We start from the raw sequence: 57671 nt of genomic DNA on the forward strand, positions 1-57671 counted from the left end.
CGAGCGCGTTTTAAAGCCCACCATGCAGGCAGCGCCACTCATTGCGCGGCAAACGCTCCGCGCCCTTGGCGCGCGCGCTCGACGGTGTCGTTGCGAACCAATGCCTCATGGCGACGATGGGATTCGTCGAGGGATACTACATAAGGGCGCTCTAACGTCCGGTTCCGCGGGGGCGCGGGCTATATCGCCGCGCCGGGCACCCGCTGAGACCAATCGTCCAAGATCGCAAAGGTGTCTCCGCTTCCAGCTTCTTGAGCGCCCCGACGATCTGGGTCTCAGAAGACTTGGACCTCTTCACGATGGGGTCTCCTTGGCCAGCCTCCCCCGATATCTCACAGTTTCAACGGGCGAAGATTTCCCGCCCTCAAGTCACCGTCCAGGAGCACACGGGTGTGTAGTGCCCATGCAAGACTATGTGTGTCCCAACCGCCAGGATCCAATCCCCGTCCGTTAGCAAGGCGGGCCTGCCGCCACCCGTGATGCACGCGAGATCGCCGTGGTACCAGTGCTTCCCTCCATCAAGCGAGTACGTGGGATCATCACCGCTGCTACCGTACCCCAAGAGTGCGGGGACAGATGAATCCTGAGCAACAACTCCGCTCGCGCAGCCTATCCTCCGAACGGAGCCGCTATATAGTCTTAGGATGTAGGCTGCCGTAGGCTCAAGAAGCATTCTCGGCAAGCTACTGGAGCACGCGCTGTCTCCATTGATGAATGCTACGGCATTGTCGCCGACGAAGGCGAGAGAAGAGGGGAGTGGGTTGTCTATGGCGCCAACCAGAGCAATCCTCACCAAGACCTTCGGTGCGTGACTGAAATCAAACACGAGTAACTGTTCCTTCCCCTTGCCGGCAAGGAACTCGATGCAGGCTCCGCGGGACCCGTTCGGCGACAACGCCACATTCGGAACTTCGCAGTGATGCCCAAGCAAAACGGGCCCGCCACGATACGTAACCTGGCCCGATCTGTCATTAGTGGGAACCTCCAGGGTCGCAGCCGCGTTGCGGCGGGCAACCGTTACGAACCTGCCTGAGATAAAACCCATCCTGCGCCCGGCCACAACATATGTGCCAATGCGCGCGGGCTTGTCCTCGCCGCGGCGCTCAACGGCGTATGCATACAAAACGCCCGGCACGCCCGTGACGTATCCTTGCCGGTGCGACGCGGCGCACCCGCACTCGATTGCGGCAATAATTCCTATTGCACAGAGCGGCGTCGCCATCCATCGCCCTGCATTCGTGGAATCCGGTGCCTGAGAATCCCGGGGTCGGCGACGCGAGACTTGAGGCTTTTGCCAAACGGCACGCGGGGTTAGGAGCATACTGCGCCTTTCACAACTGCGAAGCATCGGTAAGGAGCGGCTGCGCATTGTCCTTACTCCCGCCGCCGTTGAACGGGTCGCCGTTGCCGAAGTAATTCTTTGACCCGCTCCCGTTGACTAGGGTTACTCGGGCATAGCTGTCTAGGGTTCCGCCCTCCGCACGCACGGAATGCTGAAAGTTCGACCAGCTTTTCCTTATGGTCCCGCTGTTCGGATTGATACCCTGAGATTCGTAGACCGACGTTGGAACCCCATGCTCAACGGCCCCAACGATTGCAACATGATCTTCGTGACCGCCGAAGTTTACGAAGATTATGTCTCCTACGTGCATACCCCCGCCGGTGAATTGCCGCAGTTCATCGTGGATCGCGAAGTAATGGTGCATGTTCTCCGTGTCCAGATCGGGTTTGTTTGAGAACAGACCGTGCATGTTATAGCCGTTCATCTCAAAAACATGTTGCCAATAATCAGATACTATCAGTTCGTGGAGGTTAATATCGAGGGCCCCTTTGTAGGCGTCTTCCACGTACGTGCTGCACGACTCGAGAATCTGGTTCGGCTGCCCGGCCATCCAGGCCCCTATTTGGGTCTCCTGTGCCTGAGTCAGAAACCCCGTCGGGTCGCTGTACGCTTCTGGATTGTTCCCGTTCCACATATAGGACTTTTGGGACGCAGGGGCGTCAACGTTACCTGCGTAGGCGTCGGGGGTGGTCCACGTGCCGGTGCTCGAATCATACGTACGGGCGCCCTGAATGGAATCCGTTCCGTCGGTGTAACCGTAGAGGTGGCCTCGGTTAATCGAACACCCCTCTAAGTGATGAATCCGCTCCGTCGAAGGCGAAAGAGCCTTCAGAAAAGGAGCAGATCTTGACACGACGCGCCCGCCGGAACCATTCTCCGGCATTTAAAGCAAAGGTGGCCATCGCCGCGATCCAGGGGACGCTGACGATCTCGGAGCTGGCGAAGCGGTTCGATATCCATCCGAACCAGATTGCGCAATGGAAGACGCAGCTGCTCGAAAGCGCAGCTGCGGTTTTCGGCAGTACTGCGAAAGCCGACGAGAGCCCCGACCTTCAGGCATTACACGCGAAGATCGGGCAGCTCGCGCTGGAGAACGATTTTTTAGAGAAGGCGCTCGGGCGCGTCGGCGGTCCGAGCGTACGGCGATGATCGACCGCGAGCACGATCTGTCGCTGACGCGCCAAGCCGAAATCCTTCGCCTCTCCCGCGGCTCGCTGTACTACCAACCGAAACCCGTGTCGGCCGCCGATCTGGAGCTGATGCGCGAGATCGATCGGCTGCACTTGGACTACCCGTTCGCCGGGGCTCGGATGCTGCGCGATCTGCTCAAAGGCAAGGGCTACGCCCCCCTGGGACGTAGGCATGTCGCGCGGCTCATGCGCCTGATGGGCATCGAAGCGCTCTACCGCAAGCAACGGACCTCTAAGCGCAATCCCGAGCATCCGGTCTTCCCATACTTGCTGCGCAACCTCGTCATCGATCACCCGAACCACGTGTGGGCTGCGGACATCAGCTATATCCCGATGCGTCGCGGCTTCCTCTACCTGTTCGCCGTTCTCGATTGGGCGACGCGCCGCGTGCTCTCGTGGCGCCTCTCGAATACGCTCACGACGGATTTCTGCATCGAGGCGGTGCAAGAAGCGATCGCGACGTACGGCAAGCCCGAGATATTCAACACCGACCAAGGCAGCCAATTCACCGATCACGATTTCGTGCAGCTCATTCGCGAGGAGCATGGCATCGCGCTGAGCATGGATGGCAAAGGCTGCTGGCGCGACAACGTCTTCGTCGAGCGCTTCTGGCGCTCGCTCAAGTACGAGGAAGTCTACCTGCACGCATACGAGAGTACCTCGGAAGCTCGCCGCGCCATCGGCAAGTACATCGACTTCTACAGCGGCCTACGGCCGCACTCGTCGCTCGACGGGCGCACACCCGATGCCGTATACTTCACCACACCGGCCGCAGAGGCGGCCTAACCTGCGGAGTTATCACTTAACGAGAGGCTATCCGCCGTTCAAAAAACCGGCGCCACCTCTGTTCGGCGACTACTTCGTGGGAGCTATATCAGTTAAGGAGGTAGAATAATGACCGATCCTAGCGTTCTTACCATCGAAGGCTACGATGCCAGGTTATACGTAGAACGCGGTCACATCGTTATACGCGACGGCTTTCCGAGCGAAGGGAAAGTTCGCGAGATTCGCTTCCCGCGTGGCCGCTGCGAGGTCAAGCGCATCGTCGTGCGCGCGCCGGGCGGCACGATTTCCATGCCTGCTATCGACTGGTGCGCGCGCATGGGCATCGCGCTCTCGTTCGTCGCCTCCGATAGCACCCTGCTCAACTGTATGATCCCGGACCAGCCGTACGACGGGCCCGTGAAGCGTGCTCAGGCCGTGGCAGGCACGACAGACGATGCGTGGGGTCTCGCGCGCTATCTCCTTACGCGCAAGCTGGACTCGCAGGTTAGTGCGATAACCCACGATTTCGCACGCCTGGGCGTAGGCAGCGCGCAATCTCGCTCCGCATCGGTCAAGCAGATCGAATCCTGCAAGGCGTCACTCGCGACTGCTAAGACCTTGGACGATTTCCTGGTGCTGGAGGGCAACGCGGCGCAAGCGTACTGGGAACTGCTCACTGCCACGCCACTGCCTTGGCGCGAATGGGCCTACAAACGCATTCCCGCGCATTGGGCGGCTATCTCGCCACGCGCGAGTGGTGGGCGGGGTCGCGTGCGCGACGCAACTGACGCCTTTAATGCGACCCTCAACTACTGCTACACGCTGCTGGAGGTGGAAACGCGAATCGCTTGTGAGGCCGTGGGGCTCGACCCGGACTTAGGGCTGCTGCACGTGGACGCTCGACTGCGCGAGTCTTTCATCTTCGACCTACTTGAACCGCTGCGTGCGAAGGCTGACGTTTGGACGCTGGAACTCCTGCGCAAAGAGAAGCTGCACCCCGCCATGTTCCACGAGCTGCGCGCCGGGATCGTGCGGCTCGATCCCGATCTGACGGAACTCCTCGCGAAGAGCCTCATGCCGCGATTCGGCAAAGCGGCGCTAGAGATTGCGAACGACTATGCGAAGCAGCTGCGCCGGATCACTGTGCCGCTCAAGCTCTTCCGCGCGGCGCCGAAGCCAATCGCTCAGCGGCGCGAGGCTTGGGCGCAGTCAACGTGCGCGTATTGCAAGGAGCCACTGCCGCGCAAGGGCTTGAAGTTCTGCGGGCGGCCGTGCTACCTGAGCTACAGCGTCGAGATCGCGAGGCCCATCGAAAAGGCTCAAGCGCGGCTTGCTGAGATGCGCGCAGCGGGACTAAGTCCGGGGCACGGCGGCGAGGCGGCCAAGAAGCGCGGCGCAAAGCTAGCGGAGAGCAATCGCAGGCGGAGTCTCGGGCTTACTCCCGACGAAATGCGTGCCCGCAAAGCGATCCAGATGCAGGGTTACCGCGCCGCGCGACGGACGCCGTGAGCCTTCGCTATCGACCGTGGTTCGTGGTGTTCTGGCTAGCCTATGCGGTGTACTTGACCGGGCGGGCAATCTACACATGGCGCTCGTACCGTCCGGATGCGCTACACTTCTCGAATTCGCTAGGCATCATCTTCGGTCTCCTCGCCGGCGTGCTCAGTATCGCCTACCTGACGCGACGCCCGAAACAATAATGGTTTGGGGGGGCAGCTTGACGATATCAAGATCGGTGCCCAGGGCGACATTCTGCCGCTTGACCCCAAGTACAAGGGCCTGACGTTTTACGACCGCGATCCAGGAGGTGGCGCGATGGGTTGTCATAACGCTACGGGCGCGACCTACATCGGTCCGAGTGAAACATACGCACGCACGACGACCGGCAAGATCCGGTCAGTCACGTACGCTGTGTCACCGTGTTCGACTAACACGCGGTTCGCGCACGTTACCGGAACACCATCCATGCCTACTTCCGTCATGTGGTGGAGCAGCCCGTCGGCTGGGGTGGGCTTTCCATCGGGTGTAGGCGCAGGTAGCGTGCTCGGCATGCCCCGCACCGATGGTTACGCCGACGGAACAGATTCCATTCAGGGCGCCCGTACGTATGATTCGAGCACCGGCACGTGGACGACGCCCGATGCGTATGCTGGCGACGCTAACGATCCCGCATCACAGAAGTCGTACATGTGGAACAGCAACAGCCCGGTGCAGTACTCTGATCCGACCGGCTTTGATAGCCTCTGGATTGGATATTCGGTCGCGTTTGCTACCGCGCTCATCATCCCGGTCCAGGGAATTCCTACCGTCGTTGTAACCGTAGTTGCGTGGCACGCCTACGCTGTGCTTGAAAACGATAACGGCAACATCGTGAAGACGTATTCCTATGGGCCCAGCGGAACGCGACCACCACGTCTCAATAATCACTATGACGATGACCAGACGCTGCGAAACGCGGAGCAAGCGAAAAGGAGCAACGCCCTAACGGAAGTTGGGAGTTGTCACGGTCAATGTGCGTGGGAAAGACCTCTGAACGACTACTACAATAAGTGGCCAAACAACAAGGTGCCATACGACATTGTCTTCAATAATTCTAATAGCGCACTGTCCGCAAACCTGAACGCGGCGGGATTCAACTCGCAAGCCCCTCCGGGCGCGCCGGGCTGGGTACCAGGCTGGAACGTCCCGATTCACGGGCTTAACGGGAGCCTCTTTACTCAAGCCCTGCTCGAAGAGAGCGAGGGACTGGGCGGCAGCGCCGATCAGGAGCAGCGTGCGATTGGGTTTTGAGTTACGCAGCAATTGTGACGGAGGCACGATATGAAGAGGGCGATGAGGCTGGCTCTGCTTTCGCTGCCCGGTATCGCCGCAGCCTTCGGCTTTGGGGACGGTCTATACTTGTTCAGCTACAGTCCCTTTAAATGGGAATCCGCACTACAACTGAATCAGCTGGAGCTGTTCGACATGCTGACCCTCGTGCTAATGTGGCCACTGGGATTGCTGCTTACCGGATGGATAACGATCCCCGCGACCGTTTTGCTGTACGGCAGGTTGCGGCTCCTGGCAAAGCATGTCTGTCAGGGATGGAACTTGCTATGGTCGCTGCCCACCCACTTCGTCTTCGGTTTCATTTTGGGAGTGGCGCTTACGGTTCTGGGGATCAGGCTTCCGGCGATATAGAAGCCATGCGCCCCGCGCCCCCGAAACCGGACGTTTGCGCGCCCTTGTGTAGTATCCCATGGGATTCGTCGACGGATACTACATAAGGGCTCCCAAACGTCCGGTTTTCGCGAATGTCGCTTCGCGGCTGGGCTCAGGTCGGCGAAATGAAATGCCGCTGCCTATTCTTATCTCAGCGCCGCATCATAGAGCCTCCAGGAAGACGAGCAGTTCTGAAACGTGTTCAGCTTTCCCATCTCTTAAACGCTTCGAGCTCTGCGCGTCCTCTAGGCCCTAGGAGTTCGTCGAGAGCGAGCCCGGCAAGTTTTGGGCTCGCGAGCGGCTGGATGACCTCCAAGACGAAAACATCCTGTGAACGCGAATCGCCTTCTGCCAGCACTTTTTCGGTAAGTCGAAACAGCGACTGTAGGCGTTTCGTCGTGCCGTGGTCAGGGCGTCCCTTCGTCAGCGTGTCCTGTAGCGGACCCATGATCTGGCCAAGAATGACATAACTTGGCACTAGGTCCGGGTAGTCTGCCAGTTCTCGGTCGACCATCGCCACTGAGTCCGGGAGATAATCCTTGATTAGCTGAGGTATGTCGTCGTAGCGAATCACACTTACCAACAGTGACACTACTTCGGTGGCGGCGCTGGCTTAGGCTCGGGCGCGACCGGCGGTGGAACGTTGTTCCTGATAAAGCTGTTCGGGTCGTACCTACCGTAGGCCTGCTGCAAGTCTTTCAGCAGGCTATTCGCGGCCGCGCGCTCCGCTTGCGTTAACGCACCGCTCTTTCCGGAAAGTATATTTTGCAATGTACGGATCAAGATCGCTCCTTTTTCTAGGTGGAACTTTCCTCCTACCTGCCTGCCGTTTGCGAGCTCGGAACGCACCGCGTTAGCGGTCCCACCCGGTGTCCTGTCGCTCTCTTGGAACAGTTGCCGGGCGACGTTGCGAAGAGCCGTGCTCGTATTTGCCTGGCTCTTGGCAAAGTCCGCCGCTGTTTCCGCCGTGCGCGTAAGTTCCGAAGCTTGTTCGATTGCCGTTGCAGCGCGAGCATCTCCGCTAAGTTCGGCGCCTAGCTCGATGCCTTCCTCGATCGCCGCCCCGCCCTCCTCAACGATCTCTACGATGCATTCAGGACAGTAGCCGCTTGGGTCCGAAAACTGGACTGGGTTATTTCCGTTCCACATATACGACTTCTGCGATGCTGGATCGCTAACATTGCCGGCGTAAACATCGGGCGTCGTCCACGTTCCAACGTTGGGGTCGTACGTACGTGTACCCTGAATACTGTCCGTGCCGTCGGCATAGCCATCGGTGCGCGGCATGCCGAGCACACCGCCAGCGCCTATGCCTGGCGCAAAGCCGAGGCTGCTCGTCGGGCTGCTCCACCACATGACGGAAGTAGGCATGGATGGTGTTCCGGTAACGTGCGCGAACCGCGTGTTAGTCGAACACGGTGACACAGCGTACGTGACTGACCCGATCTTGCCGGTCGTCGTCCGCGAGTACGTCTCGCTCGGCCCGATGTAGGTTGCGCCCGTGGCATTGTGACAGCCCATTGCGCCGCCGCTCGGATCGCGGTCGTAAAATGTGAGGCCCTTGTACTTGGGATCGCGCGGCAGAATGTCGCCCTGCGCACCGATCTTGATATCATCAAGCTGCCCGGAGCTGTTCGTCGTAAACAGCAACACGTCGCCGTCCCAGTGCAGCGTGTCGCGCTGCGTGGAACTAATACCCACCATGATGGGATGCCCATTCGGGCCCCAGGCAACCGTGTTCGAAAGCAACTGCGAATTGCACTGAAAGTCGGGATAGTCGGCGGAGGTCGTTATCGTGTGATTCTCCGCATCGTAGGAACGGCCGGCACTTGAACCGCAACCGGTGCCGGTGCTGCTCTGCCACGAAGTCAGCCTTCCAGCAGCGTCGAACGCTTTGCCGAAAGAGCCCGTCGCGGCACTTTCGGTCTGCGTCGCGACGGCCATGCGGTCATCCCACGTGACGTAACCATAGTAGTCCTGGTGTACTTGCGCGCCGTCCGCATACCAGACTGGGAAGGGGCTATTGATGCCGAACTGTTGCGTCGGCCAACGCGTTAGCTCACCGCGTGCGTTATACGAGTATGTCGCGCTCCCGCCCAGCGGGGCAGTCGGCCCGGTAAAGCCAAGCATCTCATTTTCCGCGCTGTACTCCATAGAAGAGAGCGCTGCACCCGGAGTTGTATTCGTGATCTCGTTGCCGTTCGTGTCGTACGTGAATCTCGTCGGCGTGCTATTGGCCGCGGCGCCGGACTCGGCTCGCTGCGTCAAGCGGCCCGCGGCCGTGTACGTGTACGATACTGTTGTGGTTCCGGGGTTCACAATCCCCGGAACGCTCGCGTCATTGACTGCTTGCGTTTGAATTCGGCCATCCGTGCGGTAGGAGTACGCGAAGAGTCCGCTCTGGCTAAGCGCCGAGGAGCTGACGTCGAGGCCCTCTTCTTTGCCATCGGCGTAATAGTGATGGGTGAGCAACGCAGGCGAAGTAACCCCTCCGCCGCCGGGGTCTTGGCTCGTGCTGAGCCTGCCGTCCGCATCGTACGTGTAACTCTGCGTTCCAAACGTTGAGGACGTGGCCGACGTGAGGCGGCCGTCCGGATCGTAGGCCATCGTGCGGCTTGGGGTCGAGTCGCTGAAGGTCAGTGAAGACTCGGAGCCGCGTGCATCGTAACTGAAGGTTTGGCACTGGCTGAGCGCGTTGCAGTCTTGCGCGAGCAGCCCAAGCGTCGTCGGCGCGCTGTCGTAGGTGAGGGTCTCGGTATTCACGGTGTCCGGACCCGGCGTGCTCTGCGGTGCGACGAACGAGTATTTTGCGGTCGGGCGATCCAGGGCGTCGAACGCGGTTCCTTTTGTATCCTGGTAGGCGGTATTGGCAACCGGCGTGGGTGAGGGCTCGGGAGTCGCAGGGAGGTACCCGCGCGTAGCCGAGTACGTTGTGCCCGAAGGCAGTAGCTCTACCGTCTTAAAGAGGTTGCCGTGCGCGCTGTAGTTCGTTCCTCCGTAGTTGAAGCTCACGTGCCCATTCTGCGACAGATCGTAGAAATAGCGCGTGATCCACGGATTGGTGTACGTATCGCTCGTTGCATCGTACGGCTGCTCGACCTCGACGAGTCGGTCATCGGCGTCGTAGAACTTGTACGTGATCCCTTGCGCCGTCGGCAGAGTTGGCGCAGAGTTCGACACCCACGTTCCGCCATGCACCGCGGTCTGCGTGAGCCTATCGCCATCGGCATCGTAGGAGAACGCAGTCGCGTAGATGCCGGGCGGCGTAGCATGGCAAGTTGATGAGCCACCGTCACGGGCGCGCTGGTAGGAGGTTTCGCTGTAGTGCGTGCTGCCGTCGGCGTAGTAGCAGATATACGAGTAGACGCCGTCTGGGTCTTCGCGCGTCAGTACCCGGTTCAGGGTGTCATAGGTGAGATGCCACGTGCCGTTGCCGGGATTGTACGTCTGAAGGTTGCCGTACGCGTCGTAGGTGAAACTCTGCGTCGGCGTGCGCTGGGTGCTGTCCGCTTGCGTGATCGTATCGCCCACGACCGAGAGCGGCATGCCGTTGCTATCGTACGCGAGATGGTGATGGTAGCCCAGTGGCGTGTAGGTATCGCTCAGCTCACCATAAATCTCAGGCGCTGAGCCCGTTGCCCAGACGTAGTGCACGACGCCGCTCGGACTGCCCGTGCAGGGATCGCTGCCGCCCGGATAGTCGCCGTTGTGCTGATGCACCCAATTCGGATCGCAGTAGTAGAGGAGATTGCTGTACTGGTCGTACTGGTACCACGCGGTCGGCTGGAACGTGCCCATCGAGGTCGTGACCGAGGGCTGCGCCTCCATGATCGCGTTGCCGTTGCCGTCGTACGCGAAGGTCGTCACGTTGCCACGCTCGTCCGTGAACGTGAGCAGGTTGTCGTTGCCATCCCAAGTTTGATAACTCACGAGCCACTGTGACCCGGTCCATTCCTGCGTCTCGGTCACGCGCCACAGGCTATCGGCGGTCCACATGCGCGAATGCCCGTCCGAGTCACTCACCGTCGTGACGCCGGAACCGTACCCCGAGAAACTCTCCGTGTACCACGTCTGCAGGCCGGTCGGGACCGGCGATGGCTGCAACGGTCGCTGCGAGGGATCGGGTAGGGTCGGGCTCACGCCATCTTGAGGGATAAAGTTCACCACGCCGTAGTCCGTCATCGATGTCGCGCGCCTGCTGGCATCGAATGCGAGGTTGACGGTATCGCCTTCTTGAGCTACACCGCCGTTATTTCGCTGGCTCACGGTGTAGCGCGGCGAGTTTGCCGTCGCGAGCAGGTAGCCGGAGCCGTACGTGTACGTCTCAGGGGTGCACGCCGTATTCGTACTACTGCACGTTGGCGCCGAGATGGTCGCATTTCCGGGGCGATCTACTTCGAGAAGGTCGCCACCGCTGTCGTACTCGTAGGAGACCGTTGCGCCGTCCGGGCGGGAAATCGACTGCAGCTCGTCCGGGCCTGTCCCATTGAGCAAGCCGAACGTGAGCGTCAACGACTGCCCGTCGCTGTGCTGCACGACGATCTGCGTAAGGTTTTCGGGATTGCTTGCGTCGCCGTTGACCCACGAATACGTGAAGGTTAGGGCGTTGTTGATGTTGCGGCCTTGAATCGCAAGAATGCGCCCTGCTAACCCCGCCGGAATCTGCGTTCCACACGTCGATGGCTGGTTCGGCGCCTCGAAATAGTAGGCCGTGCCGGTCTTCTTCGTCCAGTAGTAACCGCAGGAACCGTCGCTGGTGAGTTGCGCATACTGGCCGGAAGGGGGCGTCCAACTGCCCTGGCCGTTGCTCGTGTAGTCGTACCGTGCACCGTCGATGTCGTAGACCTGGATGATGTTGTCGGCTGAGTCATAGGCGAGGTGCGCGTCGAACGTGTTCGTCCAACCGTTGCCGAAGACCGAGGGCGTACTTCCGTCACTGTTGTTCGCGTCATGCCCGCTCTGAGAGTTATAGCTGCGGCGAAACGCGAGGTCGATGCCGCGCTCCGGGATGTCGAGGTCGTTGACTTGCACGAGCGTGTTGCCATTGCCAACATTCACCATCGCCTTACCGATGCCGGGTAGCGGCTCTTCCTCGTACGTCCAGTAATGATTGATGCCGGTCGTCGGCGGAGGCGGATCGGCTAGCGGGGTTAGCGCGGCGCCAGTCCGTCGCGTCGCCATCGGATCGCGAGGTGCCGTGCGCGGACGAACCGGCCGCGGGCGGTGAAGGCCGGGAACAGGTGCGGGTTTCCCTCGTCGCTTCACGAGGCGGGCCTGACCCGAGCGGCTCGCGTTCGGAGGACGTAGCACTGGGATGACCCGAGGAATCGCAGGCGGGGGAGCGTGCATCGCAACTTCGCGCGACGTGCGAGGACTTGCTCCCGCCCTAGCTGCAGTCGCCGAGACTTCCGCCAACTGCGCGACGATAGCAATGACCAGAGCCCAGGGAACCACACGCCGCATGGAAGAGCCCTCCTGGCCCAAGCGTACTACCGTTTGCCGTTGAGAACAAGGCTTAAGCCCGAGCCGCGCGGCCTACTAGCAGCCATCGCGCCTTGCGTCTTAGCCTCGCGGGTAGAGCATCTCTTCCACGTCGTTAAGCGTATTATTAGCTTCGCAAACGTTCGCGACCGCGGCATCGTTCAGAAGGCTCATCGACTGGTCGTCAACTTCGCGCTCGGCGACCTGTATTCGCACCGACGAAGGCTCTTGGCATCGGGCTCACGGCGGCTCTCCTTGCCGGTCTCTCTGTAGGACAATCACAGCTCCGCTGGCCACTTTCCCAGCGCACGCCACAAGGGCGGGTGGCCTCCCCCTAGTCGCTCGCCGTAGACGCGTGACGAGCCGAACGATGGGTGAACGGCGCTTCAGCCTCGAGCCGCTGCTCGAGGTGCGCAGAAAGATCGAGGAGGAACGCCGCCGCGCCTTCCTGCACGCCGCCGCGGAGCTGCAGGCCGCCGCTCGGGAGCGCGCCGTGCTCGAGAAGCTGGAGCTGCGCCGGCGCGAGGCTTGGCTCGCGCGCGAGCGAAGGCCGGAAATGTAAATGCACTCACTCGTGCGGCGCGTCCCCGCCGACGTCTTCACGCCGATCGGCGCGTATCTCGCGCTCGTCCGCAACGGACCCGCGTGCCTGCTCGAATCGGTCGAGCACGGCGGGCGCATCTCGCGCTACTCGTTCCTCGGCGTCGATTATCTCGACGCGCGCGCGTTCGAAGGCGGCACCGCGCTCTTCGACGAGATACGCGCGTGGATCGCGCCGCATCACATCGCCGCCGGGGATGGCGCGCTCGGCGGAGCGCTCGTCGCGTTCTCGTACGACGCGGCGCGGCCATTCGCGCACCTGGCAGACCGCGTTCAAGACGTGCCTCGCATGCCGGCAGCCTACGTCGCGATCCCCGCCAGCTGGCTCATCTTCGATCACTTCACCGACACGCTCTCGATCTGGAGCTGCGGCGCCGACGCCGGCGCGGTCGAACGCCGAATCGACGGGTACGTCGACCGCCTGCAGCGCTCTATGCCGTCGCTGCCCGGCGACGTTCGCGCCGCCGGCGCGGTCTGCCAAAGCATCGAGCGCGATCGTTACCTGGCGCTCGTCGATGCCGTCAAGAAGCACGTCTACGATGGTGACGTCTATCAACTCCAGCTCGGGATTCGCTTCGGCACGGCGTTGGAGGGCGACGCGCTCGATCTCTACCGTGCCCTGCGGCGGCGCAACGCGTCGCCGTATATGTTCTACGTCGACGCGCCGTTTGGGACGCTTCTCGGCGCGAGCCCGGAGTTTCTCGTTCGCCTCGAAGGGCATCGCGCACGCATTCGCCCGCTCGCGGGCACGCGGCCGCGTGGCGAAAACGACGATGACGACGCGCGGATCGCACAGGAGCTATTGAGCAACGAGAAGGAGCGCGCCGAGCACGTCATGCTCGTCGACCTTGGGCGTAACGATCTCGGCTCGGTATGCGACGTTGGCAGCATCGACGTCGACGAGCTTCTCCAGGTGGAGCGCTACAGTCACGTGATGCACATCGTCTCCGACGTCATCGGCAGGCTGCGCTCTGGCTGCGATGCGCTCGACCTCTTTCGGGCCGGCTTTCCCGCCGGCACGGTCACGGGAACGCCCAAGATGCGCGCGATGCAGATCATCGACGAACTCGAGCCGGTGACGCGCGGCTTCTACGCCGGAAGTGTCGGCCGCTGGAGCTACGGCGGCGATTTCGATTCGTGCATCACGCTGCGCAGCGTGCACGTGCACGGCGGACGCGCGTGGTGGCAAGCCTCCGCGGGCATCGTGGCCGACAGCGATCCGGCTGCCGAGTACGACGAGATCCTCGGGAAGACGCGCATCGTCCGTGAGGTCCTCGGAGTGGACGCATGAAGGTCCTCTACGTCGACCACTACGACTCATTCGCGTACAACGTCGTGCATTTGCTGGCGTCGCAGGGGGCGAACCTCGACGTCGTGCGCAGCGATGACGCGCGTCTCGCGCCTAAGCTGCTCGAGCGGTACGAGGCGCTCGTGATCGGTCCGGGTCCGGGCCATCCGCGCGAGGTTCCGCGGGTCCTCTCCGCGATTGCAGCCGCCGTCGAAAGCGGGATGCCCGTGCTGGGCGTGTGCTTGGGGTTACAGGCGATCGGGGAGGTGCTCGGCGCGCGGATCGAGCATGCTCCACGCCTCATGCACGGCAAGACGTCGCGCATCGAGCATACGGGGACCGGCGTCTTCAAAGACCTGCCCTCGCCGCTGATTGCAACGCGGTATCATTCGCTCGCGCTCGATCCCGAATCGCTTCCGGCGGAACTCACCGTCACGGCGCGCAGCGAAGACGGCGTCATCCAGGGTATCGCGCACCGGGAACGTCCCGTGCATGCCGTGCAGTTTCACCCCGAGTCGGTGCTGAGCGAGCACGGCGCTCGCCTCGCGCACAACTTTCTCGAAGGAATCTAGCGGGCTGCTCGTGGCGGAGTTCGGCGTTCGTTACGCTCTCGCGCTCGCCGTCGTGACGGCGATGCTCGCAGCCGCCTCGTTAGCCGGACGCGTCCTTCAGCGCCGCCTCCAAAAGAACAACGAAGCGCGGCGAATCCAGATCGTGGAAACCGTTGCGCTCGCGCCCCAGGCTGCGCTGCACCTCGTGCGAATCGACAACCGCGAGCTGCTCGTGGCCAGCGGAAGCGCGGCCGTCGTCCGGGACGCTATTGATACGTGAACTGATCGAGTGCGTTGAGGCCGCTATCGGTGAAGTAGAGCTTATTGTCGAACCCGATCACGGCTTCTTGCGGTACCGATCCGGACTTGAGCGCAAACGACTTCTGCTTCGTCGTCTGCGGGTTGTACTGCACGACGACGGGCGAGCCACCGCTGCAGAGGACGTAGAAGTTCCCATCGGTGCCCTGTTCCAGCGCACCCGGAGACGCGCATCCGGTCAGCGCCACTTCGGTCAAGGCCCCGTTGCTCGGCACGATGCGCCCGAGTTTGCCGCTGGCATGTTCTGTGAACCACAGCGCGTGGTCGGAGCCGGCGATGATGGCGAACGGCTGCGATGCCGCGCTCACGTTGTGGAGCGTCACGCCACCGCCCGTCGTGATGGAGCCGACCTGATTGCTGCCTTCGAGCGTGAACCAGACGCTGCCGTCCGAGCCCTCGGCCGCGTCGAGCGGCGTCGTACCGCCTGTCGCATACTCCGTGATGGCGCCTGTCTGTGCGTCGGCGCGACCCATCTTGCCGGTTCCGGACTCGGTGAACCACAGTCCGCCGTCGGCCCCAAGGACGATCGACGTCGCCTGCGCCGAGCTCGTCGGAATCGAGAACTCGGCAAAGTTTCCAGTTGACGTGTCGTAGCGACCGATCCGATTGCCCGCATACTCGGTGAACCAGATCTGACCGTCAGGCCCGCACGTGATGCCATAGGGTTGCGATCCGGCGTTGGGCAGTTGCAAGGTCGTGAACTTCGCAGCCTGATTCAGCGTACCGATCGAGTTATTGCTCTGCTCCGTGAACCAAATCACGCCCGCCGCGCAGTTCGAGACGCTCGGAGCCGAAGCGATTCCCTGAGGAAGTGCTGAGGCAGGCGGCGTCGGCAGCGTGTAGACGCTGGTAACGGACGGTTTGATCGGCGGTGCCGTGGGCGCGATTGCCCCGACCGGGTACGTTTTGCCGCATCCGGCGAGGAGTATGGCGGCACCTACTGCGCCGGTTATGAAGCCCAGCGTACGCTGCAAGAAGAGCTCCCCCTTGGAGAAGGCATGATCAAGCCCTCTTATTGGCAGGCCGTACAGGGCAATCCCCCCAGGGCGGCTTGCATAAGCTTTACAAGCGGTCGAGCCATCGTCGTAAAGAAGGCGGCGGCTACGGCCGAATGGCTAGAAATGTGGGGAGTAGCGTGAGTCGGAGAGTCCTCATCGTCGACGATGCCGTCGTGATGCGGATGATGATCAAGGGAATTCTCGCCAAGAGCGGCTTCGAAATCGTCGGGGAAGCGCAGAATGGCGTGGAAGCCGTTGAGAAGTACGTTCAGCTTCGCCCCGACTTGGTCACGATGGACGTCGTCATGCCCGAGATGGACGGCATTGCTGCGGTCAGGCAGATTCTTTCACACGATCCGGCGGCGCGCATCGTCATGTGCACGTCGATGGGGCAACAGGCGCTGGTCGTCGAGGCGATTCAGGCTGGTGCGAAGTCCTTCATCACGAAGCCGTTCCAGCCGCCGAAAATCGTCGAAACGCTCAACAAGGTACTTGCATGATCGCAGCCCCTACGCTCACCGAGCTGCAAAAAGACGCGCTGAAGGAAATCGGCAATATCGGCGCCGGTCACGCCGCGACGGCACTCTCGCAGCTGCTCAACACGAAGATCGCGCTCGTCGATCCACGCATCGACATCGTCAAGTTTCGCGATCTCGCCGGCCGCATGGGCCACCTGAAGGAGTCGGTAGCGGCGTTGCACATGTACGTGCGGGGCGACGCGCCGGGGCAGATCGTCGTGCTCTTCGATCGCAGCCAAGCGGTGGAGTTTGTCTCGCGCTTCATCCGGCGCGTCATCGGCGAAATCACGATCTACGATTCGATCGCCGAGTCGACGCTCAAGGAGCTGGGCAACATCGTTGCCGGATCGTACCTCTCGGCAATCGTGCACCTCACGTCGACCCGGCTCGAACCGTCGGTGCCGACGCTGTCCTATGGGAGCGTCCAGGCGACGTTCCACAGCCTCATGTCGATCTTGCCGGACCAAGACGTCTTTCTCGTCGAGAGCCTCTTCCTCGACAAGAGCGCGTCGATTGGGGGCGAGTTCGTCTTCATTCCCGACGCGGGCTCGCTCGAGCCGCTCCTCTCGGTCTTCGGCGTAGCGTAACGAGCGGAAGCGGAGAGCGGCCCGAGCGAGCCGAAATACGCCTCCGCGATGCCTGACGAGCCCTTCGACCGCGCGGAGTTCGTCGCATACTTTCGCGACGAAGCGGAGGAGCTGCTCCATCGCATCGACGCCGACGTCCTGCGGCTCGAGGAATCCTCGAAGTCCGCAAGCATGAATCCAGAGGTCGTCAACGCACTCTTTCGCGCATTGCACACGATCAAGGGCAACGCGGCGATGTTGGGCTTCGCGGACGTCGCCGATCTCGCCCACGGTCTGGAAAGCCTGTGCGATCTCTTGCGCACGGAGCAGATCCCGCTCTCCGACTCCTGCGTCGAGCTGCTCTTCACCGGCCGCGACCTGCTCACGACGCTGGTCGCGTCGTCGCTCGCGGCCGCACCTCCGCCGACGGGCCTGCGCGAGTTCCTCGACCGGCTCGGCGGCGTCGCGCACGCGCGCGACACGATGGAGACCGCGGAGTCGTTCGAAGCCGACGTTGCGCGTATGCTCGCGGGTGAATCTCCCGCCGCCCTCGCGCCGCAACTCCCCGGCCCCGGGCGCCGGCCGACGGTTCGCGTCGACATCGAGCGCCTCGATCATCTCTTGAATCTCGTTGGGGAGCTCGTCATCAATCGCACGCGGATCGGTGAGATTGCCGCATCCCTCGCCCGAGCGGGCGACGATCCTGCGTGCAAAGCGCTCGTCGAGAGCGTCGGATTGCTCGCGCGGACGAGTGGCGAGATCCAAGAGTCGCTCATGAAGGTGCGGATGGTGCCGATCGGACGGGTGTTCGAGCGCTTTCCGCGCATCGTGCGCGACATCGCACGCACGCGGGGGAAGGACGTGCGGCTGCAGATCGCCGGCGCGAGCACCGAGCTCGATAAAACGATCGTCGACGACATCGGCGAACCGCTGATGCACCTGCTGCGCAACTGCGTCGATCACGGCATCGAGTCGCCGAGCATTCGTGAGGCAACTGGCAAGCCGCGCACCGGAACGATCTCGCTCAACGCCTACCATGCTGGAAATCAGATCGTCATCGAGATGTCGGACGACGGTGCGGGGATCGATCGCGAGCGCGTTCGCAGCCGCGCCGTTGCCGCGGGCATCACTGCTCGCGACGAGCGCTTGAGCGACCAAGAGCTCGTGGACCTCATCCTGCGCCCAGGTTTCTCGACGGCAGACGCCGTCTCGGACTTGAGCGGGCGCGGCGTCGGCATGGACGTCGTGGTCAAGACGGTTGCGCGCTTGAAAGGGCTCTTTCAGGTGCGCAGCGAGCCCGGGCTCGGCACGTACTTCGAAATCAAACTGCCGCTGACGCTCGCTATCATTTCCGCGCTCCTCGTGCGCGTCGGTAAGGAGCTCTACGCGATTCCCCTCGACGCGGTTACCGAATCGCAACGCGTGGAGATCGGCGACATCCGCACCGTGCGGGGCAACGAGGTCGTCACGCTGCGCGATGAGATCGTGCCCCTGATTCGCGTAGCGGACGTCTTCGGCTTGCCGGCGCCGCGCGATCCGGAAAAGGCGATGGCCGTCATCGTGAGCATCCAGGGGCGCCACGTGGGCCTCGTGGTCGACGCCTTCGAGGGCGAGCAGGAGATCGTCATCAAGCCACTCTCCGACGTGGTCGGCCGCATCCCGGGAATCTCGGGAGCGACGATTCTCGGCAGCGGCGCGATCTCGCTGATTCTCGACGTGCATGGCCTCGTCAGCAATGCCTATGCCGGCGGGAAAATTGCGCGCACCGAGCTGACGGCTTCGGAGGCATAAGTGGGAGAGAGCGTTCAAGTGGCGACCTTCCACATCGGCACCGAAGAGTACGGCGTCGACATTTCGCAGATTCAAGAGATCATCCGGATGACCGAGATCACGCACGTTCCGCGGACGCCGGACTTCATCGAAGGGGTTATCAATCTCCGCGGTCAGTTGATCCCCATCATCGATTTACGCGCGCGATTCGGGATGGAGCGCATCGTGCCGACGAAGAGCACGCGGATTATCGTTACCGACGTCGGCACGAAGCGCGTCGGCATCGTGGTCGACAGCGCGTCGGCAGTGCTGACGATCCCAATCGAAGCGATCGAGGAAGCGCCCGAGATGGTCGCCGGAGTGGGCGCGGACTATCTTCAGGGGGTAGGAAAGATCGGTGATCGCCTCGTCATCCTGCTGGACCTGACGATGGTGATCTCCGCGCCGCAGCGCCACGATTTGGACGGTGCGTCTCTGTTGTCCTGATCCCGTCGCTTCACGGATGCCGACGTCAAATGACGAGTGCGGAGCGATTCGCCATCGCCGGGCGAGAAAAAGCGGACCTGAGGCCGCTCTGGTCGTAGACTAAGAATCGCATGCGCGTTCGCATCCTCGCCGTTCTTGGGTTTGCCGCTCTCGTCGCGGTGCTGTCTCCGCACGCTCCCGCGAACGCACCTCACCCGCGGCCCACGCACGCCGCGCATCAGACGCCGCTACCGCCGCCTGTTATCTATCACGGGCAAGCAAGCCCGCTCTGCGATGCGCTCGCGCGGCATATCAAGCCCGTCATCGGCATGATGATGGAGAACGACCGCACGATCGCTCACAGCCCCCCGTTGTTTCACCGGTACGACCAAGATCTTGCCAACGTCAACCAATCCGGGAGCGATGCAGACAGTAGTACGGCGGAGCGGGATCTCACGTTGTATCATCTCGAGCAGCTCGTTGGCCCGCTTGCAAACAACGTTCTCGCAATGCAGCGCGAGCTCGAAGACCCGAGCGTCTTTCCACCGAATCCGCAGACGGACGACCAGCGCCGGCTCGACGCATTGCGCAACGAGCTTCTGAAAGCGCTCGCGACGCAAGCCGTATCGTTGGACCTCATCAACGGTTACGTGCAGACGCAACAGCTCGCGCAGATGCAGCACGAAGGACTCTCGGGCGGGAACATCAACGCGATCACGCAGAACGATACGACGTACTCGCCCAATCCTGCAACGCCGAACCCGCTGATCGCCGGCCACGATCAGGCCGGCCTGAGCCCCAATCCGTACGAGATCGATCCGCTCTCGATTCCCGGCATCGCCGGGTCGGTCGGCAACACGCCGCTTTCGCGCTTGACGGCCGCTTTGCAGTGGGTGCGTCAGCAGACGAACGAGCGCGAGAACATCGCATCCCATTCGATTGTCGAGGCGGCGAACTCGTGCGCGCGCCGGGCTGCTACGCCGTCGCCGCACCCCAGGTAGCCCTAGCGCCCTAGCGGCGGGGGGATTGACTATCGAACGTATGTTCGATTAGCATGGTGGCCCATGGGTCTGCCGGCACGCCCTTTGCCAAGCTCGAGACTGGCCTTCGAAGAGCTGCGAGAGCGGCTGCGCTCCACAGCCATGCCGGTGCGAGGGGAGCGGCTCGCGAGCGCTCTTCCGGCCTTGGACCGGGCGCTCGGCGGTGGCTTCACCAAAGGCACGCTGACGATGCTGGAGGGGCCTGCCGGCTCAGGGCGTTGGGCGCTCGCAACCCGCCTCCTCGCCCAGGGAACGCAACGTGGCCTCGCGGCGGTGATCGATAGCGGAGCGCTTTACCCGCCCGATCTCGCCGCTGCGGGCGTTGCGCTCGAGCGCCTCGTGATCGTCTCAGCCGCTGCGCCGGTAGCTGCTGCGCGCGCCGCCGATGCGTTGCTGCGCTCGCGGGCATGCGGCGTCGTCGCTCTCGATGCGCCCACGCTGCGCTCCTCGCTCTGGGTACGCCTTGCGGGCCTCGCTCACAAGAGCGGGGCGTTGCTGCTCGTCGTCGCGATGCATGCACAGACGGAACTGGCAGCGGTCGCGGGGCTGCGTCTGCGCTGCGAACGGGCGGGCAACGAGTTTTGCTTCCACGTTCGCCACGAAAGCGTGCGGATACCATGCTCGCCGTAACGCACTCCGAGCCGACGCTGCTTTGCGTGCTGGCCGATGCTGCACAAGTGGAGCCGGCGTGGGAAACGATGCTCGATTCGCTCGATTCGGTCTCGCCACTCGTCGACGACGTTCGCCCCGGCCTCGTCTATATCGACATGCGAGGGGTGCCGGGCGACGTTCTGCGTTGGATCGAGCAGACGCGTTCGTGCCTCGCACCGTACGGCGTTCCTCTCTGCATCGGCGCGGGCGCCAACAAGTTTGCGGCCTACGCCGCGGCTCGTCTGCGCGACGGCACGATCTGCGCACCCGGCGCCGAACGCTGCTTTCTCGCACCGCTCGCCGTCGATCTGCTCGCAGTCGACGAGCGCATAGGCGAGCGTTTGCGCCTGCTCGGCGTCACGACGCTCGGCGATCTCGCACGACTGCCGCACGGAGCGTTCGTGCGGCGCTTTGGCCCGCATGCAGCGCATTGGCACGCTTGCGCCCGTGGCGAGGATCGCACCCCGTTCTTTCCTCGGGCGCATGCTGTCGCCATCGAAGCTTCGGCCTTCGGCGAAGGCCGCGTAGAAGAAGAGGCACAGCTCTTCTTTGCGTTGCGCGTCGTACTCGCGCGCGTCTGCGCAGATTTGGAACGCTGTGGGAAGCGTGCCGGTGCACTCGATCTCGATCTGGAGCTCGAAGACGGCACCGACCGGCGCATCGACGTACCGGTTGCCTCGCCCAGCTCCGACGAAAAGACGCTCGGCGACATCCTGCGCGCGAAGCTCACCGGCAGCGCGTTCTCGTGTGCGATCGTCGGATTGCGTCTGCGCGCGGTTCGCTTGGAAGAGGCCGGAGAGGCGTTACCGATCTTCCCCGCCGACGATGTCGATCCGCGCGCCGTCGCGGTGACGATCGCGCGGCTGGAGGTGATTACCGGCGAACCGCCGCGGCGCGCGCGCATCCGCGCGGCACACGCGCTCGAGCGCCGTTTCTCGTACGAGCCGTTTGCGCTGCGTCGTCCCGAGCCCCTCGACCGCGCTTCGCGCGCTCGGGATAAACTCTGCGAGCACGTGATGCGAGCGAAGTCGAAAGAGCGACGTGACGAAACGTTGCTGTCGCAGCTTCGGCTGCTCGCCGTCCGCGAGATTGCCGTCCGCGTGGAGAAGGGCGTTCTCGCCTACGTCGGGCCGCACCGCGTGCTCTCGTGCGGTGGTCCGTGGCGAATAGAAGAGGGCTGGTTCGCGAACGATCCGGTCTCGCGCGACGAATACGACGTTCTGCTCGACGACATGTCGCTCGTGCGCGTCTACCGGCAGGGAGCGCACTGGTATCTTCGCGGCGCCTACGATTAACGCCATCCTCGAGCGCGTCGAAGGATGTATGCCGAACTCCACGTTTCCTCGAACTTCACGTTTCTCGCGGGAGCCTCGCATCCCGAAGAGTTGATCGAGCGCGCCGCCGAGCTCGGTTTGGCGGGGATCGCGCTCACCGATCGCGACGGGCTCTACGGTGCGGTACGCTTTGCCGTGCACGCACGATCCTGTGGCATCGACGCCATCATCGGCAGCGAGCTGACCTTCGAGGAGGGCGGACGCATCGTATTGCTCGTCGAGGACGATATGGGATACGCGAATCTTTGCGAGCTGATCTCGCGTGCGCAGCTCCGCGGCAGCAAAGGCGACGCGCGCTTACGCATCGAGGATCTGGAAGGGAGGAGCGGCGGGCTCGTCGCGCTCGTCGGAGGCGAGCACGCAACGCGCAAGCGCGTACTCGTGCTGCGCGACCGATTCCCGGCAGCGCTCTATCTCGAGCTGCAACGCCACTTCACGCAAGAGGAGGAGCGCCGCACTGCCCGGCTGTTTGCGCTGGCGCGCGCGCTGCACCTTCCCGTCGTTGCGACGAACGGCGTTGCGTACGCGCGCAAAGACGACGCGCTGCTCGCCGATGTGCTCGCATGCATCAGGGAAACGACGACGCTGGAGCAGGCGCGTGCAGAGAACCGCCTGCGTCCGAATGCCGAATATCACCTCAAATCGGCGCGCGCGATGCGTCGTCTCTTCGCCGATTGCCCGCAGGCCGTCGACGCGACCATCGAAATCGCGCATCGCTGTGCGTTCCGTCTGGGGCGTATCGTGGGGCAGTTCCCGCTTTTTCCCGTTGCGCAAGGCACGACGCCGCACGCGTATCTGCGCGAACTCGTCGCACGCGGGGCGGCGGAACGCTACGGTATGCCGCTGCGCTCGGAGGTGGAGCGCCAATTGGAATACGAGCTCGGCATCATCGCAAAGATGGATCTCGCCGGCTATTTCCTCATCGTCTGGGATATCGTGCGCGCCGCGCACGAGCTCGGCGTGCTCTGCCAAGGTCGAGGATCCGCTGCGAACTCCGCAGTCTGCTACGTGCTCGGCATCACCGCCGTGGATCCGATTGGAATGAAGTTGCTCTTCGAGCGCTTCATGTCCGAAGAGCGGCACGAGATTCCCGACATCGACATCGACTTCGCGCATCAGGATCGCGAGCGCGTCATCCAGTACGTGTACGAGCGTTACGGCCGGACGAATGCCGCGATGACGGCGGAGGTCATCACCTACGGCGGTCGCTCCGCCCTCCGCGATGTCGCCAAGGCGTTCGGTGTCACGCTTCAGGACGTTGAGGCCCTCGCTCGCGACTATGCGTCGGGAGAGGCACTGCCCGAACCGCTTGCGAGCTTCTGTACGAGGATGCGTGCGTTTCCGCGCCACATGGGCATTCACTCCGGCGGCATGGTGATCACGCGCGATCCGCTCGTGCGCGTTGCGCCGGTGGAGTGGGCGACGATGCGCGATCGCACGATCGTGCAATTGGACAAGGACGATCTGCAAGAGCTCGGCCTCATCAAGATCGACTTGCTCGGCTTGGGCATGCTCTCGTTATTACGCGAAGCCTTCGCACTGCATAACCGATACGCTCGAGAAGGTCGCGAGGGAGAGGAGCGTGCGTCGGCATCGGAGACGCTCGCCGCTCGTCATCCAAGACTCGCTCCTGCTGCGCAGCCTCCTCTTGCGCTGCATACGATTCCCCCCGACGATCCCGAGACGTACGCAATGATTCAGCGGGCCGATACGATCGGCGTCTTCCAGATCGAATCGCGCGCGCAACAGTCGATGCTCCCGCGCATGAAGCCGGCCTGCTTCTACGACCTCGTGATGCAGGTTGCGATCATTCGTCCGGGGCCGATTCAAGGGCAGATGATCCATCCATTTCTGCGCCGGCGCTCGGGGCTGGAGCCGGTGACGTATCCTCATCCCAAGCTCAAAGCGGTGCTCGAGCGCACGCTCGGCGTGCCGCTCTTTCAAGAACAAGGCATGCGCATGGCGATCGAAGCCGCCGGCTTCACGCCGGGCGAAGCCGACGTGCTTCGGCGCGCGATGGGGCACAAGCGCTCGCGCGAGCGCATGGGCGCAATTCGGGACCGTTTGGTGAACGGCATGACCGCAAACGGTATCGACCTCGCAGCCGCCGAGCAGCTCTTTCACATGCTTGAGGGTTTTGCGGATTACGGATTTCCGGAATCGCATGCGGCGAGCTTCGCGTTGCTCGCCTACGCGTCGGCATATGTAAAATGCCATTTCCCCGCGATCTTTGCGGCGGCGATTCTCAATGTGCAGCCGATGGGATTCTATTCAACGGAAGTGCTCGTCAACGACGCCAAGCGTCATGGCGTCGCCGTCAAGCCGGTGGAAGTAAACGCAAGCGAGTACTGGTCGCACGTCGAGAGAGACGGCGCGTTGCGTCTGGGATTCCATCTCGTGCGCGGGCTCGGCGAAGCGCAGCGCGCGCGGCTCGAGGCGGCGCTGCGCGGCGGCGGCTTTTGCGATCTCGTCGATTTCACGCGCCGGACGCAACTCGAAAAGGAGGCGATCGAGAACCTCGCCGTCGCCGGAGCGTTCGCACCGTGGTTTGCGTCGCGGCGCGAAGCGATGTGGGCGCTGCGCGCGCTCGACGAGCGCGAGGCACGCGGTGCGCTCGGCAAGCTCATGGACGTCGAGGAACCGCAGGTCGCTTTTGCCGCACTCGACTCGAAGCAGAGCGCAGCCTTCGATCTGTGGTCGACCGGCGTCACGCCCAAGGGCCAAGCCGTCGAACACTTTCGCGCGCAGCTCGAGCGGCTGCGCGTCATCCCGGCGGCACGCCTTTCGGAGATGCCGCGCAATCTGCTATGCCGCGTCGGCGGCCTCGTCATTACGCGCCAACGCCCTGGAACGGCGAAGGGATTCGTTTTTCTCACGCTCGAGGACGAGACTGGGCTGGTCAACGTCATCGTGCGCCCCGACGTGTACGAGCGCTATCGTCGCGAAATTCACACCTCACCCATGCTCGTCGTCGAAGGGAAACTTCAGAGGGAGGGCGGCTGCATCGACCTGCTTGCGCGCACGGTCCGCAGCTTCGACAGCGAGGGCGTCGTCGACGGCGTGCAGGCCCATGACTTCAGGTAGGGAAGCCTAACTTCCCGATGCTGCAGCTAGCCGACGCGTTTGCGCGGCCGATCGAGTACTTGCGAATCTCCGTCACGGACAAGTGCAATCTGCGCTGCGTCTACTGCATGCCCGAAGGCGGGCTTCCGTGGCTGCGGCGCGACGAAATTCTCTCGTACGAGGAGATCGCGCAGATCGTCGAAGCCGCCGCCTCGGTGGGCGTTCGCAGCATCCGGTTGACCGGCGGAGAGCCGCTCCTGCGCCGTTATCTGGAGCGCCTCGTCGCGATGCTCGCACGCATTCCGGGCATCGACGATCTCGCGCTCTCTACCAACGGCTTGCTGCTTGAAGAGCAACTCGACGGTCTCGCCGCTGCCGGCCTGCGACGGGTCAACGTCTCGCTCGATACCCTTCGTCCGGACCGTTTCGAAAGCATCGCGCGGCGCCCCGGTCTCGACCGGGTTCTTGCGTCGATCGAGGCGGCAATCGCGCGGGGCCTCGAGCCCGTGAAAATCAACTGCGTCGTAATGCGCGGCCGCAACGACGACGAGGTAGCGGATTTCGCCGAGCTCTCGCGCCGGCTGCCCGTTGCCGTACGATTCATCGAGGCGATGCCCGTGCTGGAGTACGCGCAAGCGCAACGCGAGGAGTACGTCTGCGCCGACGAGATCCTCGCGCACATACGACGAATCGCCGATCTGGAGCCGGTCGACGGCCCTCGGGGTAACGGTCCCGCGCGTTACTTCGCATTTCCCGGCGCGCCGGGGACGATCGGCGTCATCACGCCGCTCTCGCACGACTATTGCGATCGCTGCAACCGTATTCGCTTGACCGCGGACGGCCGTCTACGGCTCTGTCTCTTCGGAAATCACCACGTCGATCTTCGCACGCAGCTACGCGCCGGTGCGACGCGCGACGAGCTCGCTGCCACGCTCGCGCGCTCGATGGCGATCAAACCCGAGCGCCACCATCTACGCCTCGGCGAGCCGGCGTCGCGAATGCGCGCGCTCTCCGAAATCGGAGGTTAGTCCGACAGGTTCCTAGAGACCGCTACGGCAGGGTGCGGCGGTCGTACAGCCAGCGCAGGAACGGCGTGAGGTACGTCCCGGACGGCAAGACGTAGTCTGTTCCCGGCAGGAGGTACTCTTCGGGAACCGGCGAGCCTTCGGGAAGATCGAGCACGTCGCGGTTGGCCGGATAACAGAGCGGCCAGGGAATGTATCCGGTCTCCGAGCCACCCCTGCTGAAGACCACGTCGTACCGCGCGTAATGACAGCGAATCCCGTTGCCGCCCTGCCAGTCACGCACGGAGGTAATCACCCCTTCGGCCGTTTCGTCGACGTGACGCTGCATGCCGTTGACGTTGAAATAGACGCGCCGGTATGCGGACGCTGGTCGCGGTGGAATCGTCGCGACGCTAAGCGGATTGTTGTTCGATTGCAGCTGCGCGACTTCGCGTGCGAACAACCGTTGATCGCGTTGCAGTTGCGAAGCGAATCCTTGCGGACGCGGTTGCGGCCGCACGCGCCGCGGAGCGGCCGAAGGCCGCGGCGGCGGTAACGGGGACGCCGACGGGACGACGTACGTCATCTCGCGATGGACGGGAGGGGCGGCTGCGACGACCTGGCGCTGCAGTTGTCGTTGCTCTTGTCGTTGTTGCCGCTGGGGTTGCTGGGCGCGACGGGGGGTTACTTGGCGTTCGGAGCGCGCCGTCGGCTGCGCCCGCTGCGGGACGGGCCGGTGGGAGATCGTCGTCGAGGACGAGAGGACGATGATCGGCTCTTGCTTGGCCGGTGGACGCAGCCACGGGACCCGGCCGGCGATCATGCCGTAGAGCAGGAACCCGAACGTATGCATGAGGAGCGAGAGCGCAAGCCCGAAAATCAGGAGGCGCTGACCGCGCCGGTACAGGGTGGGGTTGGATATCACCGGGAAGAACCCCATGGCGGGGCAAGAAAAAGAGACCCGAGCATCGAGGGAGTTAGTAGTTGGCGAAACCGAGTCAAGAACATTTGCGCACCCTGCTCTGGATCGGGGTCGCGGGGGTGACGGCCGTCGCGGCCTTCGCCGTCGTGCGCTTTGCGTTGCAACGGCGTCCGCAGCCCGACGAGACCAGCCGGCGCATTCAGCAGTTGATCGACGAGGCGAACCAGCTTCTCAAGACCCTTGACGAACAGCGAAGTAGCGCGTAAAAGCGCCGCGGCACTCGCCCCCGGAACCGAGCTCGATCTCGTCTTCACCGACCTCCTAGCCAACGGGCAGGCCGTTGCGCGTGCCGAGGGGCTCGTGGTGTTCTGCTTCGGACCGCTGCCGGGCGAGCGCGCACGCGTGCGCATTACGTCGCGCAAAGCGACGTACGCCGTAGCCGATCTCGAATCTCTCATCCACATCGTACCGGAGCGCGCGAAGCCGTTCTGCCCCGTCTTCGGAACTTGCGGCGGCTGCCAGGTGCAACACCTTTCATACGATTCTCAGCTTCGCTGGAAGCGCGATATGGTACGTGCCGCGCTGCAGCGTATCGGCGGCATCGCGGATGCCGCCGTCGACGAAACGGTCTCCGCCGGGAATCCGCGCGCGTATCGTAACAAGGTCGCGCTCGTCGTCGAGCGCGGCGCATCCGGACCCCGGGTCGGGTTCTATCGCGCGCGCTCGCACGACCTCGTGCCGGTCGAAGGCTGCCCGGTCGTCACGCCGCAGCTGGACGATCTCATCGGGATCTTCGCGCGAGCGCGCAGCGAGGCTCCTGCTGCGGTCGCGCTCGAAAAGGCGCGCCACGTGGTCGCGCGCCACGCGCACCGTGGCGAAGCCGTGGTCTCGGTAACGACCGCGCAGCCCGACGAAGCGCTCGAAACGGTGGCGCCCGCGTTGCTGGCAGAGCTGCCCGGCGTGGTCGGCATCGTCAACTCCTTTGATCCGCGTAGCGCCAACGCCGTCGTCGGGCGAAATGATCGCGTCCTGGCAGGGCGTGCCGAGATCGAAGAGCAGATCGGCGGCATTCGCTATCGCGTCTCACCCGCTTCGTTCTTTCAGATCAACGTCGAGGTCGTCGCGCGCATCTTCGACGCGCTGCATGAACACCTCGGCAGCGCGGACGAGGTCGTCGACCTGTACTGCGGCATGGGCACGTTCTCGCTGTTCTTCGCAAAGAACGGTGCGCGCGTCCTCGGCGTGGAGGAGAGCCGCCGAGCGGTGGGCGAGGCGGGCGCGAACGCGCGCCTGAATGACCTGGAAGAGCGTGTGCGCTTCCGCATCGGGCTCGTCGAGCATTGGGTCCGCTCGCCGGAAGGAGCGAAGGCGCTCGCGTCGGCCGGCGCCGTCTTTCTCGACCCGCCGCGCAAAGGTAGCGACGACGTCACGCTGCGCGCAATTGCGGCCTCCAGAGTAAAATACATCGGATACCTCTCGTGCGATCCGGCGACGCTCGCCCGGGATTTGAAGCAGCTCGTATCCAACGGATACGCCCTGCGTCGCATCCAGCCGTTCGACATGTTCCCGCAAACGGGCCACGTCGAAGTCCTCGTCGTCTTGGAAAGGCAGTAATGGCGGAGCGCATCGACGTTCGGTACGTTGCAAAGCTTGCGCGTATAGAGCTCAGCGAGGAAGAAGTCGTGCGCTTTGGCGCGCAGCTTGGCGCGTTGCTCGAACACGTGAAGGCACTCGGCGAGCTCGACGTCGGCTCGGTCCCCGCCACGGCGCAAGTCGTCGAGTCGCGCAACGTGGCGCGCGAAGACGAGCCAAGGCCTTCGCTCGATCGCGAGATCGTGCTCGGTGAAGCGCCGCATCGTCAGGGTGCGTTCGTACGCGTTCCGAAGATTCTGGTCGAATGAGCGAGCTCGTCGAGCGCGGTGCAGCCGAGATTGCCCGCGACGTCAATGCAAAACGGGTCTCCGCGCGAGAGGTCACGGAAGCCGCGCTCGCACGAGCCGACGGCGTCGACGAGTGGGTTGGCGCGTATCTGCGCGTGCTCTACGACGTTGCGCGGGAGACCGCGACGCGCGTGGACGCACGCGTCGCGCGTGGTGAACGGCTGCCGCTCGCCGGCGTACCGCTCGCGGTCAAGGATAACATGTGTCTGAGCGGCACGCGCACGACGTGTGCGAGCAGGATGTTGGAGCGCTGGACTGCGCCGTATACCGCGACGGCGGTGCAGCGCATGCTCGACGCCGGCTGCGTTCCCATCGGCAAGACCAATCTCGACGAATTCGCGATGGGCAGCTCGTGCGAGAACTCCGCCCTGGGCGTTACGCGCAATCCTTACGACCCGGCACGCGTGCCGGGCGGCTCGAGCGGCGGTTCGGCGGCCGCAGTGGCGGCGCGCGAGGCGGCGATCGGCATGGGAAGCGATACGGGCGGCTCCATTCGTGAGCCGGCGGCCTTTTGCAATCTCGTCGGCCTGAAACCGACGTACGGCCGCGTCTCGCGCTACGGCTTGATTGCGTTCGCTTCGAGCCTCGATCAAATCGGTCCGCTGGCGCGCAGCGTCGAAGACGCAGCGCTCGCGTACGACGCGATGGCCGGGCACGACCCGATGGATGCCACGTCGATCGCCGGTGCGGTCGATCCCACCGCGACGGCGCTGCGCGACGACTTGCGCGGCCTACGGATCGGAATCGTGCGGGAGTTTCCGCTCGATCCGCTCGGCGCGGAGATGAAGAGCGTGTACGAGCGTGCCTACGCCGACCTCGAGGCGCTCGGCGCGTCGCTCGTCGAGGTCGCACTACCGACGGTCGATTACGGCGTCGCGACGTACTATCTCATCGCACCGGCGGAATGCTCTGCCAACCTTGCGCGCTTCGACGGCGTGCGCTACGGGCTGAACGTCGAAGCCGGCGACGTTGGAACGATGTACGAGCGGACGCGCGCCGCAGGTTTCGGCCCCGAGGTGAAGCGGCGCATTCTCATCGGCACCCATGCGCTCTCGAGCGGCTACTACGACGCCTACTACGTCCGCGCGCAGAAAGCGCGCACGCTCGTCGCACGAGACTTCGCGCAGGCCTTTGCCTCATGCGACCTCATCGCGTCGCCGGCAACGAGCTGCCCCGCGTTCGCGTTGGGCGCGAAGAGCGATCCGTACAGTATGTACCTGATGGACTACTATACGATCCCGATGTCGCTTGCCGGAATCCCGGCGCTCTCCGTTCCGTGCGGCTGGGTGCACGAGGGAGGGCGCGCACTGCCGGCCGGCTTGCAGCTTGCCGGGCCGCACTTCGCCGAGGCGCTGCTTTTCGGGGCGGCGCACGCGTACGAACGCGCGACGAAGCATGCTCGCAGGCACGCGCCGGCAGTCGCGATCCCGAAGGCCGCTGAATCGTGAGCGCGTACGAAGCCGTTATCGGCATCGAGTGTCATGTCGAGCTGAAGACGCGCACGAAGATGTTCTGCGGGTGCGCCAATGCATTCGGCGCGCAGCCGAACACTCTGGTCTGCCCGGTATGCCTCGCGCTGCCGGGAGCGCTGCCCGTTCCAAACCGCGTCGCGATCGAGCAGACGCTTCTCGCCGGCGTCGCGTTCGGCTCGGATATCCCGGCGTTCTCGAAGTTCGACCGAAAGAATTACTTCTATCCGGACATGCCGAAGAACTACCAGATATCGCAGTACGACATGCCGCTCGTCGTCGGCGGTGAGGTGCGGTATTGGCTGGAAGACGGCACGGCGGGTGCCTGTCCGCTCGTGCGGATTCATCTCGAGGAAGATACGGGAAAATCCACCCACGCCGGTTCCGGCGACGGGCGCATAGCCGGAAGCGCGTACTCGCTCGTCGACTTCAACCGTGCGGGCGTGCCGCTGATGGAGTGCGTCTCCGCACCCGAGCTGCACAGCGCGACCGAAGCCGTTGCGTATCTCGGTTCCCTGCGGCGTACGCTCCTCGAGCTCGGCGTGAGCGACGTAAAGATGGAGGAAGGCTCGCTTCGCTGCGATGCCAATGTCTCGGTACGCCTCGTCGGCGCACGCGAGCTGGGCACGAAGGTCGAAATCAAGAACATGAACTCATTTCGCTCCGTGCAGCGGGCGATCGAGAGCGAGATCGCCCGTCAGGTCACGCTGGTGGAGAGCGGTGAGCGCGTCGTACAGGAGACGCGCGGCTGGGACGAGATTCGCGGCGTCACGCATCCGATGCGCAGCAAGGAGCAGGCGCACGACTATCGCTACTTCCCGGATCCCGACCTCGTGCCGCTGGAAATCTCTGCAGCCGACGTCGAGCGCATGCGTGGAGAGCTTCCGGAGCTGCCCTGGCAACGCTTCGAGCGCTACACGGGCAAGTACGATCTCGGCGCGAAGCCGGCGACGCAGCTCATCGACAATCCGTCGCTCGCACGGTACTTCGATCGCGTCGTCGAGCTCAGCCGCAACCCGCAGCAGAGCACGAACTTCGTCTTGGGAGAGCTTTCTCGACTCGCGAACGAGACCGGAACTCCGGTTGCCGACTCGCCGATCGCGCCGGAGGCACTCTGTGAGGTGATCGCGCTGGTGGAGGGAAAGACGATCAACTCGAAGATCGCAAAAGAGCTCATCGAGCGGATGTGGGCTGGAGAAGTCTCCCCGAAGGCCATCGTGGAGCGCGAAGGACTCGCGCAGACGAGCGACCCCGCAGCAGTCGACGCGATCGTGGAAGAGGTGCTTGGGAAGCATGTCGACGTGGTTGCCGATTATCGCAGCGGAAAGACGAGCGTCGCTGGATATCTCGTCGGTCAAGTGATGAAGGCGTCGCGGGGGAAGGCCGATCCAGCGCTCGTCGCCGAACTCGTGAAGAAGCGCCTCGGCGCTTCGTAAGCCGATGCCGTTTGCCGACGAGCGGACGCTCGAGGCGCTGGAGTTCTCCGCCGTGCGCGAACGCGTCGTCTCTGCAACGCGCACGGAACGCGGGCGACGCTACGCGGAGTCGCTGCTTCCGGACGACGCGTTCGAACGCGTGCGCGCCGAGCAAGCACGAACAGCGGCCGCGCGCGAGCTCGTCGCTGCGGCAGATCTGCACGCGTTGCCTGCGGTCGAGACGCACCCGCTGACCGTGGCGGCCGAGCAAGGCCGGGTGCTCGCGCCGCGAGAGCTGCGTTTGGTAGGCGAGGCTGTCGCGGCAGCGGCTGCCGCGTATCGCGCGGTGCGCGACGACGCGACGCTGCGGGAGATCGGCGGTGCGTATGCGTCGCTCGAGCCGTTACGCAGGACGCTCGCGAATGCAATTGACGAACGCGACGTCATCCTCGATCGAGCGTCGCCGGCGCTGGGGCGCATTCGCCGCAGCGTGAAGCAGGCGCAGGAAGAGGGCCGCGAACGCGTCGCCGCGATCTTGCGCGCCCCGAAGTATGCCAACGTGATTCAGGATGCGGTCGTGACGATTCGCGACGGCCGGTTCGTCGTGCCGATCAAAGCGGCGTTCGCGCATGGGTTTCCCGGCATCGTGCACGATACGAGCGCGAGCGGGCAGACGCTATTCGTAGAGCCGCTCGCAGCGCTCGAAGCGAACAATCGCTTGCGCACGCTGCGACTCGAGGAGGAGCACGAAATCGAACGGATCCTCGGGGAGCTCTCGCGCGGCGTCGGTGAAAACGCAGCCCAGATCGAAGACAACGTCGAGATGCTCGCCGCCATCGACCTCTTGGTCGCAAAGGCACGCCTTGCGATCGCACTCGATGCGGTCGCGCCGGTGCTCGACGAGGAACCGTTGCTCGAAATCGCGCGCGGTCGCCACCCCCTGCTCGGCGAACGTGCGGTGCCGCAATCGCTCACGCTGAACGACGCGACGCGGCTGCTCGTCATCAGCGGTCCGAACATGGGCGGCAAGACGGTCACGCTGAAGATGGTCGGGCTGTTCTTGGCGATGGCCTACGCAGGGATGCAGGTTCCGGCAGCAGAGGGAAGCCGCATCGGGCGGTTCACGCACCTGATCGCGGACGTCGGAGACGAGCAGTCCATCGTCGAGAACGCCTCGACGTTCTCCGCGCATCTCGATAGAATGCGCGAGATCCTCGCCACCGCGAGCGAAACCACCGTCTTCCTCGTCGACGAGATCGGTGCGGGCACCGAGCCTTCCGCCGGCGCAGCGCTCGCGGCAGCGATGCTCGAGCACCTGCTCGTCGCACGGGCGCGCGGGGTCGTCAGTACGCACGCGACCGAGCTCAAGCTCTTTGCACACGCCGCGGAGGGCGCGGCGAACGCGAGCGTGCGCTTCGATCCGCGCACGTTTTCCGCGACCTTCGAACTGGACGTCGGCTCGCCAGGCCAGTCTTTTGCGTTCGCACTAGCGCGCTCGCGTGGCATCGCAGAAGAGGTGGTGAGGCGCGCAGAGAGCCTCTTGGCATTGGAAGAACGCGAGTACGAGCGCGCGCTCGCGGAGCTTTCCGCGCGTAACGCAGAGCTGCAGCGCGAGCGCGTGACGCTAGCGGACGAGCGCCGCGCGAGCGCTGCCGAACGCGAGCGGCTCGAGCGCCGTATTGCCGAACTACGGGTGGAGCAGGAACGATTCGCAGCTCGCGCGGAGGAACGGTTGCAGCAGGCACTGCGCGAGTTCATGACCGATTTGCAACGCCGCTCGCCCGAGAACGCCAAGCGCTCGCGTCTGACGCCCTCGCAGAGTGCCGCGCTTTCGCGTACGCTCGAGCAGATGCATCGCGACTTGGGCATGCGGGAGGTCCAAGATGATGCGGTACCGCGCGAACGCGTCGCTTTTCCCCTCAGCGGCATGGAGCAATACCGGCCAGCCGGCGCAAGCGCGCGTTTCGATGCCGCAGCGTCCGCGCGCTCGGAGCTGGACGTGCGCGGGAAGCGGTACGCGGACGCCGAGCCGCTCGTCGATCGCTGGATCGACGAAGCGCTCCTCGCGGGCAGCTCGCCGCTGCGCCTTATCCACGGGAAAGGGACGGGCATGCTCGGCCGGGGCTTGCAAGAGTTCCTACGCGCGCACCCCGCCGTCGCGAGCGTGCGGTACGGTAACGAGGAGGAGGGCTCGCACGGCGTGACAATCATCGACCTGAACGATCGATGAACCGACCTCAGCACTTCGCCGACGCAGAGTATCTGCTCGATGGCTTCGCGCACGTCGAAACCAGCGACGAGTTTCGCGCACGCCTTCGCCTCGGGCGGCCGCTCAACGTCAAGCTCGGAATAGACCCCACGAGCCCGGATCTTCACCTCGGCTTCATGGTCGTGCTGCACGCCCTTCAGCGCTTCGCCGAGAGCGGTCACGCGGTGACGCTCATCATCGGCGACTTCACGGCGCGTATCGGCGATCCCAGCGGAAAGAAAGTCACGCGTCCGCAGCTGACCGGCGACGAGATCGAAGCGAACATGCAGACCTACCGGCAGCAGGCGTCCAGCGTGCTCGACTTGGAGCGCATTACGATTCGGTACAACTCGGAGTGGCTCGGTGCGCTTTCGGTCGAAGAGCTCGTGACGCTCGCCGGAAAGACCACGGTCGCGCAGATGCTCGAGCGCAACGACTTTCGCGATCGCTACGAGAGCGGCGATCCGATCTCGCTGCACGAGCTGCTCTACCCGGTCGCGATGGCGTACGATTCGATCGTCGTCAAGGCGGACGTCGAGCTCGGCGGCGTGGATCAACTGTTCAACCTGCTCATGGGCCGTCACTACCAGCGTGAGCTCGGCCAGCCGCCGCAGATCTGCGCAATGGTGCCGTTGCTCGTGGGGCTCGACGGCGTGCAGAAGATGAGCAAGTCGCTGGGCAACTACGTCGGCGTCACCGAGCCGGCGCAGACGCAGTTCGGGAAGCTCATGTCGTTACCGGACGCATTGATCCCGACGTACGCACGATATGCGGCATTCCGTTCGGAGGCCGACGTGCAGCAGCTGCAAGCCGATCTTCAGAACGACCGGCTCAGCCCGATGGAGGCGAAGAAGCGAATCACGCAGGAGATCGTCGCGCGGTATCACGGGATCGAGGCCGCGAAGGCCGCGGGCGAGTACTTCGAGCGGACGGTACAGCGCAAAGAGTTCCCGGACGATGCGCCCGAAAGCATCGTCGACACGAGTACGCCGCTCATCAGCAGCGTGCTGGTTGCTTCGGGGCTCGCGGCCAGCAAACGCGAGGCAGAGCGCCTCATCAAAGGTGGCGGCGTTCGCATCGATGGCGCCGTGATACGAGATCCCAACGCAGAGTGGCAATGGTGGGCCGAGCCGGTGCGGGTGTCGATTGGAGCGCGGAGGTTTGCGCGGGTAAACGCGCGCCTGTCGCCCTAACGTTAGCTCACGCGCTGGCTGAGGGCCACGAGTTCTTCGGCGGCAAAAGTATAGTCGTGTTTGCAGTATTCGCAGCTCGCGTGCGTCGTGTCGTTCTCCCGCGCCATTTGGCGTAAGTCTTCCGCACCGAGCCCGACGAGCGCGGCCTCGACCTTGTCGCGCGAGCACAGACACGCAAACGTAACGGCGAGGCGCCGATGCTCGTGCAGCTCGAGATCGCCGGCAAGGGCGCGTACGAGGTCATCCGCATCGGCGCCGTCGCTCATGAGCTGCGTGACCGGCGGGAGCGACTGCGCGCGCCGTTCGAGCTCGAGCACGGCACGCTCGTCCGCGCCGGGAAGGACCTGCGCGAGGATGCCACCGGCCGCAATGACGCCTGCAGGATTTGCGAGCACGCCGAGCGCGACCGCGCTCGGGATCTGCTCCGAGCGAACGAGATATGCTGCGAGGTCTTCGGCGATCTCACCGGAGTGCAACGCGACGATTCCCATGTACGGCTTGCCCACTTCGTAGGTTTTGGTGACCTGAAGTGAGCCGGAGCCAAGTGCGGCGGCGACGTCGAACTTGCCGCGCGCGTTCAGTGGCAGATCCACGTGGGGATTGCGCGCGTAGCCACGGGCACCTACCGTGTTTTCGTCGAGCAGCCATGCATCGGCGAAGAGCCCTTCGATGGGACCGTCGGACGCGATCTGGATCGAGAGGCGTTCTCTGCCCTTCAAGCCCGCGCCGAAGAGCACCGCACCCGCGACGAGCCGCCCGACGGCAGCGGTTGCGACGGGAGAGAGGTCGTGACGATCGCGGATAGCACGCACGAGATCGGTGACGACCGTCCCGATCACGGTTATGCCGGCAGAAGGGGCGTAGAGACTCGAAATGCGGTCGGGCACCGCTCGGTCTCGGCCGAGGGCTGCGGCATTTCCTCCCAGAAGGCAACGAGCGATGCGCGTTCTGGTGATCCACGGACCGAACCTGAACTTGCTTGGCGAGCGGCAACCGGAGATCTACGGATCGCAGTCGCTCGCCGAGATCGATTCAGCGCTCGTGCAGGAGGGGCGCCAACTCGGGACCGAGGTGCGATGCGTGCAGCACAATGGCGAGGGGCACATTATCGACGCGCTGCACGCGGCGCGCGGCGAGTACGATGCCGTCGTGCTCAATCCTGGAGCGTACGCGCACTACTCGCATGCAATTGCCGATGCCGTCGCTTCCATCGGGATACCCGTCGTCGAGGTGCATCTTTCCAACATCGCAGCCCGAGAGCCGTATCGCCGCGTGAGCGTTACGGCCGCGGCGTGCGCGGGAAGCATTAGCGGCTTCGGGCTGCGCTCCTATCTCTTGGCGCTGCGTGCCGTGCGAGAAATCAGCGGGAAATGAGGCGGGCTGCCCGCAAGCGCGGGAGGAAGCACTGACCTGCCTGCGAAGCGGGAATTACGGTTCCCGCGTTATGAAGGAGATAGAAAGTTTGACGAAAGCCGATCTCGTTGATACCGTTGCCGACGAAGGCGAGTTGTCAAAGCGCCAAGCCGGTCAAATCGTCGATCTCATCCTTGACGAAATAAAAGCGGCGCTGAAGAAAGGCGACCGCGTCGCACTCACGCCGTTCGGAAGCTTCGTCGTTCGGTCGCGGAAAGCGCGCGAGGGACGCAACCCGAAGACGGGCGAGCGCATCAAGATTGCGGCACGCAAAGTGCCGGCGTTCGTTGCCGGGAAGTCCCTCAAGGACGCCGTCGGCGGTTCCCGACGGAAGTAAGACGTGAGAGGTCCTGAAACGGACCTCTCACACTCCAACGCAGGCATGCTCGTCACGATCCTGCTTTGCGACGCCGCGCAGGCCGTCGGAGGCAAGCTGTACGTTCTCGGAGGCGGCTGGTCGATTACCGGACCGCAGCCGGCACCGATGGCCGTAGCCCTCAAGCTCTCCGTTCCGTGGGCCGATGCAAACCGTCGTTTCAACATTCGCATCGTGCTCGTGGACGCAGACGGTCACCCCGTGCGCTTGCCGACGGGCCCCGACGGCGTGGATCAGAGCGTCGAGGTCCCGTTCGCCTTCGAAGCCGGCCGGCCGGCGGGATTGGTACCCGGCACGGCGCTCGACGGTTGCTTCGCGGTGAACTTTCCGCCGATGCCGTTGCTCCCTGGGGCGCGCTACGAGTGGCGCGTCGAAGTCGACGGCCGCTGCGAGGATGCATGGCGCGTTCCCTTTTCGGTTCGGCCAAACGGCCCGGGCGGGTTCTCTCCCGCCTGACGCGAACATTCGTGGCTCGTCGGGCCGTAGCGTAGCTTGGTTAACGCGCAAAGCTGGGGGCTTTGAGAGCGCTGGTTCGAATCCAGTCGGCCCGACCAAACTCCTTTTACGCGGTCACGACGCCTGCACGTCGTACGCAAGCATGTCGTGTCCGAGACGCCGGACGCCGGCGGTGAGAACGTGCTGCTTCGCCGTGCCGTCGTGCATGAGATGCCGCACCTCGACGCCTCGCAGCAGTACGGCAGCGTCTGCGATTAGGCGCCGGTGACAACGCCACCAAAGAGTCTCGGAGCACACGGCCGCCGTCTTGTGCAATAACGCGTCCGTCAAGAGCGTGTCGAGCGCCTCGACGAATGCCGGCGTCTGCATATAATCCGCGTATGCGCGAAACGACGGATTGCGCAACGCCGTATTTGGGCTCTCGGGTCGTTGTTTGCGAAATCCGCCGAGTGCCGGGCTTCGCGAGTAGGCCGCGCCGCCGAGCTCGGGGACCCAGCGCGCCATCTCCGCCTCCCACACGTGCGGGAGACGACGGCTCTTCGGAATGGTGCGCACGTCGACGACGTGCTCGAGCGCGGCGCCGCGAATCAGCGCAGCAAGCTCCTGCGCGCTCGCGGTCCCGTGGCCGAAGGTGTAAAGCGTCTTACCGAAGTGCGGCGAGCGAGTCTTTGAACGCGTCGAGGAACTCGCGCACGTCACCGTCGTCGAAGACAAACGGCGGCTGGATGCGCAGAACGTTCCCGTACCGGCCGCCTTTGCCGATCAACACCTTGCGCTCGCGCATCTGCTCGAGCATCTTCGTTGCAAGATCGGGCGCGACGCGCTTGCTCGCTCGATCCTGCACGAGCTCGACGCCGATCATCAGGCCCTTGCCGCGCACCTCGCCGATGGACTGAAACGTCGTCGCGAGGTCGCGCAACCCCGCCATCAACGCCTCGCCCTGGCGTTTGCAGTTGGCGATGAGATCGCGCTTCTGGACCACGTCGATGGTCACGAGTGCCGCGCGCGTTGCCACCGGGTTTCCGCCGAACGTGTTGATGTGCGGGCCTTTGAAGGTGTCCGCCAGCTCCGGTCGCGTGATCGTGATGCCGATCGGGAAGCCGCTGGCGAGACCTTTCGCCGAGGTGATCATATCCGGAACGACGCCGTAGGAAGAGACCATGCCGAACCAGCCGTCGCCAAGGCGTCCCCATCCCGTTTGCACTTCGTCCGCGATGAGCAACGTGCCGTACGGTGCGAGCGTCTCTTTGAGCACCTTGAAATACTCGAGCGGCGGCGCGACGATGCCGCCGACGCCGGAGATCGTCTCCGCGATCATTGCAGCGGGGGCGCCGTCGGTCTGCGACTCGACGACGCGCTTCGCGTATTTCGCGCACGCGATCTCGCACGACGGGTACGTCATGCCGAGCGGGCAGCGATAGCAGTACGGATTGGGAAGAAACGCGACGTGCGGCATCTGCGTAGCGAAGTTCCGCCATTGGCTCTGCCCCGCGAGCGCGACCGTGTACGCCGTGCGCCCATGGTACGCGTGATCGAGCGAGAGGAGATCGACACTCTTCTTGGACGTGCGGGCGATGAGCGTCGCCATCTCGTTCGCTTCGGACCCGGAGTTGGAGAAGAAAGACTTCGTCATGCCCTCCGGCGCGATCTCGGCAATCTTTTCAGCGAGATCGAGCATCGGCTCGTTGAGGTAGAGCGTCGAGGTGTGAATGAGCTCCTTCGCCTGGTCCGCCACCGCTTGCGCGACGGGCGTGTCGCCGTAGCCGAGCGTGTTCGTGCAGATTCCGGCGAATCCATCGAGGTACTCGTTGCCGGCGTCGTCGCGCACGTGCGAGCCGTCGCCGCCGACGAGCGTGAGTGGTTGCTCGTAATACGTTTGCTGCGCGGGGAAGAGGTGGCGCTTCGCGCGCTCCGCGTTGTTCTGCATCGTTTTCACGGTCAAGGAACCTCCGGTGCCGCCCAGGTCACGTCGGGATGGGGAAGGTGGGTTTCGACGCGCGTGATCGCGTCGTACTCTTGTTGCGAGATGCGCGAGCGGCTGCCCTGCATCAGCAATGCATACGCGGCGAGGCCGCCGGCCAAGCTCAAAACCCAGCCGCCGGACGACACGCGCGTGAAGAAGCCGTTGAGGCCACCGGCCCAGGGGTGGTGCGGGTCGAGCGCGACCGCGCCGCCGATCGCGAGGAGCCAGCCGATCGCCAGAGCCGCGAGTGCAAACGGATTGACACCGCCCGCATAGCCGTAGACGCCTTTGGGTGCGTAGAGCTGCGCCAAATCCAGGCGGCGCTTGCGCACGAGCCAGTAATCGGCGATCGCGATTCCGTCGAACGCACCGAGCATCGCGCCGTAGGCGCCGAGCCAGACGAAGATGTAGTTCGTAAAGCTCGAGAGCAAATACCACGGCTGCATGACGAGCGAGAGCAAGCCCGTGAAGATGGCGCCGAGCGCAAACGTCACGTGCTTCGGCGCGAGGTTCTCGAATGCGCGCGCCGGCGCCATGACGTTCGCGCCGACGTTGATCGTAACGGACGAAAGAATGATGATGATGCCCGCGATGACGACGACAGGCGTCGGGAACTTCACGATGAGCTCGACCGGGTTCCAGAGCGCGGTTCCGAAGACCGCGACGGTCGCGGACGTCACGACGATACCGACGAAGGAGAAGAGCGCCATCGTCAGCGGCATGGAGAAAATCTGTCCGCGAACCTGCGCGCGTTGCGAGGTCGCGTATCGCGTGTAATCGGGAATATTGAGCGCGAGCGTCGCCCAGAATGCGATGACGCCGACGACCGACGGAGCGAAGCTCGCCCAGAAAGCCGAGCCGTGAATCTTCGCCGGTTGCGCGAGCAGCGGCCCGAAGCCGCCGGTCGCATGGATCGCCCAAACGAAGAGTGCGATGGCGCCGACCGCGAGCGTCGGAGCGGAGACCTGCGCGAGCCTCCCAATCGCCTGCGGGCCGCGCATGGCGATGAGCACGTTGACGGCCCAGAAGATTGCGAACGCGATGCCGAGGTGCCAGGACAGGCCAGTCCACGACGGCACGATTCGCGTCAAGATTGCGTCGAGCGCTTGGCCGGCGAACCACGAGTTGATGCCGAACCATCCCGCCGCGATGACCGCGCGCGCGAGCGCTGGAACGTGGGCGCCGCGCGTGCCGAACCACAGACGCGCGAAGACGGGATATGGAATACCGAACTTCGTTCCCGCGTGCGAGACGAGGAGAATCGCGCCCATGACGATCGTGCTTCCGACGAGAATCGTGAGCACGGCCTCCCACCAGTTCATGCCGAGCGCAATCATGGATGCCGCGAGCGAGTACGTCGGCAAGCAGATGCACATGCCGATCCACAACGACGCAAACTTCGACGCGGGCCACGAATGCTCGGCTAGTGAGCATGGCCGCAGGTCCTCGTTCCACATCGAATGATTCTGCGCAGCCGCCGCTTCGGCGGCATCGGCGAGTACCACGACGTCGCCGACCTGCACTTGCGTCACGGCGAGACCATCTCGTCGTACGCGTCGGGCCGGCGGTCGCGGTAGAACTGCCAGGTGTCGCGCACCTGGCGGATCACGTCGCGATCCATCACGCCGACGACGACCTCGTCCCTATCTCGGCTGCCGATGGAAACGATCTGTCCGCGCGGATCGACGAGGTACGATTGCCCGTAAAACTCGCCCATGTTCCACGGCGGCTCCATGCCGACGCGGTTGATCGCGCCGACGTAGTAGCCGTTGGCGACCGCATGCGCCGGCTGCTCGAGCTTCCAGAGATACTCGGAGAGGCCCGCAACCGTCGCGGAGGGATTGAAGACGATCTCCGCTCCATTGAGGCCGAGAATGCGCGCACCCTCGGGAAAGTGCCGGTCGTAACAAATGTACACGCCCACCTTCGCAAACGCGGTGTCGAAAACCGGAAAGCCGAGATTCCCTGGACGGAAATAGTACTTCTCCCAGAAGCCGCATCCGGGCGGGCCCGCCTGCACCTGCGGGATGTGGTGCTTGCGATACTTGCCGAGATACGATCCATCGGCGTCGATCACCGCAGCCGTGTTGTAGTAGAAACCGGGCGCTTCGATCTCGTACATCGGCACGACCAGGACGATGCCGAGCTCTTTGGCGAGGTTTTGCATGAGCTTTGTCGTCGGCCCGTCGGGAATATACTCTGTCGCCTCGTACCACTTCGTCATTTGCTCGGTGCAGAAGTACGGACCGTAAAAGATCTCCTGAAGGCAGACGATCTGCGCGCCTTTTCCCTTCGCCTCGCGAATCATGCGCTCGTGCTTGGCGATCGCCGCCTTCTTGTGCTCGTCGACGGGCCGGCTTCCGTCGACGTCGTTGTGCGCTTGAATCAGCGCAATCGTTACTTTGCTTTCCATGTACTCCTACAGCTGCACGGGGTAGAAGCGTGCGCTCTTGATATGTTTTCCGGCGCCTTTTTCACCGACGAACGTCTCGCCGTCCGCGACCATGCGTCCGCGCGAGAACACGTAGCGTGGGCGCCCCTTCACCGTCATGCCTTCGAAGACGTTGTTGTCGACGTTCATATGGTGCGCCTTCGCCGAGATCGTGCGCCGTGCTGCGGGGTCCCAGACGACGATGTCCGCGTCGCTGCCTGCCGCGATCGTCCCCTTGCGAGGGAAGAGCCCGAAGAGCTTTGCGGGGTTCGTCGAGCCGAGGGCGACGAACGCGTTCAAGCCGAATACGCCGCCGTTCACGCCCACGTCGTAGAGAATCGCGAGCCGGTCTTCGATGGTCGGGGCGCCGTTGGGAATCTTCGAGAAATCGTTCCTGCCGAGCTCTTTCTGGCCGCAGAGATTGAACGAGCAGTGATCCGAGCCAAAGCTCTGCAACTCCATGTTCTTGAGCTTGTGCAGGAGAACGCTCTGATTCCACTTTTCGCGGATCGGCGGCGAGAGCACGTACTTTGCGCCCTCGAAGTTCGGCCGCTCGTAGTCGCTGAAGTCGCAGACGAGATACTGCGGACAGGTCTCGCCGTAGATCGGCAGGCCGCGCTTGCGGCCGTCGCTGATTGCATCGGCGGCCATCGCCGACGAAACGTGCACGACGTAGAGCGGCGCGCCAGCGATCTCCGCCAAGCGGATCGCGCGATGCGTCGCTTCGCCCTCGCACTCGACCGGACGCGTGAGCGCGTGCCACTTCGGCTCGGTCTTCCCCTGCGCGAGCGCTTGCTTCGTGATGACCTCGATCACGTCGCCGTTCTCGGCGTGCACTTGGACGAGGCCGCCCGCGTCGCGGCAGACTTGAAGCGTCTTGAAGATGGTCTCGTCGTCGACGTACAGCACGTGCTTGTATGCCATGAAGACCTTGAACGAGTTGACGCCCTGCTCGCCGATCATCCTCGGAATCTCGGCCATCGTCTCGTCGCGGCCGTCGGCGACCGTGAGATGAAAGGCGTAGTCGATGCAGGCTTTGCCCGATGCCTTCTCGTGCCAGGTCTTGACCGCGTCGAGCAGAGAGTTCCCGCGCGTATGCAGCGCGAAATCGACGATCGTCGTCGTACCCCCCATCGCAGCGCCGCGCGTCCCCGTTTCGAAATCGTCCGCTGTGACGGTGCCGCCGAAGGGCATGTCGAGATGCGTGTGTGGATCGATGCCGCCGGGAAACACGTACGCGTCGCTCGCGTCGACGATCTCGTGCTTCTCCGCCGGCAGGCTGCGGCCAATTGCGCTGACGGTCTCGCCTTGGATGAGAACGTCGGCGGGATACGTGTCGACAGCCGTGACGACGGTACCGCCCTTAATGAGCGTGCCCAACCGCGTTCCTCTCTTTCCAGCTCTGCGACGGCAGGCCGCTGTCGACGCGAATCATGTCGATGCAGTCGACGGGGCAGACCATCATGCACAAGTTACAGCCGACGCAGTGGTCGGCGTCGACGACGAGGTCGTAGGTGCCGTTGGTGCCACTGGCGACGCGATCGATGCATTGGTGTGCCGCATCCTCGCAGGCGATGTAACACTTATTGCAGTGAATGCACCGCGACTGGTCGACCTCGGCGACGATCTTATAGTTGAGATTGAGATTTTCCCAGGTGGTGATGGTGTCACGCGACTTCCCGACGAGCTCGCGCACCGATGCCAAGCCTTTTGCGTCGAGGTAGTCGTTCAAGCCGTCGATCATTTCGCGCACGATGCGAAATCCGGAATGCATGACCGCGGTGCACACCTGAACGTTCGTTGCGCCCAAGAGGAGAAACTCGACCGCATCGCGCCACGTCTCGACGCCGCCGATTCCCGAGATCGGAATCCCGACCTCCGGGTCGCGCGCGCAGTCGCTGACCATGTTGAGCGCGATCGGCTTGACCGCCGGTCCGCAGTACCCGCCGTGCGAGCTCTTGCCGTCGACGTGCGGGATCGGCTTCCATGACTCGAGATCGACGCCCATCACGCTGTTGATCGTGTTGATGAGGCTGATCGCGTCGGCGCCGCCACGCGAAGCGCCGCGTGCGGGAAAGCGAACGTCGGTGACGTTCGGCGTGAGCTTGACGATGACGGGAACGCGGGCGGCCTCCTTGACGTACGTCGTCACGCGCTCGATGAGATCGGGATGCTGGCCGACTGCGGCACCCATGCCGCGTTCGCTCATGCCGTGCGGGCATCCGAAGTTGAGCTCGAAGCCGTCGATGTCGACCTCTTGCACGCGCTTCACGAGCTCGTGCCACGGCTGCTGCTCGCAGACCTCCATCAGCGATGCGACGATCGCGCGATCGGGAAACGCTTTCTTGCACTCCGCGATCTCTTTGAGATTGTCGTCCAACGGCCGATCGGTGATGAGCTCGATGTTGTTCATGCCGACCATGCGGTGCTCGCGGTAGTTGAGGCCCGCAAAACGTGACGTTACGTTGACGATCGGCGTGCCGAGCGTCTTCCAAACCGCCCCACCCCACCCTTGCTCGAAGGCACGCTGCACCTGATAGCCGCTGTTCGTCGGTGGTGCCGACGCGAGCCAAAATGGATTCGGGCTGCTAATCCCGGCCAGGTTACTGCGTAAATCAGCCATTGTCGTTCCTCACCCCGACGCTTCGACGGTGGTACGCAGGACGCCGAGATACTCGTGCACCGAGCGTGCCGCGATCTTCCCTTGTTCGGCCGCTTCCACCACCATCGCTTCGCGCACGCCCTTTGCGAAGATGCAATCGCCCGCCGCAAAGACGCCCTCGCGCGTCGTGCGCAGCGCATCGTCGACGCGAACGACGCCGTTGTCGTGCGCGACGCCGAGTGCGTCGATGGCGTCGAGCAGGCGGTTCTGCCCGATCGCACTGATGACGGTATCGCACGGCGCGACGAAGGAGCCTTCGGCGTTCGTGCGCGCGAGCTCTAACCCGACGACGCTCCCGCCCTCGGCGATCACGCGCACTGGCGCACAGTGAAAGCGAAACTCGATGCCCTCTTCCTTGGCAAAGTCGTACTCGAACTCGTAGGCGGGCATCTCCGCTTCGCCGCGGCGGTAGTACATCGTAACCTGCTCCGCGCCGAGCCGTTTCGCGCACGTGAGCGCGTCGATCGCCGTATTCCCCGCACCGATCACCGCGACGCGATTGCCCAATCCCGGAGCGTCGCCGGTGGTCTTCGCGCGCTCGATGAAAGCGAGCGCGTCTCGCGCGTACTCTTGGCCGGGAATGCGCAGCTGCGGCACGTCACCCATGCCGCACGCGAGGATTATCGCGTCGTATTCCGCCACGAGCGATGCCGCCGATACGTCGTCGCCGACGCGCGCGCTCGTGCGAACGTCGCACCCGAGCTCGATCACCTGCTGCGCTTCCCACAGCGCGACGTCCGTGGAGAGCCGAAAGGGCACGATGCCAAACGTGTTCAATCCGCCGAGTTGCTTGCGCGCTTCGAAGATCGTAACCGCGTGGCCGTACCGGCGCAGATCGCGCGCGGCGGCAAGACCCGCGGGGCCGCCGCCGACGATCGCGACGCGCTTGCCCGTCGGCGCGCCGGCGTCGAAGATGCGCGTGCCGGCTTCGCGCACGACGTCGGTAGAGTAGCGCTGCAGATCGCCGATGCGTATCGGCGTGTCGCTCTCGGTGTTGTACACGCATGCACCCTCGCACAACTCTTCGACGGGGCAGACGCGCGCGCAGGAAGCGCCGAGAGGATTCGCGTCGAGAATCGTGCGCGCGCTGCCCGTGACGTTTCCATCGGCGATTTGCGCGATGAAGCGCGGAATGTCGATGTGCGTCGGGCACGCGCGCGTGCAGGGCGCGTCGTAGCAGTAGAGACACCGATTCGCCTCGATCGAAACCTCGAGGTGCGACAGCTCCTTTTGAATCGGTTTCCCGGGAAAATCCCCTGTCATCTACATTACTTGTGCGTCGGAAAGCCGAGGTTCACGCCGGCATTGCTCTCGTGCCAGCGGCTCGTGACGACCTTGCCGCGCGTGTAGAAGCGAAACGCGTCGGGGCCGTACACGTGGAGATCGCCGAACAACGACGATTTCCAGCCGCCGAACGAATAGTAGCCGACGGGCACCGGGATCGGCACGTTGATGCCGACCATGCCGGCCTGCACCTCGCTTTGAAAGAGCCGGGCGGCGCCTCCGCTGCGCGTAAAAATGGACGTGCCGTTGCCGTATGGATTCGCGTTGACGATCGCGAGCGCATCGTCGAGCGATCCCGCGCGGACGTTGACGAGCACGGGCCCAAAGATCTCGTCGCGATAGATCGACATCGCGGGCGTCGCGTTGTCGAAGAGCGTCGGCCCGATGAAGAAACCATCTTCGTATCCCGAGACGCGCAGGGTACGCCCGTCGGCGAGAAGCGCCGCGCCTTCTTTCACGCCGCTGTCGATGTACGAGAGAATGCGATCGCGCGCCGCCGGCGTCACGACCGGCCCCATATCGTTGCCTGCGTCGTGCCCGGCGCCGACCTTGAGCTTGTCGATGCGTTCGAGAACGCGTTGGAGCAGCGGCTTCGCGCAGTCGCCGACGGTAACGCTTGCGGAGATCGCCATGCAGCGCTGCCCCGCCGAGCCGTATGCACTCGAGACGAGCGCGTCCGCGGCGGCATCGAGATCCGCATCGGGCATGACGACGAGATGATTCTTCGCTCCGCCGAGCGCCTGCACGCGTTTGCCGTTCTTCGCGGCGGTCTCGTAGATGTAGCGCGCAATCGGCGTCGATCCGACGAAGGAGACGGCATTGACGCGCGGATGCGCGAGCAACGCGTCGACGGCAACCTTGTCGCCGTGCACGACGTTGAGCGCGCCATCGGGCAAACCCGACTCCTGCAGCAACTTCGCGATGAGCAGCGAAGCCGACGGGTCGCGCTCGGAGGGCTTGAGCACGAAAGTATTGCCGGCGGCGAGCGCGGGCGCGAGCATCCAAATCGGCACCATCATCGGGAAGTTGAACGGGGTGATGCCGACGCAGACGCCGACGGGCTGGCGCAGCGAGTAGGTGTCGACGTTGGTCGAGACGTTCTCGCTAAGCTCGCCTTTGAGCAACTGCGGCAAGCCGCAAGCGAAATCGATGACCTCGAGCGCACGCGCAATCTCGCCGGCGGCGTCGGTAACGATCTTGCCGTGCTCGTTCGAAACGATGCGCGCGAGTTCGTCGGCGTGCGCGCGCACGCGCTCGCGAAAGGCAAAGAGCACTTCGGTACGCTTGCCGAGGGGCGTGCGGCTCCACTTCGGAAAGACGTCCGCGGCCGCACGCACGGCGGCGTCGACCGTTGCCTCGTCGGCAAATGTGACGCGCGCTTGAACCTGCCCGCGCGCTGGATCGTAAATATCGCCGAAACGTGATGCATCGTCGCCGGCATCTCGGCCAGCGATGAAATGCCCCACGTTGCGAAGCCGAGCGGGTGCTTCCATAATATTGCCTTAATATGACGGCGATGAAGCGTTATCCTCGGGCGACGCTCCTGCGCATCGCGACGCCGCTCGGCGTCGACCTGCTCGTCGACGTCGCCGGTGGCCGGGTGATCTCCAGCCGCTTCGCGCGCCACCGCAAAACGCTCGCCGCTCGCGCTCCCGGCAAGGAAAGGCTCGCGCGTGAAGTCGCTCGCCAAGTCGCTGCCTATTTCAAAGGAACGCTCGAGCGGTTCACGCTGCCGCTCGCCTTCGAGGGGACGCCGTTCGAATGCGAGGTCTGGCGCCAAGTCGCGAGCCTCGCGTTCGGCGAGTTCGTCTCCTACGCCGACGTCGCTCGAGCGGTTGGCAGACCGCTCTCGCACCGCGGCGTCGCGCGCGCGGTGGGAAGGACGCAGCACGCGCTCTTCGTCCCCGCGCAGCGCGTCGTCGGCGCCGACGGCAAACCGCGCGGCGTGTCGCCCGCGTCGCTGCGCCTGCGTCTCATCGCATTCGAACGTGGGAAGAGAGAAGACATGGCAACCAAACGCTGGTCGCAGAACGTCACCGAGCGCAGCAGCGCGCTCGACATCGAGCCGGACGTCTTCAAGAAGCGCAGCGCGAAGGCGATTGCGCAATCGTTGAAATCATCGGCGGAGCACAGCACGCGGCGAAAGGGCAGCGCGTACCAATCGGCGATGTCGATGCTGAACTTCTACATCAACCGTGCGGGCAAGAACTTGAGCGAGAGCCGACTGCAGACGCTCGAGCGCGCGAAAGCAGAACTGCGAAAGGCCTTCGGCAGGGAGCCGTAAGGCCTTTCGCACATGGTTGCGGCTACCGCGGTCCCCGATGATGCATCATCATCATGCCCATCATCTGCGCGTGACCGGGAAGCAAGCCGCGTAGGAGCGCTGCGCCGGCATCGGGTGCGTGACGCCCGTGCTCGTGCTCGCCCATCTCGCCGGCGTGCATGGCGACGACTCGCCCTTGCATGGCGCCTGCCCGCGACTGCATCTGCGCGCGCACCTGCTGCATTTGCGTTCGCATCTGCTGCATCTGGGCGTGCATCTGCTCCATCTCGGAGCGCTGTGCGGCGAGGATCGCGTCTTTTTCGGAGGCTGTGAGAACTGCGTCGACCTGCTGGACGGCACCGCGCCGGTTCGGTGTCGTCGCTATCGCGAGCAGCCCGAGAACGCGGCCGACGAACGCGCGATGCGCGGGCGTCAGCGCCGCAAGCATCTTCGCGCGGGTTGCGCGATGGATGTTCTCGGCCTGTTGGTGAAACCGGCGAAACGCCGCCATGTGCTCCTGCATGAGCTGCGGCGACATCCGCACCGGCGCCGCCGCCGGGGCCGCGGAGGGTGCGGGCGGGGGTGGATTCGAGGTCTGCGCGGCGACGAGCGCCGGCGCAAAGCCAAGGGTAAGAAGAAGAGCAAAAGTCTTGAGGTTCATGCCTTGCTTGTACGCTTGCTCGCATAGAGTTTGCTGTGATAGGTTGAGGCCGTGGAACGCATCCGATTAAAAGTTACCGACGGCTCGACGATGGAGGCCGTCGTGGAGCGTCCGGCGGGCAAGGTTGGCGCGGGCCTGCTCGTCTTGCAAGAAGCCTTCGGCGTCAACGGCCACATCCGCAACGTCGCGCGTCACTACGCCGACCTCGGCTTCACCGCGATCGCGCCCGAGCTCTTTCACCGCACGGCGCCCGCCGGGTTCGAAGCCGCGTACACCGATTTCGATTCCGTCCGCGAACATATGGGCGGCCTGACGCCGCGCGGCCTTGCCGCGGACATGCGTGCCGCCTACGAGTGGCTCGCGGGCGACGCGCAGATCGCGCCGGCGCGCATCGCTGCCGTCGGCTACTGCATGGGTGGCCGCTGCGCGTACCTTGCCAACGCCGACCTTCCGCTCGCGGCCGCGGTCTCGTATTACGGCGGCGGCATTGCACCCGATCTGCTCGACCGCGCGACCAACCAGCACGGGCCGCTGCTCATGTTCTGGGGCGGCCTCGACAAACACATTTTGCCGGAGCAGTATCGCGCGGTCGCCGACGCGCTGAGCGCAGCCGGCGCCGACCACGAGCAAGTCGTTTTCGCGAAAGCCGATCACGGCTTCAACTGCGACGAACGCCCTGCATACAACGAGAGCGCCTCTCGTCAGGCGCTCGCGCTGGTTCTCGAGTTTTTCCGCGTGCGCGGCGTCCTCTAAGAGCCGCCGACCCTGCGAAGCCGTTCGTTCGCGTTGTTCATGATGTAGATCTTGTCGGCGTGGCGCATGCCGAACGCCTTCTGATCGTAGATGACGGCGACGTAGCGCCCCGGGCGCAGGTACGTCATCTGGTACGTCGTCTTTCCGTCATCGGAGAAGAGCTGGTAAAAGTGCGGAACGAGCTCGAAGCTGAGAATTTGCCCGTTGTGCGGATTGCGAACCTTGACGTTGGTCGTCGAAACGTGCACGACCTCGCCGTAGAACACGTTCGCCGCGAGGGCGGCCTGCGGCACGAAGAGCAGCGCCGCTGCGGCCAGCGCGATTGCCAACGTGTGAAGTTTGATGCGTCTCATAGATCCCATTCTACCCCAAAAAGGCAGGCGTCCACACGCTCGGGAAGAGGCTGCTGTGGAGGCTACGCTCTTCGCCGACGGCGGCGCACGTGGTAATCCCGGCCCCGCAGCAAGCGGGGCCGTGCTCGTTGGGCCGCAAGGCGAGATCCTCGATGAGGTAGGGCACTACCTCGGCCGCGCGACGAACAACGTCGCCGAGTGGACGGCGCTCTGCATCGGCCTCGAAGCCGCGGTGCACCGCGGCATTCGGACGCTTGCCGTGCGCCTCGATTCCGAGCTCGTGGTCAAGCAGTTGCTCGGCGAGTATCGCGTGAAGCACGCCGATCTGAAACCGCTGCACCGGCGTGCGCTCGCGCTTTTGAAGAACTTCGAGCACGTCGACGTCGCGCACGTTCCGCGCGCGAAGAACAAGCTCGCGGATCGGCTCGTCAATCAAGTGCTCGACGCAAAGGCGCGCGCGGACGAAGAAGCGAGCATGATGTGAGCCGGCGCTTACCGATCGGCCTCGCCATCGTGATCTTCGCCATCGTTGCGATCGGCCTGACGTTGCGCTTCGTGCTGCCGCGAGAGTTCGGGCGCATTACGACGGTTACGAGCGTGAAGAACGCACCGAGCGACGTCTACGCCTCGCTCGACATTCGCTACGATCATCCGCCGATCTACAGCGAGACCTACGCCGTGCGCGACAACAACGGCGTTTCGAGTTATCGCTACACGATCGTGCGCGCCGATGGGCCGCGTACGCGCGAGCGCGTTACGATCGAGGCGCCGCCGCACGCGACGTACGAAGTGAGTTTCTTTCTCGGGCAGCTCCAGAGCGACGGTATCTGGGATGTCCCGAGCAGGCCCGCGCGCGGAAACACCGCGGTGACGTACGCGCTGACGGTACGCCAAACCGAAACGTACCAGCATGGCGCGCATACGGTGACCTTTACCGACCCGCACTACTGGGCGACGAGCGCCGGGCGCGAGTTCCATCTGCATCTCTCGCCGAAGGGACCGCTGCCGAATATCCTCCAGCTGCAAGGCACGAGCATCCGCGATCCGCGCTACGAGCAGATCGTCGGCGACTTTCGCAGCTTCGGCCCGCCGCAGTTCCGCGCCGAGATCGCGCGAGCCCGCGCGAAGGCGCACCTGTGAGAAGAACGGCATTCGGCGCGGTCGCGCTGACCGTCGTCGCGTTGCTGCTCTTCGGCGCGTACGAGTACGCAGAGAGCCCTGCGAGCCAACTCTTCGGCGCAACCGTCGTCAGCGGGCCGCCCGATCGCCACGTCGTCGCGCTGACGTTCGACGACGGGCCGAATCCGCCATACACGAATCGCATCCTCGACGTGCTCGAACGCGAGCATGTGCGCGCGACGTTCTTCGTCGTCGGCCGCGCAGCGGCGGCGTACCCCGCTATCCTGCGCCGGGAGGCGCGCGACGGCGACGCGATCGGTGACCACACGTGGGATCACGCGCACCTGATCGTCATGGATCCCGCGCAGATCGCGCGCTCGCTGGAGCGCACGAACGACGCGATCGCGCGCGCGACGGGGACGCGCACGACGCTCATGCGCCCGCCCTTCGGCGCGCGCGACTGGCTTGTCTTGGCGCAGGCACGCAGGCTCGGTTACACGCCGGTGATGTGGTCCGTACCGCTCCCGCGCGATTGGCAGAATCCGCCGTCGCAGGTCGTCGCGCAGCGCGTCTTGCGCTACGTGCGCAACGGCTCGATCATCGTCTTGCACGACGGCAATCGCGGACTGCTCTGCGGCCGCGCGCGCGTTCCGGCCGGCGACTGCGATCGCAGTGCGGCGGCGGGGGCGACCCGCCTGATCGTCGAGGCGCTCAAGCGCCGGGGCTACGGCTTCGTGACGATTCCGGAGCTTCGCGCTGCGCAGAGTGAGTCCCAATATTCGACGAACTCATCCAACTGAAGAATCTCCATCGCCCGGCGCAGCGAGGTGTTCGCGCCGGCGAGCCGGATCGCGAACGGCGTCCCGCGCTTCGCGATCGCGTTGCGTAGCGCCATGAACGCGCTGATGAAGCGCTCCGTCCTACGCACTCCGCTCCGTTCTACGCATAGAGCCTCCCGCGCCACCGGATGAACCCGCCCGGATGGCGTCCGCTCGGATCGTGGTGCGTCCAATGAACGCGGGGTATATGGCCTGGATCGTGTACCATGACGCCCGCGACCTCGACGCTGTCGCCGCGTCGCACCGCAATCGGCGGCGCGAGGTTCACGTTGTCGATCACCTCGATCGGACCGGCGGCGCTGCGCACCCAAAACGACTCGTGCTCCGCATGGCTGCGGCGTCCGTAGAAGAAGTGCGGCGGGCCCTCGACGGTGGCGGCGAAATCGACCTGCGTCGGCGCGCTCGCGTGGTAGGCGGTGACGAGATTCATGGCGCACTCCCATCCCACGGATGACCCGCGACGACAAGACCATCTCGAGTCCGCGCCTGTACCTCGCGCCCGTCGGGGCGTCCAACGCCGAGACGCTCTGGCGCTTGATGCAGACGCCCGAGTTGCGCACCTATCAGGATTTGCCGACGATGGCGCGCTCGCAGTTCGTCGGCCTCGTCTCCGCGCACACGCGGCACCCCGGATTGAACGGCCCGGGCCGCTACGAATGGCTGATCGAACGCGTCGAGGACGGAAGTCTCCTGGGCTGGGTCTCGTTGCGCGTGGCCGAGGGCACTTCAGATAATGGAGAGATCGGCTACAGCCTACTCCAGGAGTATCGCGGCCGCGGCTACGCGACCGAAGCGGTGCGCGCGCTGGTCGACGCGGCCTTTCAGCGGGCACGCCTGCGCCGCGTGCGCGCGTACTGTCTGCCGGAGAACGCACGCTCGCGCGCGCTTCTCGCGCGCATCGGTTTTCGCGAGGACGGGCGCTTGAAGCACGGGGCCTTGCTGCGCGGCCGCGCCGTCGACGTGCTCTGCTACACGCTGAACAACCCCTTGTCCCTCGCGTCAACCTGATCTTCGACTCGTTACCCTGCCGCGCAGCGGCGGGTCGAAGGACGCCCTAAAGCTTCACGCTTGCTCTGCCGATAATCCAAGCATGCCGCCCGGGAGCAATCAGCCGGCGGTCGTTCCGCGTGTCCTCGCCCATTATGCGAGCTGCGCGACGCTGCTGGACGCGAGCTTTGCCGGGTCTCCGATTGTATTTGCGGACTTCCCGCGTGGCTTTCATGCGCCGCCGCGTTTTCGCGTCACGCAGCTGTGCCTGTCGACCGCTCGCATCGATTGGCTCGTGCAGCGCGAGTACGCGATCGAGTTTCACAGCTGGGCTCCGTTGCCCGGCGAGCCAGAACGCCTGCGCTTCGGACGCATCCTCTTGGAGCCGCCTCGCGCGGACCGCGGCTTCGCGCAGATGAAAGAGGCCGCGCTCGTGATGCGCGAGCAACTGCGCACCGCCGCGGACTGCGACGCGATTCCGTTGCTCGACGGCACCGGCGGCATCGCTCTCTGGCTGCCCTTGCTCGACGCGCCGCTCGCCACGAAGGTGCGGGCGCGTCTGCAGCGTCTCTGCGCGCGCGCCGCAGCGCTTCACCCGCGGCTGCTCTGCAGCGGCGCGCTTCCATCCGAGAAACGCGTCCGTCTCGACGCCTCGACGAATGCCGCCGGGCAGTACAGCCCGCTGCCCTACAGCCTGCGCGGAACCCCGGCCCTGCCCGTCTGCACCCCGGTGACTTGGGACGAACTCAAATCGCTGCGCGCGCCCGTCGTCTGCACCGCGGAGAGCTGGCCCGCGCGTTTCGATGCCTGCGGGGATCTCTTCGCTGCGGGCGCCGCGGCGCTCGCTCAGCAGCGCCTGCGGACGCGGCGTCCCGCTGCGTCGGAATCCGCCCTCTGACGCACCGCCAATAGGCCCTTCGTATGGGGGGGAGCGCGCTAGGTGCCGGGGAAGCGCGAAAACCAGGGGAGTGAGTGCCAGGAGGGCCCACCACGATGCTCTGTCTGAATCGGAAGGTGCGCGAGTCGATTTACATCGGCGATGACATTCGCATCGTCGTGATCGAGATCAAGCACAACGTCGTCAAACTGGGAATCGAGGCGCCGCAGGGCGTTTCGGTGCTGCGCTCCGAGCTACGCGAGGGGGAGCGTGTCGCAAACGCCATCATCCGCGGCGAGATCCCGAGCGGCAGCGTCGAGCGCAGCGAACGCACGTAACCCCTCGAGCGTCGCGGCGGCGATACGCGCGTCGCGCAAGCCGCGCAGCTCCATGAGGAACCCGGTCTGCTCCTCGGAGATATCCTGGCCCCGCGCCGCGCGCGCGAGCCGGTTCAGCGCCTGCGCCTGACGCGCTAAGCCGGCATCCCCGCCCGCGCCGTCGAGCGCGCACGCGAGGGCGCACGCGAAGAGAGCCTGCCGAAGCGACGCCGGCGCCGGACGCCGAAAGATGTATTCGAAGTAACCGCGGGCGGCGCGCGCGAACTCGCGGTACGATGACGCCGCCTCGTGCTCGAGGCAATTCGTCTGGCGCGAAACGTGGATCGGCTCGGTTCCGAGCGCGCGCGTCGTCCCGGCCCATATCTGCGGAACGATGCGGATTGGCTCCTCGCCCGATTCGACGCGTAGCTTCCAGATGAACGCCGTGCGCGCCGCCGGCTCGAGCCGCGCGATCTCGCATCCCTCGCCGAAGAACCTGGTGCCGTCGATGCGCACTGCGTCGTGAAAGAGGGTGCGCTCGACGAACGAGGTTCCGAAAGGCACCGGTACGGCGAGGTTGACGTCGCAGACCGTCTCGGAAGAGCAATTGATCAGGACGAGCGTGAGCGAGAGCGTGCCGCCCGCCTGGACGGTTCGGCGCGGCGACGCAAGCAGGGTTACGTGAAGCGGCGCAAACGGCGCAAAGACGGTCTCACCGGCGAACGAGCGCGAGATGCGATGCACTAAAAAGGAGCGTTAAAGGTATCGACGCGCATCTCCCGCGCTTCGCGCGCGGCTTCGTCGAAGATCAAGCACGACGTGTACGGCCGGACGTAGACGTGAATCGAAATCGCACCATCGCACTGCGGCGAGACGCGCACGCGATGGATGTCGCGCTCGCGCTCGAAGCGAAAATCCGGCATGCCGACGGTGACGCCCGGCGTCGTCGCGACGCGCTCCACGACGGCGTGACCGGGCGCGCGCGTGCCGCCGATCTGCCGGTAATCCTCGACAACGAAGACGCCGGAGTGCGCGACCATCCAGCAGCGCTGCCCGGCATGGTCGTGAATCGGCGTCGAGCTCGCCGTCGGCCAGTGCAGCGCGAGCACTTCGACCTCAGGCGTGCGGTGGATCAGCGTGCGCGTGTACTCGCCGGCCGGGTCGACATTGACGTAGCGCGCCACGTCCGCGTCGCGAATCCTGACTTCCGTCAGCAAGCGCATCATCGGTTCGGTGGCAAAACCGTAATCGGCGAAGCCGAGCACGGCCGACACGAACTCATCTAAGGAAACGAGCCCCGTCTGCATCATCCACGTGGGTCTTCGGTGCCCGCCCCCGGGTCACCCCGAGCGCTGCGCGTTAGCACGGCAGGCGAAGGGCGGTGGCCGTTCGGCTAGCCGCGTCTTCGAACAAAATGCGGCACCGGAATCCAGAAATGGCCCGAGCCCGACAGACTCCTAGAGATGCCGAAAGTAGACGATCGCGAGAACCGCGATCAGGCCGCAACCCTGCAGCGCCAACACCCGGAGCGCCGGCAGCGGCCGCTTCGGCAGCCACGTCGCCGCGAAAAGGACGATGATGAGAACCTGCAGCGGCATTAGGATCTGGAACAGGTGCGCACCGGTGCCCTCGTCGGGCTGGCGGATGAGCGTACCGCCGACGATCCCGATCGCGAACGCGGTAAGGAAGCCCGCCGAGATCAGCAGCGGAACGAACGCGCTCGGCCGCCGCAATAATGCAAGCATCGCTAACTTTGTACTACAAAGTTAGCGAAAAGCACAAGATAGCGGCGCGCTAGCGGTTGACGCTCCCCGGCACCGGCGGTATGATGTCCTCCTATGCCCCAGGGCGGGTGATCCCACAACCGATTTCAGGACGAGTGCGTCCGGGCCGGCCGGTCGACCTTGTCCTTTTTGGCGTGCACGCGGGTTTCATAGATTCTTCTAGGCTTTCAGAAAAGGATCGTAGATGGCAAAAGCGGCGGCTCCGAAGTCCCCATCTTCCAACGGCGGTGGGACGAAGAGCAGGTCGAAGCGGGCTGGCGCACGCCCGCAGACCGGAGGCGGCCGCGTCTCCAAGGTGATGCCGACGACGTTCCCCATGCCGACGGGGGCGTTCACGGTCGCGGTTCCCCCGGAACCGGGGCCGAAGCGGGAGCGGCACAGTTTTGCGAAGATCCCCGATGTCCTCGAGATCCCGAACCTCATCGAGCTGCAGAAGGCGAGCTTCCATTGGTTCCAGACCGAGGGGCTCGGCGAAGCCTTTGCCTCGATATCGCCCATCAAGGACTTCACCGGTAACCTGATCCTCGAGTTCGGCGAGCACTCGCTCGGCGAGCCCAAGTACTCGATTGAAGAGTGCCGCGAACGCGACATGACGTACAGCGCGCCCCTGCGCGTGCGCGTCCGCTTGATCACGGCCGAGTCGGGCGAGATCAAGGGCATCCCCGACCAAGAGATCTTCATGGGCGATTTCCCGCTCATGACCGACAAGGGCACGTTCATGATCAACGGCGCGGAGCGCGTGATCGTGAGCCAGCTCGTGCGCTCGCCCGGCGTCTACTACAGCCAAGACGTCGACACGAACGCGCGCCCGACGTTCAACGCGACGGTCATTCCGAACCGCGGCGCTTGGATCGAGTTCGAGACCGACAATGGCACGAAGAACGACGAGACAGACGGCACGATCGGCGTGCGCATCGACAAGAACCGCAAGATCTACGTCTCGACCTTCATTCGCGCGCTCGCGCGCCCGGATATGGATGCCGATTGGGCAAGCGACGAAGCGATTCTGAAGCTCTTCACCGATCTCTATCCCAAGAAGCGCCCCGTCGACGCCAACGCTCTCCCCGCGGCGCCGGTGAAGATCTCGAAGAAGGACGAAGAGGCGAAGGGACGCGAGCGCGATTTGCGCGCGCTCTTCGAGCGGCTCTTCCCGGATCGCGAGCCGGACAACTTCATCCTCAACTCACTCGTCAAGGACGCCGAGGTCTCGACGCGGGAAGACGCGCTCAAGGAGATCTACAAGAAGCTGCGTCCGGGCGAGCCCGAGAATGCGGATAACGCCGAGAAGCTCCTGGAGTCGCTCTTCTTCGACGAGAAGCGCTACGATCTCGCGGGCGTCGGCCGCTACAAGCTCAATGCCAAGTTCCACTATCAGATTCCCAACCCGAACGTCGAGGAGCGTGTGGAGCGTCCGTACGTCGCGATCGACGAGTACGCGGGCGCCGGCCTCCAGGAGCCTTCGGGCGATACGCGTTGCCTGACGCGCCCAGACATGATCGCGGTCATCCGCCGCCTCGTGCGCGTCGCGACCGGTGCGATCCGTAAGGATGACATCGACCACCTCGGCAACCGCCGCGTGCGCTCGGTCGGCGAGCTTCTGCAGAACCAGTTCCGCGTCGGCCTCTTGCGCCTCGAGCGCGTCGTGCGCGAGCGCATGACCGTGCAAGACATCGAGACGGTGACGCCGCAGGCGCTTATCAACATCCGCCCGGTCGTTGCCGCGATCAAAGAGTTCTTCGGCTCCTCGCAGCTCTCGCAGTTCATGGATCAAACGAACTCGCTCGCGGAGCTGACTCACAAG

The 57671-nt window shown here is 64.3% G+C and carries 57 protein-coding genes, 1 tRNA gene and 1 pseudogene (1 of these 59 running past the window's edge); 38 read left to right on the plus strand and 21 right to left on the minus strand.

The window, feature by feature from the left end; genetic code table 11:
• Positions 1–364: 364 nt before the first annotated feature.
• Together VMV82_00180 and VMV82_00185 are read right to left on the minus strand one after the other, a co-directional pair.
• Entirely contained in the window at positions 365–1222 is an 858-nt protein-coding gene (locus VMV82_00180; GenBank protein ID HUY39974.1) for a hypothetical protein, read from the minus strand.
• 109 nt (positions 1223–1331) lie between these two features.
• On the minus strand, positions 1332–2225 hold the full coding sequence (locus tag VMV82_00185; GenBank protein ID HUY39975.1) for a hypothetical protein: 894 nt from the start codon (positions 2223–2225) through the stop codon (positions 1332–1334).
• Between VMV82_00185 and VMV82_00190 the strand changes: the two genes are divergently transcribed.
• From VMV82_00190 to VMV82_00205, 4 genes are all read left to right on the plus strand, one after another.
• Positions 2189–3318, plus strand: a protein-coding gene (locus tag VMV82_00190) for an IS3 family transposase (GenBank protein ID HUY39976.1) whose coding sequence is annotated in 2 segments (ribosomal slippage) — positions 2189–2471 and positions 2471–3318 — 1131 coding nt in all. Because the reading frame shifts where the segments join, the coding sequence is not laid out codon by codon here. The two genes, VMV82_00185 and VMV82_00190, sit on opposite strands and share 37 nt — an antisense overlap.
• Positions 3319–3426: 108 nt before the next feature.
• Positions 3427–4806 (plus strand): CRISPR-associated endonuclease Cas1, encoded by a 1380-nt coding sequence (gene cas1 / locus VMV82_00195; protein ID HUY39977.1) that lies wholly within the window; start codon positions 3427–3429, stop codon positions 4804–4806.
• Between the two features lie 195 nt (positions 4807–5001).
• Entirely contained in the window at positions 5002–6087 is a 1086-nt protein-coding gene (locus VMV82_00200) for a hypothetical protein (protein ID HUY39978.1), read from the plus strand.
• 42 nt (positions 6088–6129) lie between these two features.
• The gene (locus tag VMV82_00205) at positions 6130–6477 is read left to right on the plus strand and encodes a hypothetical protein (GenBank protein ID HUY39979.1); all 348 of its coding nucleotides are present in this window, start codon (positions 6130–6132) and stop codon (positions 6475–6477) included.
• A gap of 223 nt (positions 6478–6700) precedes the next feature.
• On the opposite strand, the gene VMV82_00210 is transcribed toward VMV82_00205, so the two are convergent.
• Positions 6701–7072: a hypothetical protein gene (locus VMV82_00210; protein HUY39980.1), complete on the minus strand. Its 372-nt coding sequence runs from the start codon at positions 7070–7072 to the stop codon at positions 6701–6703.
• A gap of 17 nt (positions 7073–7089) precedes the next feature.
• Positions 7090–11679: a DUF6531 domain-containing protein gene (locus VMV82_00215; protein ID HUY39981.1), complete on the minus strand. Its 4590-nt coding sequence runs from the start codon at positions 11677–11679 to the stop codon at positions 7090–7092.
• 655 nt (positions 11680–12334) lie between these two features.
• Here VMV82_00215 and VMV82_00220 point away from each other — a divergent pair.
• Genes VMV82_00220 through VMV82_00235 form a run of 4 tightly spaced genes read left to right on the plus strand, consistent with a single transcriptional unit; the run spans position 12335 to position 14698 of the window.
• Positions 12335–12541, plus strand: a complete 207-nt coding sequence (locus tag VMV82_00220; protein ID HUY39982.1) for a hypothetical protein — start codon at positions 12335–12337, stop codon at positions 12539–12541.
• Positions 12542–13870, plus strand: coding sequence for an anthranilate synthase component I family protein (locus VMV82_00225; protein ID HUY39983.1), 1329 nt, complete (start codon positions 12542–12544; stop codon positions 13868–13870). It begins immediately after the preceding gene.
• Positions 13867–14439 carry an aminodeoxychorismate/anthranilate synthase component II gene (locus VMV82_00230; GenBank protein HUY39984.1) on the plus strand — a complete coding sequence of 191 codons (573 nt, stop codon included), beginning with the start codon at positions 13867–13869 and terminating at the stop codon, positions 14437–14439. Before VMV82_00225 ends, VMV82_00230 begins: the two co-directional genes overlap by 4 nt.
• Before the next feature lie 10 nt (positions 14440–14449).
• A complete protein-coding gene (locus VMV82_00235; GenBank protein ID HUY39985.1) occupies positions 14450–14698 on the plus strand; it encodes a flagellar biosynthetic protein FliO in 249 nt (82 codons plus the stop codon).
• Here the strand turns inward: VMV82_00235 and VMV82_00240 are convergent.
• Entirely contained in the window at positions 14685–15710 is a 1026-nt protein-coding gene (locus VMV82_00240) for a hypothetical protein (GenBank protein HUY39986.1), read from the minus strand. The two genes, VMV82_00235 and VMV82_00240, sit on opposite strands and share 14 nt — an antisense overlap.
• Positions 15711–15871: 161 nt before the next feature.
• Between VMV82_00240 and VMV82_00245 the strand changes: the two genes are divergently transcribed.
• The 9 genes from VMV82_00245 (at position 15872) to moaA (ending at position 26169) form a co-directional block, all read left to right on the plus strand.
• Positions 15872–16234 (plus strand): response regulator, encoded by a 363-nt coding sequence (locus tag VMV82_00245; GenBank protein ID HUY39987.1) that lies wholly within the window; start codon positions 15872–15874, stop codon positions 16232–16234.
• Entirely contained in the window at positions 16231–16839 is a 609-nt protein-coding gene (locus tag VMV82_00250; protein ID HUY39988.1) for a chemotaxis protein CheC, read from the plus strand. Before VMV82_00245 ends, VMV82_00250 begins: the two co-directional genes overlap by 4 nt.
• Before the next feature lie 48 nt (positions 16840–16887).
• On the plus strand, positions 16888–18609 hold the full coding sequence (locus tag VMV82_00255) for a chemotaxis protein CheA (protein HUY39989.1): 1722 nt from the start codon (positions 16888–16890) through the stop codon (positions 18607–18609).
• Positions 18610–19074 (plus strand): chemotaxis protein CheW, encoded by a 465-nt coding sequence (locus tag VMV82_00260; GenBank protein ID HUY39990.1) that lies wholly within the window; start codon positions 18610–18612, stop codon positions 19072–19074.
• A gap of 110 nt (positions 19075–19184) precedes the next feature.
• Entirely contained in the window at positions 19185–20054 is an 870-nt protein-coding gene (locus tag VMV82_00265; protein HUY39991.1) for a hypothetical protein, read from the plus strand.
• An 84-nt stretch (positions 20055–20138) separates the two neighbouring features.
• Complete coding sequence (locus VMV82_00270; protein ID HUY39992.1) at positions 20139–20723, plus strand: hypothetical protein; 585 nt, start codon at positions 20139–20141, stop codon at positions 20721–20723.
• The gene (locus tag VMV82_00275) at positions 20711–22039 is read left to right on the plus strand and encodes a hypothetical protein (GenBank protein ID HUY39993.1); all 1329 of its coding nucleotides are present in this window, start codon (positions 20711–20713) and stop codon (positions 22037–22039) included. The genes VMV82_00270 and VMV82_00275 overlap by 13 nt, the downstream gene beginning before the upstream one ends.
• Positions 22040–22063: 24 nt before the next feature.
• Entirely contained in the window at positions 22064–25162 is a 3099-nt protein-coding gene (locus VMV82_00280; GenBank protein ID HUY39994.1) for an error-prone DNA polymerase, read from the plus strand.
• A gap of 17 nt (positions 25163–25179) precedes the next feature.
• Positions 25180–26169, plus strand: a complete 990-nt coding sequence (gene moaA / locus VMV82_00285; GenBank protein HUY39995.1) for a GTP 3',8-cyclase MoaA — start codon at positions 25180–25182, stop codon at positions 26167–26169.
• A gap of 22 nt (positions 26170–26191) precedes the next feature.
• On the opposite strand, the gene VMV82_00290 is transcribed toward moaA, so the two are convergent.
• The gene (locus VMV82_00290) at positions 26192–27070 is read right to left on the minus strand and encodes a hypothetical protein (GenBank protein ID HUY39996.1); all 879 of its coding nucleotides are present in this window, start codon (positions 27068–27070) and stop codon (positions 26192–26194) included.
• Positions 27071–27153: 83 nt separating this feature from the next.
• Here VMV82_00290 and VMV82_00295 point away from each other — a divergent pair, with 83 nt between their 5' ends.
• Genes VMV82_00295 through tyrS form a run of 7 tightly spaced genes read left to right on the plus strand, consistent with a single transcriptional unit; the run spans position 27154 to position 35332 of the window.
• Positions 27154–27333 (plus strand): hypothetical protein, encoded by a 180-nt coding sequence (locus tag VMV82_00295; protein ID HUY39997.1) that lies wholly within the window; start codon positions 27154–27156, stop codon positions 27331–27333.
• Positions 27308–28681, plus strand: a complete 1374-nt coding sequence (rlmD, locus tag VMV82_00300) for a 23S rRNA (uracil(1939)-C(5))-methyltransferase RlmD (protein ID HUY39998.1) — start codon at positions 27308–27310, stop codon at positions 28679–28681. The genes VMV82_00295 and rlmD overlap by 26 nt, the downstream gene beginning before the upstream one ends.
• The gene (gene gatC / locus VMV82_00305; GenBank protein HUY39999.1) at positions 28681–28968 is read left to right on the plus strand and encodes an Asp-tRNA(Asn)/Glu-tRNA(Gln) amidotransferase subunit GatC; all 288 of its coding nucleotides are present in this window, start codon (positions 28681–28683) and stop codon (positions 28966–28968) included. Before rlmD ends, gatC begins: the two co-directional genes overlap by 1 nt.
• Positions 28965–30455: an Asp-tRNA(Asn)/Glu-tRNA(Gln) amidotransferase subunit GatA gene (gatA, locus tag VMV82_00310; GenBank protein HUY40000.1), complete on the plus strand. Its 1491-nt coding sequence runs from the start codon at positions 28965–28967 to the stop codon at positions 30453–30455. Before gatC ends, gatA begins: the two co-directional genes overlap by 4 nt.
• Positions 30452–31912, plus strand: a complete 1461-nt coding sequence (gene gatB, locus VMV82_00315; GenBank protein ID HUY40001.1) for an Asp-tRNA(Asn)/Glu-tRNA(Gln) amidotransferase subunit GatB — start codon at positions 30452–30454, stop codon at positions 31910–31912. Before gatA ends, gatB begins: the two co-directional genes overlap by 4 nt.
• Positions 31913–31916: 4 nt before the next feature.
• Positions 31917–34121, plus strand: a complete 2205-nt coding sequence (locus tag VMV82_00320) for a Smr/MutS family protein (GenBank protein ID HUY40002.1) — start codon at positions 31917–31919, stop codon at positions 34119–34121.
• A complete protein-coding gene (gene tyrS / locus VMV82_00325; protein ID HUY40003.1) occupies positions 34118–35332 on the plus strand; it encodes a tyrosine--tRNA ligase in 1215 nt (404 codons plus the stop codon). Before VMV82_00320 ends, tyrS begins: the two co-directional genes overlap by 4 nt.
• A gap of 2 nt (positions 35333–35334) precedes the next feature.
• Here tyrS and hslO read toward each other — a convergent pair whose 3' ends face one another.
• Entirely contained in the window at positions 35335–36219 is an 885-nt protein-coding gene (hslO, locus tag VMV82_00330; GenBank protein ID HUY40004.1) for an Hsp33 family molecular chaperone HslO, read from the minus strand.
• A 52-nt stretch (positions 36220–36271) separates the two neighbouring features.
• On the opposite strand from hslO, the gene aroQ reads away from it, so the two are divergent.
• From aroQ to VMV82_00350, 4 genes are all read left to right on the plus strand, one after another.
• On the plus strand, positions 36272–36706 hold the full coding sequence (gene aroQ / locus VMV82_00335; protein ID HUY40005.1) for a type II 3-dehydroquinate dehydratase: 435 nt from the start codon (positions 36272–36274) through the stop codon (positions 36704–36706).
• Between the two features lie 88 nt (positions 36707–36794).
• Positions 36795–37082, plus strand: coding sequence for an HU family DNA-binding protein (locus VMV82_00340; GenBank protein HUY40006.1), 288 nt, complete (start codon positions 36795–36797; stop codon positions 37080–37082).
• A gap of 3 nt (positions 37083–37085) precedes the next feature.
• A complete protein-coding gene (locus VMV82_00345) occupies positions 37086–37577 on the plus strand; it encodes a hypothetical protein (GenBank protein HUY40007.1) in 492 nt (163 codons plus the stop codon).
• 20 nt (positions 37578–37597) lie between these two features.
• Positions 37598–37675 (plus strand) — tRNA-Pro (locus VMV82_00350).
• Positions 37676–37691: 16 nt separating this feature from the next.
• On the opposite strand, the gene VMV82_00355 is transcribed toward VMV82_00350, so the two are convergent.
• The 8 genes from VMV82_00355 to VMV82_00390 are packed head-to-tail and all read right to left on the minus strand — an operon-like array spanning position 37692 to position 47410.
• Positions 37692–38276, minus strand: a complete 585-nt coding sequence (locus VMV82_00355; GenBank protein ID HUY40008.1) for a DUF488 domain-containing protein — start codon at positions 38274–38276, stop codon at positions 37692–37694.
• A complete protein-coding gene (locus VMV82_00360) occupies positions 38221–39504 on the minus strand; it encodes an aspartate aminotransferase family protein (GenBank protein ID HUY40009.1) in 1284 nt (427 codons plus the stop codon). Before VMV82_00360 ends, VMV82_00355 begins: the two co-directional genes overlap by 56 nt.
• Positions 39505–39515: 11 nt before the next feature.
• Entirely contained in the window at positions 39516–41072 is a 1557-nt protein-coding gene (locus VMV82_00365; protein ID HUY40010.1) for an NCS1 family nucleobase:cation symporter-1, read from the minus strand.
• Positions 41069–41953, minus strand: a complete 885-nt coding sequence (locus VMV82_00370) for a nitrilase-related carbon-nitrogen hydrolase (protein ID HUY40011.1) — start codon at positions 41951–41953, stop codon at positions 41069–41071. Before VMV82_00370 ends, VMV82_00365 begins: the two co-directional genes overlap by 4 nt.
• Before the next feature lie 6 nt (positions 41954–41959).
• Positions 41960–43351: a dihydropyrimidinase gene (hydA, locus tag VMV82_00375; protein ID HUY40012.1), complete on the minus strand. Its 1392-nt coding sequence runs from the start codon at positions 43349–43351 to the stop codon at positions 41960–41962.
• Positions 43335–44594: an NAD-dependent dihydropyrimidine dehydrogenase subunit PreA gene (gene preA / locus VMV82_00380; protein HUY40013.1), complete on the minus strand. Its 1260-nt coding sequence runs from the start codon at positions 44592–44594 to the stop codon at positions 43335–43337. Before preA ends, hydA begins: the two co-directional genes overlap by 17 nt.
• A 9-nt stretch (positions 44595–44603) precedes the next feature.
• Positions 44604–45896 (minus strand): NAD(P)-dependent oxidoreductase, encoded by a 1293-nt coding sequence (locus VMV82_00385; protein HUY40014.1) that lies wholly within the window; start codon positions 45894–45896, stop codon positions 44604–44606.
• A gap of 5 nt (positions 45897–45901) precedes the next feature.
• Positions 45902–47410 carry a CoA-acylating methylmalonate-semialdehyde dehydrogenase gene (locus VMV82_00390; protein ID HUY40015.1) on the minus strand — a complete coding sequence of 503 codons (1509 nt, stop codon included), beginning with the start codon at positions 47408–47410 and terminating at the stop codon, positions 45902–45904.
• Positions 47411–47433: 23 nt separating this feature from the next.
• Here VMV82_00390 and VMV82_00395 point away from each other — a divergent pair.
• Both VMV82_00395 and VMV82_00400 read left to right on the plus strand, forming a co-directional pair.
• A pseudogene (locus VMV82_00395) lies at positions 47434–47805 on the plus strand (MGMT family protein).
• Between the two features lie 117 nt (positions 47806–47922).
• Entirely contained in the window at positions 47923–48201 is a 279-nt protein-coding gene (locus VMV82_00400) for a DUF3175 domain-containing protein (protein ID HUY40016.1), read from the plus strand.
• 22 nt (positions 48202–48223) lie between these two features.
• Here VMV82_00400 and VMV82_00405 read toward each other — a convergent pair whose 3' ends face one another.
• Positions 48224–48841 (minus strand): hypothetical protein, encoded by a 618-nt coding sequence (locus VMV82_00405; GenBank protein ID HUY40017.1) that lies wholly within the window; start codon positions 48839–48841, stop codon positions 48224–48226.
• Positions 48842–48892: 51 nt separating this feature from the next.
• On the opposite strand from VMV82_00405, the gene VMV82_00410 reads away from it, so the two are divergent.
• A complete protein-coding gene (locus VMV82_00410; GenBank protein HUY40018.1) occupies positions 48893–49594 on the plus strand; it encodes a dienelactone hydrolase family protein in 702 nt (233 codons plus the stop codon).
• Here VMV82_00410 and VMV82_00415 read toward each other — a convergent pair.
• The gene (locus VMV82_00415) at positions 49591–49947 is read right to left on the minus strand and encodes a hypothetical protein (protein ID HUY40019.1); all 357 of its coding nucleotides are present in this window, start codon (positions 49945–49947) and stop codon (positions 49591–49593) included. The two genes, VMV82_00410 and VMV82_00415, sit on opposite strands and share 4 nt — an antisense overlap.
• A 55-nt stretch (positions 49948–50002) precedes the next feature.
• On the opposite strand from VMV82_00415, the gene VMV82_00420 reads away from it, so the two are divergent.
• Genes VMV82_00420 through VMV82_00430 form a run of 3 tightly spaced genes read left to right on the plus strand, consistent with a single transcriptional unit; the run spans position 50003 to position 51866 of the window.
• Positions 50003–50431, plus strand: coding sequence for a ribonuclease HI family protein (locus VMV82_00420; GenBank protein HUY40020.1), 429 nt, complete (start codon positions 50003–50005; stop codon positions 50429–50431).
• On the plus strand, positions 50428–51087 hold the full coding sequence (locus VMV82_00425; protein ID HUY40021.1) for a hypothetical protein: 660 nt from the start codon (positions 50428–50430) through the stop codon (positions 51085–51087). Before VMV82_00420 ends, VMV82_00425 begins: the two co-directional genes overlap by 4 nt.
• Positions 51084–51866, plus strand: coding sequence for a polysaccharide deacetylase family protein (locus VMV82_00430; GenBank protein ID HUY40022.1), 783 nt, complete (start codon positions 51084–51086; stop codon positions 51864–51866). The genes VMV82_00425 and VMV82_00430 overlap by 4 nt, the downstream gene beginning before the upstream one ends.
• A gap of 139 nt (positions 51867–52005) precedes the next feature.
• On the opposite strand, the gene VMV82_00435 is transcribed toward VMV82_00430, so the two are convergent.
• Positions 52006–52335 (minus strand): DUF3465 domain-containing protein, encoded by a 330-nt coding sequence (locus VMV82_00435; GenBank protein ID HUY40023.1) that lies wholly within the window; start codon positions 52333–52335, stop codon positions 52006–52008.
• A gap of 20 nt (positions 52336–52355) precedes the next feature.
• Here VMV82_00435 and VMV82_00440 point away from each other — a divergent pair, with 20 nt between their 5' ends.
• From VMV82_00440 to VMV82_00450, 3 genes are all read left to right on the plus strand, one after another.
• The gene (locus VMV82_00440) at positions 52356–52913 is read left to right on the plus strand and encodes a GNAT family N-acetyltransferase (GenBank protein ID HUY40024.1); all 558 of its coding nucleotides are present in this window, start codon (positions 52356–52358) and stop codon (positions 52911–52913) included.
• A gap of 82 nt (positions 52914–52995) precedes the next feature.
• Complete coding sequence (locus tag VMV82_00445) at positions 52996–53790, plus strand: hypothetical protein (protein ID HUY40025.1); 795 nt, start codon at positions 52996–52998, stop codon at positions 53788–53790.
• Between the two features lie 116 nt (positions 53791–53906).
• Positions 53907–54107, plus strand: coding sequence for a carbon storage regulator (locus VMV82_00450; protein HUY40026.1), 201 nt, complete (start codon positions 53907–53909; stop codon positions 54105–54107).
• On the opposite strand, the gene VMV82_00455 is transcribed toward VMV82_00450, so the two are convergent.
• The 3 genes from VMV82_00455 to VMV82_00465 all read right to left on the minus strand — a co-directional run bounded on the left by VMV82_00455 (position 54024) and on the right by VMV82_00465 (position 55831).
• Positions 54024–54830 (minus strand): hypothetical protein, encoded by an 807-nt coding sequence (locus VMV82_00455; GenBank protein HUY40027.1) that lies wholly within the window; start codon positions 54828–54830, stop codon positions 54024–54026. The genes VMV82_00450 and VMV82_00455 overlap by 84 nt on opposite strands.
• The gene (locus VMV82_00460; protein ID HUY40028.1) at positions 54830–55396 is read right to left on the minus strand and encodes a cysteine dioxygenase family protein; all 567 of its coding nucleotides are present in this window, start codon (positions 55394–55396) and stop codon (positions 54830–54832) included. The genes VMV82_00455 and VMV82_00460 overlap by 1 nt, the downstream gene beginning before the upstream one ends.
• A gap of 147 nt (positions 55397–55543) precedes the next feature.
• Positions 55544–55831: a hypothetical protein gene (locus VMV82_00465; GenBank protein ID HUY40029.1), complete on the minus strand. Its 288-nt coding sequence runs from the start codon at positions 55829–55831 to the stop codon at positions 55544–55546.
• Between the two features lie 355 nt (positions 55832–56186).
• On the opposite strand from VMV82_00465, the gene rpoB reads away from it, so the two are divergent.
• On the plus strand, positions 56187–57671 hold the 5' end (the start) of the coding sequence (gene rpoB, locus VMV82_00470; GenBank protein ID HUY40030.1) for a DNA-directed RNA polymerase subunit beta. 2406 nt of this gene lie beyond the right edge of the window; only the first 1485 of its 3891 coding nucleotides appear in the window; its start codon is at positions 56187–56189; the stop codon falls past the right edge of the window.

Source organism: Candidatus Dormiibacterota bacterium (assembly GCA_035532035.1).
Classification (GTDB): domain Bacteria; phylum Vulcanimicrobiota; class Vulcanimicrobiia; order Vulcanimicrobiales; family Vulcanimicrobiaceae; genus Tyrphobacter.

Excerpts from the sequence above, each read along its gene's own strand:
- VMV82_00370 (HUY40011.1), bottom strand. The coding sequence starts at position 41,953 with ATGGAAAGCAAAGTAACGATTGCGCTGATTCAAGCGCACAACGACGTC.
- preA (HUY40013.1), bottom strand. The coding sequence starts at position 44,594 with ATGGCTGATTTACGCAGTAACCTGGCCGGGATTAGCAGCCCGAATCCA.
- tyrS (HUY40003.1), top strand. The coding sequence starts at position 34,118 with ATGAACCGACCTCAGCACTTCGCCGACGCAGAGTATCTGCTCGATGGC.
- VMV82_00415 (HUY40019.1), bottom strand. The coding sequence starts at position 49,947 with ATGAGACGCATCAAACTTCACACGTTGGCAATCGCGCTGGCCGCAGCG.
- VMV82_00255 (HUY39989.1), top strand. The coding sequence starts at position 16,888 with ATGCCTGACGAGCCCTTCGACCGCGCGGAGTTCGTCGCATACTTTCGC.
- VMV82_00180 (HUY39974.1), bottom strand. The coding sequence starts at position 1,222 with ATGGCGACGCCGCTCTGTGCAATAGGAATTATTGCCGCAATCGAGTGC.
- VMV82_00460 (HUY40028.1), bottom strand. The coding sequence starts at position 55,396 with ATGATGCAGACGGGGCTCGTTTCCTTAGATGAGTTCGTGTCGGCCGTG.
- VMV82_00390 (HUY40015.1), bottom strand. The coding sequence starts at position 47,410 with ATGGAAGCACCCGCTCGGCTTCGCAACGTGGGGCATTTCATCGCTGGC.
- VMV82_00465 (HUY40029.1), bottom strand. The coding sequence starts at position 55,831 with ATGCTTGCATTATTGCGGCGGCCGAGCGCGTTCGTTCCGCTGCTGATC.
- cas1 (HUY39977.1), top strand. The coding sequence starts at position 3,427 with ATGACCGATCCTAGCGTTCTTACCATCGAAGGCTACGATGCCAGGTTA.
- VMV82_00225 (HUY39983.1), top strand. The coding sequence starts at position 12,542 with ATGCACTCACTCGTGCGGCGCGTCCCCGCCGACGTCTTCACGCCGATC.
- VMV82_00185 (HUY39975.1), bottom strand. The coding sequence starts at position 2,225 with ATGCCGGAGAATGGTTCCGGCGGGCGCGTCGTGTCAAGATCTGCTCCT.
- gatA (HUY40000.1), top strand. The coding sequence starts at position 28,965 with ATGAGCGAGCTCGTCGAGCGCGGTGCAGCCGAGATTGCCCGCGACGTC.
- VMV82_00440 (HUY40024.1), top strand. The coding sequence starts at position 52,356 with ATGACCCGCGACGACAAGACCATCTCGAGTCCGCGCCTGTACCTCGCG.
- gatC (HUY39999.1), top strand. The coding sequence starts at position 28,681 with ATGGCGGAGCGCATCGACGTTCGGTACGTTGCAAAGCTTGCGCGTATA.
- VMV82_00405 (HUY40017.1), bottom strand. The coding sequence starts at position 48,841 with ATGAACCTCAAGACTTTTGCTCTTCTTCTTACCCTTGGCTTTGCGCCG.
- VMV82_00360 (HUY40009.1), bottom strand. The coding sequence starts at position 39,504 with ATGCAGAACAACGCGGAGCGCGCGAAGCGCCACCTCTTCCCCGCGCAG.
- VMV82_00275 (HUY39993.1), top strand. The coding sequence starts at position 20,711 with ATGCTCGCCGTAACGCACTCCGAGCCGACGCTGCTTTGCGTGCTGGCC.
- VMV82_00385 (HUY40014.1), bottom strand. The coding sequence starts at position 45,896 with ATGACAGGGGATTTTCCCGGGAAACCGATTCAAAAGGAGCTGTCGCAC.
- VMV82_00230 (HUY39984.1), top strand. The coding sequence starts at position 13,867 with ATGAAGGTCCTCTACGTCGACCACTACGACTCATTCGCGTACAACGTC.
- VMV82_00400 (HUY40016.1), top strand. The coding sequence starts at position 47,923 with ATGGCAACCAAACGCTGGTCGCAGAACGTCACCGAGCGCAGCAGCGCG.
- VMV82_00250 (HUY39988.1), top strand. The coding sequence starts at position 16,231 with ATGATCGCAGCCCCTACGCTCACCGAGCTGCAAAAAGACGCGCTGAAG.
- aroQ (HUY40005.1), top strand. The coding sequence starts at position 36,272 with ATGCGCGTTCTGGTGATCCACGGACCGAACCTGAACTTGCTTGGCGAG.
- VMV82_00435 (HUY40023.1), bottom strand. The coding sequence starts at position 52,335 with ATGAATCTCGTCACCGCCTACCACGCGAGCGCGCCGACGCAGGTCGAT.
- VMV82_00205 (HUY39979.1), top strand. The coding sequence starts at position 6,130 with ATGAGGCTGGCTCTGCTTTCGCTGCCCGGTATCGCCGCAGCCTTCGGC.
- VMV82_00215 (HUY39981.1), bottom strand. The coding sequence starts at position 11,679 with ATGGCGACGCGACGGACTGGCGCCGCGCTAACCCCGCTAGCCGATCCG.
- moaA (HUY39995.1), top strand. The coding sequence starts at position 25,180 with ATGCTGCAGCTAGCCGACGCGTTTGCGCGGCCGATCGAGTACTTGCGA.
- VMV82_00265 (HUY39991.1), top strand. The coding sequence starts at position 19,185 with ATGCGCGTTCGCATCCTCGCCGTTCTTGGGTTTGCCGCTCTCGTCGCG.
- VMV82_00320 (HUY40002.1), top strand. The coding sequence starts at position 31,917 with ATGCCGTTTGCCGACGAGCGGACGCTCGAGGCGCTGGAGTTCTCCGCC.
- VMV82_00445 (HUY40025.1), top strand. The coding sequence starts at position 52,996 with ATGCCGCCCGGGAGCAATCAGCCGGCGGTCGTTCCGCGTGTCCTCGCC.
- VMV82_00280 (HUY39994.1), top strand. The coding sequence starts at position 22,064 with ATGTATGCCGAACTCCACGTTTCCTCGAACTTCACGTTTCTCGCGGGA.